At 61.6% G+C, this 51,162-nt stretch carries 50 protein-coding genes and 2 pseudogenes; 23 read left to right on the top strand and 29 right to left on the bottom strand.

The features are described from left to right. Positions 1 to 164 precede the first annotated feature (164 nt). The 5 genes from BX592_RS30985 to BX592_RS31005 form a co-directional block, all read right to left on the bottom strand. Positions 165 to 566 carry a RidA family protein gene (locus tag BX592_RS30985; RefSeq protein WP_134197106.1) on the bottom strand — a complete coding sequence of 134 codons (402 nt, stop codon included), beginning with the start codon at positions 564 to 566 and terminating at the stop codon, positions 165 to 167. After that, positions 556 to 1,698, bottom strand: coding sequence for a DSD1 family PLP-dependent enzyme (locus BX592_RS30990; protein ID WP_134197107.1), 1,143 nt, complete (start codon positions 1,696 to 1,698; stop codon positions 556 to 558). The genes BX592_RS30985 and BX592_RS30990 overlap by 11 nt, the downstream gene beginning before the upstream one ends. 14 nt (positions 1,699 to 1,712) lie before the next feature. Continuing rightward, on the bottom strand, positions 1,713 to 2,384 hold the full coding sequence (locus BX592_RS30995) for an HAD-IA family hydrolase (RefSeq protein WP_134197108.1): 672 nt from the start codon (positions 2,382 to 2,384) through the stop codon (positions 1,713 to 1,715). Between the two features lie 117 nt (positions 2,385 to 2,501). Next, positions 2,502 to 3,407, bottom strand: coding sequence for a LysR family transcriptional regulator (locus tag BX592_RS31000; RefSeq protein WP_134197109.1), 906 nt, complete (start codon positions 3,405 to 3,407; stop codon positions 2,502 to 2,504). Beyond that, entirely contained in the window at positions 3,408 to 4,301 is an 894-nt protein-coding gene (locus tag BX592_RS31005; protein ID WP_134197110.1) for an AraC family transcriptional regulator, read from the bottom strand. Between the two features lie 144 nt (positions 4,302 to 4,445). Between BX592_RS31005 and BX592_RS31010 the strand changes: the two genes are divergently transcribed. Further along, complete coding sequence (locus BX592_RS31010) at positions 4,446 to 5,222, top strand: SDR family NAD(P)-dependent oxidoreductase (RefSeq protein WP_134197111.1); 777 nt, start codon at positions 4,446 to 4,448, stop codon at positions 5,220 to 5,222. Between the two features lie 92 nt (positions 5,223 to 5,314). Then, positions 5,315 to 5,632 carry a hypothetical protein gene (locus BX592_RS31015; protein WP_134197112.1) on the top strand — a complete coding sequence of 106 codons (318 nt, stop codon included), beginning with the start codon at positions 5,315 to 5,317 and terminating at the stop codon, positions 5,630 to 5,632. A gap of 27 nt (positions 5,633 to 5,659) precedes the next feature. Here BX592_RS31015 and BX592_RS31020 read toward each other — a convergent pair whose 3' ends face one another. Then, complete coding sequence (locus tag BX592_RS31020; protein WP_134197113.1) at positions 5,660 to 6,724, bottom strand: alpha/beta fold hydrolase; 1,065 nt, start codon at positions 6,722 to 6,724, stop codon at positions 5,660 to 5,662. A gap of 229 nt (positions 6,725 to 6,953) precedes the next feature. Here BX592_RS31020 and BX592_RS31025 point away from each other — a divergent pair, with 229 nt between their 5' ends. Continuing rightward, on the top strand, positions 6,954 to 8,501 hold the full coding sequence (locus BX592_RS31025) for a methyl-accepting chemotaxis protein (RefSeq protein ID WP_134197114.1): 1,548 nt from the start codon (positions 6,954 to 6,956) through the stop codon (positions 8,499 to 8,501). A gap of 50 nt (positions 8,502 to 8,551) precedes the next feature. Here BX592_RS31025 and BX592_RS31030 read toward each other — a convergent pair whose 3' ends face one another. Then, positions 8,552 to 9,946 carry an MFS transporter gene (locus BX592_RS31030; RefSeq protein WP_134197115.1) on the bottom strand — a complete coding sequence of 465 codons (1,395 nt, stop codon included), beginning with the start codon at positions 9,944 to 9,946 and terminating at the stop codon, positions 8,552 to 8,554. 223 nt (positions 9,947 to 10,169) lie between these two features. On the opposite strand from BX592_RS31030, the pseudogene BX592_RS34970 reads away from it, so the two are divergent. After that, positions 10,170 to 10,544 (top strand): annotated as a pseudogene (locus BX592_RS34970) (alkaline phosphatase family protein); the annotation flags it as partial. Here BX592_RS34970 and BX592_RS31040 read toward each other — a convergent pair. Continuing rightward, positions 10,514 to 11,347 (bottom strand): class I SAM-dependent methyltransferase, encoded by an 834-nt coding sequence (locus BX592_RS31040; protein WP_134197117.1) that lies wholly within the window; start codon positions 11,345 to 11,347, stop codon positions 10,514 to 10,516. The pseudogene BX592_RS34970 and the gene BX592_RS31040 sit on opposite strands and share 31 nt — an antisense overlap. A 306-nt stretch (positions 11,348 to 11,653) precedes the next feature. Here BX592_RS31040 and BX592_RS31045 point away from each other — a divergent pair, with 306 nt between their 5' ends. Further along, a complete protein-coding gene (locus tag BX592_RS31045) occupies positions 11,654 to 12,043 on the top strand; it encodes a hypothetical protein (RefSeq protein WP_341804910.1) in 390 nt (129 codons plus the stop codon). Positions 12,044 to 12,047: 4 nt separating this feature from the next. Here BX592_RS31045 and BX592_RS31050 read toward each other — a convergent pair whose 3' ends face one another. The 6 genes from BX592_RS31050 to BX592_RS31075 form a co-directional block, all read right to left on the bottom strand. Then, positions 12,048 to 12,491 carry a YeeE/YedE family protein gene (locus tag BX592_RS31050; protein ID WP_134197119.1) on the bottom strand — a complete coding sequence of 148 codons (444 nt, stop codon included), beginning with the start codon at positions 12,489 to 12,491 and terminating at the stop codon, positions 12,048 to 12,050. A gap of 1 nt (position 12,492) precedes the next feature. After that, on the bottom strand, positions 12,493 to 12,927 hold the full coding sequence (locus BX592_RS31055; protein ID WP_134197149.1) for a YeeE/YedE family protein: 435 nt from the start codon (positions 12,925 to 12,927) through the stop codon (positions 12,493 to 12,495). A gap of 50 nt (positions 12,928 to 12,977) precedes the next feature. Next, complete coding sequence (locus BX592_RS31060; RefSeq protein WP_134197150.1) at positions 12,978 to 13,685, bottom strand: hypothetical protein; 708 nt, start codon at positions 13,683 to 13,685, stop codon at positions 12,978 to 12,980. A 138-nt stretch (positions 13,686 to 13,823) separates the two neighbouring features. Then, complete coding sequence (locus BX592_RS31065; RefSeq protein ID WP_134197120.1) at positions 13,824 to 14,039, bottom strand: hypothetical protein; 216 nt, start codon at positions 14,037 to 14,039, stop codon at positions 13,824 to 13,826. A 520-nt stretch (positions 14,040 to 14,559) separates the two neighbouring features. Beyond that, complete coding sequence (locus BX592_RS31070; RefSeq protein WP_134197121.1) at positions 14,560 to 15,024, bottom strand: GNAT family N-acetyltransferase; 465 nt, start codon at positions 15,022 to 15,024, stop codon at positions 14,560 to 14,562. A gap of 448 nt (positions 15,025 to 15,472) precedes the next feature. Further along, on the bottom strand, positions 15,473 to 16,363 hold the full coding sequence (locus BX592_RS31075; RefSeq protein ID WP_134197122.1) for a LysR family transcriptional regulator: 891 nt from the start codon (positions 16,361 to 16,363) through the stop codon (positions 15,473 to 15,475). Between the two features lie 101 nt (positions 16,364 to 16,464). On the opposite strand from BX592_RS31075, the gene BX592_RS31080 reads away from it, so the two are divergent. Together BX592_RS31080 and BX592_RS31085 are read left to right on the top strand one after the other, a co-directional pair. Beyond that, on the top strand, positions 16,465 to 17,055 hold the full coding sequence (locus BX592_RS31080) for a LysE family translocator (protein ID WP_134197123.1): 591 nt from the start codon (positions 16,465 to 16,467) through the stop codon (positions 17,053 to 17,055). A gap of 203 nt (positions 17,056 to 17,258) precedes the next feature. Continuing rightward, the gene (locus tag BX592_RS31085) at positions 17,259 to 17,807 is read left to right on the top strand and encodes a carboxymuconolactone decarboxylase family protein (RefSeq protein WP_134197124.1); all 549 of its coding nucleotides are present in this window, start codon (positions 17,259 to 17,261) and stop codon (positions 17,805 to 17,807) included. Positions 17,808 to 18,206: 399 nt separating this feature from the next. On the opposite strand, the gene BX592_RS31090 is transcribed toward BX592_RS31085, so the two are convergent. Both BX592_RS31090 and BX592_RS31095 read right to left on the bottom strand, forming a co-directional pair. After that, the gene (locus BX592_RS31090) at positions 18,207 to 19,373 is read right to left on the bottom strand and encodes a YeeE/YedE family protein (RefSeq protein WP_243849814.1); all 1,167 of its coding nucleotides are present in this window, start codon (positions 19,371 to 19,373) and stop codon (positions 18,207 to 18,209) included. A gap of 661 nt (positions 19,374 to 20,034) precedes the next feature. Further along, positions 20,035 to 21,597, bottom strand: a complete 1,563-nt coding sequence (locus tag BX592_RS31095) for a methyltransferase regulatory domain-containing protein (RefSeq protein ID WP_134197125.1) — start codon at positions 21,595 to 21,597, stop codon at positions 20,035 to 20,037. Positions 21,598 to 21,831: 234 nt separating this feature from the next. On the opposite strand from BX592_RS31095, the gene BX592_RS31100 reads away from it, so the two are divergent. Beyond that, a complete protein-coding gene (locus BX592_RS31100; RefSeq protein WP_134197126.1) occupies positions 21,832 to 22,611 on the top strand; it encodes a YkgJ family cysteine cluster protein in 780 nt (259 codons plus the stop codon). 1 nt (position 22,612) lies between these two features. Here BX592_RS31100 and BX592_RS31105 read toward each other — a convergent pair whose 3' ends face one another. The 3 genes from BX592_RS31105 to BX592_RS31115 form a co-directional block, all read right to left on the bottom strand. Next, positions 22,613 to 23,233: a sigma-70 family RNA polymerase sigma factor gene (locus BX592_RS31105; RefSeq protein WP_134197127.1), complete on the bottom strand. Its 621-nt coding sequence runs from the start codon at positions 23,231 to 23,233 to the stop codon at positions 22,613 to 22,615. Between the two features lie 114 nt (positions 23,234 to 23,347). Beyond that, positions 23,348 to 23,623, bottom strand: coding sequence for a hypothetical protein (locus BX592_RS31110; RefSeq protein WP_134197128.1), 276 nt, complete (start codon positions 23,621 to 23,623; stop codon positions 23,348 to 23,350). A 138-nt stretch (positions 23,624 to 23,761) separates the two neighbouring features. Further along, positions 23,762 to 23,998, bottom strand: a complete 237-nt coding sequence (locus BX592_RS31115) for a hypothetical protein (RefSeq protein ID WP_134197129.1) — start codon at positions 23,996 to 23,998, stop codon at positions 23,762 to 23,764. A gap of 318 nt (positions 23,999 to 24,316) precedes the next feature. Between BX592_RS31115 and BX592_RS31120 the strand changes: the two genes are divergently transcribed. Continuing rightward, on the top strand, positions 24,317 to 24,697 hold the full coding sequence (locus BX592_RS31120; RefSeq protein ID WP_134197130.1) for a hypothetical protein: 381 nt from the start codon (positions 24,317 to 24,319) through the stop codon (positions 24,695 to 24,697). A 113-nt stretch (positions 24,698 to 24,810) separates the two neighbouring features. Here the strand turns inward: BX592_RS31120 and BX592_RS31125 are convergent, their stop codons facing one another. Next, complete coding sequence (locus BX592_RS31125; protein WP_134197131.1) at positions 24,811 to 25,770, bottom strand: LysR family transcriptional regulator; 960 nt, start codon at positions 25,768 to 25,770, stop codon at positions 24,811 to 24,813. Between the two features lie 211 nt (positions 25,771 to 25,981). On the opposite strand from BX592_RS31125, the gene BX592_RS31130 reads away from it, so the two are divergent. Continuing rightward, complete coding sequence (locus BX592_RS31130) at positions 25,982 to 26,809, top strand: aldo/keto reductase (protein WP_208328005.1); 828 nt, start codon at positions 25,982 to 25,984, stop codon at positions 26,807 to 26,809. Between the two features lie 198 nt (positions 26,810 to 27,007). Continuing rightward, a complete protein-coding gene (locus BX592_RS31135; protein ID WP_134197132.1) occupies positions 27,008 to 27,598 on the top strand; it encodes a BPSL1445 family SYLF domain-containing lipoprotein in 591 nt (196 codons plus the stop codon). A gap of 71 nt (positions 27,599 to 27,669) precedes the next feature. On the opposite strand, the gene BX592_RS31140 is transcribed toward BX592_RS31135, so the two are convergent. Further along, positions 27,670 to 28,653 (bottom strand): alpha/beta fold hydrolase, encoded by a 984-nt coding sequence (locus BX592_RS31140; RefSeq protein WP_134197133.1) that lies wholly within the window; start codon positions 28,651 to 28,653, stop codon positions 27,670 to 27,672. 222 nt (positions 28,654 to 28,875) lie between these two features. On the opposite strand from BX592_RS31140, the gene BX592_RS31145 reads away from it, so the two are divergent. Beyond that, positions 28,876 to 30,744 carry a glycoside hydrolase family 35 protein gene (locus BX592_RS31145; RefSeq protein WP_134197134.1) on the top strand — a complete coding sequence of 623 codons (1,869 nt, stop codon included), beginning with the start codon at positions 28,876 to 28,878 and terminating at the stop codon, positions 30,742 to 30,744. Positions 30,745 to 30,763: 19 nt separating this feature from the next. Here BX592_RS31145 and BX592_RS31150 read toward each other — a convergent pair whose 3' ends face one another. Further along, entirely contained in the window at positions 30,764 to 32,740 is a 1,977-nt protein-coding gene (locus BX592_RS31150) for an alpha-galactosidase (protein ID WP_208328006.1), read from the bottom strand. A 329-nt stretch (positions 32,741 to 33,069) separates the two neighbouring features. Between BX592_RS31150 and BX592_RS31155 the strand changes: the two genes are divergently transcribed. Then, positions 33,070 to 33,960, top strand: coding sequence for an AraC family transcriptional regulator (locus tag BX592_RS31155; protein ID WP_134197135.1), 891 nt, complete (start codon positions 33,070 to 33,072; stop codon positions 33,958 to 33,960). 115 nt (positions 33,961 to 34,075) lie between these two features. Next, positions 34,076 to 35,134, top strand: coding sequence for a DMT family transporter (locus BX592_RS31160; protein ID WP_134197136.1), 1,059 nt, complete (start codon positions 34,076 to 34,078; stop codon positions 35,132 to 35,134). 105 nt (positions 35,135 to 35,239) lie between these two features. Here the strand turns inward: BX592_RS31160 and BX592_RS31165 are convergent, their stop codons facing one another. Both BX592_RS31165 and BX592_RS31170 read right to left on the bottom strand, forming a co-directional pair. Continuing rightward, the gene (locus BX592_RS31165) at positions 35,240 to 35,779 is read right to left on the bottom strand and encodes a hypothetical protein (protein ID WP_134197137.1); all 540 of its coding nucleotides are present in this window, start codon (positions 35,777 to 35,779) and stop codon (positions 35,240 to 35,242) included. Positions 35,780 to 35,856: 77 nt separating this feature from the next. Beyond that, entirely contained in the window at positions 35,857 to 36,198 is a 342-nt protein-coding gene (locus BX592_RS31170; RefSeq protein ID WP_134197154.1) for a hypothetical protein, read from the bottom strand. A gap of 289 nt (positions 36,199 to 36,487) precedes the next feature. Here BX592_RS31170 and tkt point away from each other — a divergent pair, with 289 nt between their 5' ends. From tkt to BX592_RS31190, 4 genes are all read left to right on the top strand, one after another. Next, entirely contained in the window at positions 36,488 to 38,569 is a 2,082-nt protein-coding gene (gene tkt / locus BX592_RS31175) for a transketolase (protein WP_134197138.1), read from the top strand. Positions 38,570 to 38,575: 6 nt separating this feature from the next. Continuing rightward, positions 38,576 to 39,556, top strand: a complete 981-nt coding sequence (gene gnd, locus BX592_RS31180; protein ID WP_134197139.1) for a phosphogluconate dehydrogenase (NAD(+)-dependent, decarboxylating) — start codon at positions 38,576 to 38,578, stop codon at positions 39,554 to 39,556. A 258-nt stretch (positions 39,557 to 39,814) separates the two neighbouring features. Beyond that, positions 39,815 to 40,210, top strand: a complete 396-nt coding sequence (locus tag BX592_RS31185; RefSeq protein WP_166676518.1) for a TolB-like translocation protein — start codon at positions 39,815 to 39,817, stop codon at positions 40,208 to 40,210. Positions 40,211 to 40,498: 288 nt separating this feature from the next. Next, positions 40,499 to 40,828 carry an RcnB family protein gene (locus BX592_RS31190; protein ID WP_134197140.1) on the top strand — a complete coding sequence of 110 codons (330 nt, stop codon included), beginning with the start codon at positions 40,499 to 40,501 and terminating at the stop codon, positions 40,826 to 40,828. Between the two features lie 196 nt (positions 40,829 to 41,024). Here BX592_RS31190 and BX592_RS31195 read toward each other — a convergent pair whose 3' ends face one another. The 3 genes from BX592_RS31195 to BX592_RS31205 form a co-directional block, all read right to left on the bottom strand. Then, the gene (locus BX592_RS31195) at positions 41,025 to 41,405 is read right to left on the bottom strand and encodes an SHOCT domain-containing protein (RefSeq protein ID WP_134197141.1); all 381 of its coding nucleotides are present in this window, start codon (positions 41,403 to 41,405) and stop codon (positions 41,025 to 41,027) included. 69 nt (positions 41,406 to 41,474) lie between these two features. Next, positions 41,475 to 41,990 carry a DUF308 domain-containing protein gene (locus BX592_RS31200; RefSeq protein ID WP_134197142.1) on the bottom strand — a complete coding sequence of 172 codons (516 nt, stop codon included), beginning with the start codon at positions 41,988 to 41,990 and terminating at the stop codon, positions 41,475 to 41,477. A 165-nt stretch (positions 41,991 to 42,155) separates the two neighbouring features. Continuing rightward, positions 42,156 to 43,382 (bottom strand): phospholipase A, encoded by a 1,227-nt coding sequence (locus BX592_RS31205; RefSeq protein ID WP_243849816.1) that lies wholly within the window; start codon positions 43,380 to 43,382, stop codon positions 42,156 to 42,158. Between BX592_RS31205 and BX592_RS34705 the strand changes: the two genes are divergently transcribed. Both BX592_RS34705 and BX592_RS31210 read left to right on the top strand, forming a co-directional pair. Continuing rightward, positions 43,375 to 43,578 (top strand): hypothetical protein, encoded by a 204-nt coding sequence (locus BX592_RS34705; protein ID WP_243849817.1) that lies wholly within the window; start codon positions 43,375 to 43,377, stop codon positions 43,576 to 43,578. The genes BX592_RS31205 and BX592_RS34705 overlap by 8 nt on opposite strands. A gap of 628 nt (positions 43,579 to 44,206) precedes the next feature. Beyond that, positions 44,207 to 45,016 carry an acetoacetate decarboxylase gene (locus tag BX592_RS31210; protein WP_134197144.1) on the top strand — a complete coding sequence of 270 codons (810 nt, stop codon included), beginning with the start codon at positions 44,207 to 44,209 and terminating at the stop codon, positions 45,014 to 45,016. A gap of 82 nt (positions 45,017 to 45,098) precedes the next feature. Here the strand turns inward: BX592_RS31210 and BX592_RS34710 are convergent, their stop codons facing one another. Further along, positions 45,099 to 45,389: a hypothetical protein gene (locus BX592_RS34710; RefSeq protein WP_341804911.1), complete on the bottom strand. Its 291-nt coding sequence runs from the start codon at positions 45,387 to 45,389 to the stop codon at positions 45,099 to 45,101. Between the two features lie 31 nt (positions 45,390 to 45,420). After that, positions 45,421 to 45,777, bottom strand: a pseudogene (locus BX592_RS34715) (aldolase/citrate lyase family protein); the annotation flags it as partial. A 395-nt stretch (positions 45,778 to 46,172) separates the two neighbouring features. Between BX592_RS34715 and BX592_RS31220 the strand changes: the two are divergent. The 3 genes from BX592_RS31220 (at position 46,173) to BX592_RS31230 (ending at position 50,933) form a co-directional block, all read left to right on the top strand. Beyond that, positions 46,173 to 47,222, top strand: a complete 1,050-nt coding sequence (locus tag BX592_RS31220; protein ID WP_134197146.1) for a helix-turn-helix domain-containing protein — start codon at positions 46,173 to 46,175, stop codon at positions 47,220 to 47,222. A 419-nt stretch (positions 47,223 to 47,641) separates the two neighbouring features. Beyond that, entirely contained in the window at positions 47,642 to 48,664 is a 1,023-nt protein-coding gene (locus BX592_RS31225) for a winged helix-turn-helix domain-containing protein (protein ID WP_134197147.1), read from the top strand. A gap of 385 nt (positions 48,665 to 49,049) precedes the next feature. After that, on the top strand, positions 49,050 to 50,933 hold the full coding sequence (locus BX592_RS31230; RefSeq protein ID WP_134197148.1) for a hypothetical protein: 1,884 nt from the start codon (positions 49,050 to 49,052) through the stop codon (positions 50,931 to 50,933). Positions 50,934 to 51,162 lie beyond the last annotated feature (229 nt).

Here is a 51,162-nt window from a genome sequence, read left to right on the forward strand (position 1 = left end):
GAATCAGTTTGCTATTCTGTTTGGCGATCGATTCACGCAGGCGCGCGGCTAACGATTCCTTTAACCGCCTCACCCACAAAAATGCGGACAGGTTCCATCGAGGTGGGCCAACTTCAAACCAGGCTTCAGCTGACTCACACCTCAAGCTGTTCGGGTGCGGGGATCTACAGCACCGCCACAACCTCTACCTCGACCTTCAGACCGAAATGCAGCGGCCCCGTAGGAACCACGGCCCTCGAAGGACAAGCACTACCGGCCCAACGTGAATAGAGGCTGTTGAATTCCGGCCAGTTCACGATGTCGTCGACATACACGCGCACCTGCACCAGCCGATCGATCCCGCTGCCTGCGGAAAGCAGCGCATGTTCGACGTTGTCTAGCACCTGCTGAGCCTGCTCGGCAAAGGGACGATCAGTCAGCCTGGTTCCCGCGGCCGTAATGGGCAACTGACCTGAAACAAAAACAAACCCGTTCGCCACCGTCACATGGCTATAGTGGCCGCCTGGCGTCGCCAGACCCGGCGTCGACGGATGATGAGGTTCCAGCGAATGATTTTCACCAGCCATGAAAGCGGCTCCATACGTTAAGTGCCCCAGTCGATTCCAGCGCCTGGTATTCGGGAAACTGCGCGCCTGTCGCGCAAGCGTGATTCGGCAGGATGCGCAGTCGCGTGCCGACAGGAAAGCGCGCTTTGACGTCGTCGTCGCCGGACGCGCGGCCGGCATCGACCGAAGCCAGAATCCCGTGTTCCTGGTTCGCGCCAATCAGCAAATAGCCGTCGAGCGGCGTGCCATCGAGCGAGCACGGCTGTCCATAGCCGAAATCGCGCGACTGTTTCGACGTGCCGCGATCGCGGCTCATCGCCATCCAGCCCGCGTCGACGATAACCCAGCCCTTGTCCTGTTGATGGCCGATAACGGTGGTGAGCACACTAAGCGCGATGTCGTCGATCGTGCATACACCGACGTTGTGCATCACGAGATCGAAAAATGCGTAGACGCCGGCGCGGACCTCGGTCACGCCGTCGAGGCGGCGCGCTGCTAACGCAGTCGGCGTCGAGCCGACGCTGACCACCTCGCACGGGATACCTGCGTCACGCAGACGTTGCGCAGCGCGCACGCAGCCGGCGCGTTCCTGCTCGGCGAGCGCCGCTAACGCTTCCTGCGTATTCAACTCGTAGCTCGAGCCCGCATGCGTGAGCACGCCGCCAACCTTGACGCCACCGTCATGCAGAATGCGCCCGACTTCCAGCAGCGCCGGTTCTTCCGGCGTGATGCCGGAGCGATGCCCATCGGTATCCACTTCGATCCACACTTCAAGTGGTTCATCCGCGGTTCGGCAAAACTCGACGATTCCCGCCGCGGCGCTCGCGTTATCGACGATGATCTTCAGATCGCATCCGTGTTTCCTGAGCGCCATCACTCGGGGAAGTCTGGACGGCACGATGCTGACCGCGTAGAGAATGTCCGTCATGCCCGCGGCGAAGAAGCTTTCCGCTTCCTTCAGCGTTGAAACCGTAATGCCTTGCGCGCCAGCCTCGATCTGCGCCCGCACGACATCGACGCATTTCGAAGTCTTCACATGCGGCCGGAATTTCACGCCGAGCGCGTTCATTCGCTGCTGCATCGATGCAATGTTCTGTTTCATCCGGCCGACATCGATGATGGCCGCAGGGGTATCGATTAGATCGAGCGTCATGATGTTTTCGGGTGTCATGGTTGGGAGGTCGACTCGAAGCGCCTAGCCCACCAGACGAGCGAATCGAGAGTAGGGGATTCGAAGTCCGGTGTCCGTGCACCGGCGACGAGCGGCAAGCCGATCCGGTTGTGCCAATATGTGCGCAATCCGACCGCAGCTGTGCCGAACATGTCGTAGCTGGAGCCGGCGACGAACGCCGCGTCCTGCGGCGAAACGTTTAGCTTATCGAGCGCAAGCTGATAGGGGCGCGGATCGGGTTTATAGGCACCGGCTTCTTCCGCGGTAACGATCGCATCCCACTGAACGGGCAGAATCGATGCGGCTTGTTGACCGAGTCGATTCGAGCAATTGGTGACCACGGCCAGCTTGCAGTGATGCCGCAACTGCTGCAATGCCTGTACGGAACCACTCCACGGAGCTAGCTCAAGCCAGTTGTCCTCGAGCACTTGCGGCGCCGATTCAGGAAGTCCAACCTGTTTCGCGGCCTGTTTGACGAGCGTTTCGTATTCGACGTACTCACCGCAGCCATAGGTGAGCCGCAGATACTCCGCACGCCAGGCTCGCCCCGCCTGTTCAGAACCCGCGGAGCGATTCCACAGTGTCCACGAGTCGAGCAATGCGGTCAGAAGGTCGAACAGCACGGCTTTCGGATAGCGGGCAACGGGCGAAGCGTGTTCGGAGTGCATAGACCTTGGTAATCGGAATCCAGAGATGAATCCGATTATAGGTTTCGATACGCGCTCGTGCGTTAAGGCAAATTAACTCTATCATTCAGATAGATTGAACCTGCTGCCCAACGCACGTCACGTCCGCCACGGCGGCAATGGCCGGAAGCGCGCTTGCAGGTACTGCATGAAATCCCGTGTTCGTCTCGGCAAGCCGGACCGGTTATGCGTCAGTGCAATCACGTTCGCGTCGGGCGCCCTCCATGCGGGCAGCAGTCTCACCAGCGTCCCTTGCCGGATAGCGTCCGCAACGTCCCATTCGGAACGCAGAATGATGCCGCGCCCCTCGCAAGCCCAGCGGTGAATCACATCTCCATCGTTACAGCTGAGTTTCGACGCGACCCTGACGCTGCGACTGGTTTTGCCGCGGCTGAAATGCCACAACGACACGTCTTCGTTGTTTTCGCGCAGAACGATGCACGGCAAACGCGTGAGATCATCAGGCGCCTCCGGTTGACCAAATCGTTTGACGAACGCGGGCGACGCACAGACCCATCTCGCGTTGGGCGCAATCGCATGCCCGACAAGATTCGATGCCCGCAATTCGCCGATATGCACGACCACATCGAAACGGTCGGCGGCTTCCGTGAGCGGCTGGTCCGATAGCGTCAACGCGACATCGACGTCCGGATTCTGTTGCTGAAAATCGGCGATGACCGGCGCGAGATGCCGGCGACCGAAACCCAGCGGTGCGTTCACCTTCAATGTGCCGACCAGTCCTGCGTGGCGAACGCGCAGATCTTCCATCAGCGTATCGAATTGCTCAATCAGTTCCGATCCACGCTGGCACAACAGCGTGCCTTCCTCCGTAAAGATCAGCTTGCGTGCAGTTCTGTCGACCAACCTCGTGCCGAGTTTCTTTTCAAGTTGCTGCAGGCGCTGCGATACCGCGGACGGCGTGAGGCCCAGCTTGCGCGCTGCGGCAATCAGGCTGCCGTTCTGCTGGATCGCAAGGAGAAAACGGATATCGGAAGAATCGGTCATTTACGCCTCGAGCATCGCCTTCATATGTTTCGTATGCCGCTTCGGTGGCGCACCGAACATGCGCGCATATTCACGGCTGAATTGCGATGCGCTTTCATAGCCGACTGCAAATGCGGCCGCTTCGACGCCCATCGACTGCGACAACATCAACCGGCGAGCCTCGAGCAGACGCAATTGCTTCTGATACTGAACCGGTGTCAGCGAAGTCAGTGCCTTGAACTGGCGGTGAAACGCCGAGCGGCTGAGCTGCGCGACCGAAGCGAGCTCGTCGACATGGACCGGCGCGGCATAGCGTTGCCGCAGCGCCTGGATTGCCTGCATCACCCGCTGGGTCGGACCATCCGCAAGCGCGAATCGCGCCATGTCGCCGCCATGTGGCCCAGCGAGAAGCCAGTAGCAGATCTCGCGGATCACCAGCGGCGCGATGGTCGGGATCGCGTCCGGTGTGTCGAGCAAGCGGACGATGCGCAGCGCGCAGTCGGCCAGCGGTCCATCAAAATCGGTGACGAAAACACCGCGACTCTGCTCGACAGCCGCTTTGGGCGGATTGGTCATCTGTTCGACGACGCCACGCATCACGCCCAGATCGAGTTCGACAATCAGTACGAGGCATGGCTTGTCAGGCCGCGCTTCGAACACGCGTCCGAGCGAAGGCGCCGTCACGCCAACCACAAGCGCCTGACCCGCGCTGTATTCGAGTCGACTGCCACCGAACGTCGCCCACTTTGCCCCTTGCGCGACGATGCACAGCGCCGGGCTCGCGAGCCGATAGGACGGCGGCTTCGGATTGTCGGAGCGCAGGATGTAGACGCCGTCGATGGGCGTCGAATACGGGCTCGTGCCCGGCTGACGCAACGTATATCGCAGCATCGCTTTGGCCAATAGATCGGACATGGGGTTGGCAGGCTTTCAGATGAGCTCGGCCGAGCATACTCCGGCGAAGCACAATCAGGCAAAAAACAGGTGGGTTCCGGCATTCAACAGGGCGCCCTCACATTCATACAATCGGTGCACACCTTATGTTGTGAGAGAAAACACATGTCACGAACCACCCGGCACGTTGCCAGCAAGGTAGCGATTATCACGGGCGCAAGCCGCGGTATTGGCCGCGATACCGTACTCCGTCTCGCGGCGCGAGGCGTGCGCACGATCTTCACTTATCGGTCGAATCGTGCAGAAGCGGATGCGGTCGTTGCGCTAACAACCGACGCGGGCGCGCCCGCGATTGCGCTTCAACTCGACACGAGCGTGACCGGTTCGTTTGACAGTTTCGTCGCGCGCGTGCGGGAAGCGCTCGACACGATGGACGCCGATCGTTTCGATTTTCTGGTCAATAACGCGGGCATTTCGTCTGCCGCAAGCTTCATCGAAGGTTCGGAGGACGAACTCGACACTCAGTTCGCCGTGCATTTCAAGGCGGTCTTTCTGCTGTCGCAGAAGCTGCTTCCGCTAATGCGGGATGGCGGACGGATTGTGAACCTGTCGTCCGGGCTTGCGCGATTTGCGTTCCCTAACCGCGCGGTGTATGGCCCGATAAAGGCCGCCGTCGAAGCGCTGACGCGTTATATGGCGCTTGAATTAGGACCGCGGCGCATCGCAGTCAATGTCGTCGCGCCCGGTGCAATTGCGACCGATTTCAGCGGTGGTATGGTCCGCGACAATCCGCAGGTTAACAAAGCGGTCGCCGATCACACCGCGCTAGGCCGCGCCGGCCTTCCTCAAGATGTCGGTCCCGTGATCGCCGCGCTGCTTTCGGACGACTTCGGCTGGGTCAATGCGCAACGTATCGAAGTGGCTGGCGGAATCCACATCTGATGCGTCCGCGGCACGGCGTTTGCTCGACTTCATGACTAAGCAGGCGGCACTCGCTTGCGTCGATATCCCATTTCAACTACGGAGGATGACTCATGAACAAGGCAACCAGCGCATTGATCGCGGCTATCGCACTCGCGGTATCGGGCGGCGCTTTCGCGCAGAACAGCGGCGGCGGAGGCGAGGGGGGCGGTTCGTCGAGCGGTGGCAGTACCGCCAGCCCGGCCAACCAGGTGAATGGCGTAAGAAATAGCTACGGTACGCCGGGTTCGAATGACTCGGACAGCGGCACCGCCCGGAAGCCGAACTCCGGACTGCCTGCCGCGAACAGCGGCGCGGCAAACACTCCCGCGCCGGCGACCAACAACACGTTGGCGACCCCCAGCACGAAGTCACCGGCCGCGCCTCAATAGCGGTAATCTGCCGCGCCGCTAACAGCCTTATTGCGGCGCGGTCTCGCGCATGAAATCACCGAGCCGTTGCACGTAAGTCGTTGCGTCGGCGAGCGTGCCGTGTCCGCGGGTCTCGGCGCTCGCCGGCACCAGCAACAAACTTGCGTGTTGCAGCTGCTTGAGCGACGCCTGCATCGTGCCGGTTTCCGGCGGATTGCGTTCATCGTCCGCGGAGTTGATCGCGAGCAGCGGCGCCTTGATGCGGCTCAATCCGGGCGCCGCGTTGTAGTCGCCCGACGAGGCCCACTGGTAAACAAAGTCGTTGGCGTCGGTCTGCGGCGCCGCGAGCATCGTGTCGACCAGTTTGTCCGCTTGCGCACGCGTCGGCGCCAACGCCTGATACGCGAGCGTGCCGCCGCTCGTCGCAATCGCGAACATCGTGCTGGCCAGACGCAGCGATGGCGGCTGCACCGTGTAGTTGCCGTGATCGTAGGCCGGGTCCTGCTGGATCGATTCGACCAGCATGCGGCGCATCATCCAGTTACGCGCGGACATTTCCGTTGGCTGCGACGCCATCGGCACCAGCGCATCCATCATGTCCGGATACTGTTCGCCCCACAGCCAGGTCTGCATCCCGCCCATCGAATAGCCGAGCACGAGGCGCAGGTGTTTGATGCCAAGTCCTTCGGTGAGCAGCCTGTATTGCGACAGCACGAGATCGTTGTAGTCGTACTGAGGAAACCGCGCGCGTAAGCCGTCCGAAGGCTTCGCTGATTTGCCGATACCGATGCCGTCGGGCAGGACGATAAAGTACTTCGTCGCATCGAGCGGTTGGCCGGGTCCGAACAGCTTGCCGGCGAAGCGCGGCGTCAGCATGCTCGCGCCGGTGGAATTCGTGCCGTGAAGGATCAGTACCGCGGGCTTCGTCGGGTCGCCGATCGTCACATAGTGCAGGCGCAGGTTGTTCAACGTTTCGCCTGTGTGAAACGTGAAGCTCGGCGCCGTCCAGTCGCCTTCGTGAGGAGCGGGGTAGTCCTGTGCGAAACAGAAGGCGGGAAGCAAGGAAAACAGAATGTAAATAGAGGTATTTCGAAATGCCGCGAAAATGTTCATGAAGGAAGGTCGCATTCGAGTGGTACTGCGAAAAGAATGCGCCATTCTAGAGCGAACAAAAGCGCGTTGCATGCCTGGCATTGCATGTGCCGTCGTCAATAGATAAGAGACAAAAAACGCCCTTCAGATTTCCCGCAAGAGGCCGTTTACCCCGCACACACCGTGGCTCCTGAAACGTGTTCGGAAGAACCGAAGAGCCGTGCCGTCTACTCAAATGGGGTTCTGAAGTATGAAGCTGTCCTTTGCTCAAAAGCTTTGGTTGCCACTGATTTTGGGCGTGTTGTGTCTGGCCGGCATATCGGTTTACAACGCTTACGATACGCGTGACATTCGGCTAGCTGAACGAAAGGCCGAGTTGAGGCACGCATCGGAGATCGCGCTGAGTGTCGTCAAGACGTTTGGCGACCAGGCCAACGCCGGCACTCTACCCGCGGCAGAAGCCCAGCGGCATGCGATGGATAGCATCCGCAACATGCGCTACGGCGACGAAGGCTATTTCGTGATCCTCGACTCGAAGCCGACCATCCTGATGCATCCGATCCAGCCCGCGTCGATCGGCAAGTATGTCGGTGACGTCAAGGATCACGACGGTGTGTACTTCTACCGGGATATCGTCTCCGCGATCAAGCGCGACGGAAGTGGATTTGTCGGGTTTGCGTTCCCGAAACCGGGTGCATCCGAGGCGTCGCCAAAGATCATTTATGCGGCGACCTACCAGCCATGGGACTGGATTGTCACCACGGGTCTCTATGTCGACGACATCGATGCAGCGTTCCGTTCATCGCTTTTCCAGAGCCTCGCAATCCTGCTGGTGCTGGCCGGCGCGCTGTCATGCATCGTGGTGCTGCTTAATCGCGGCATCCTGCGCTCGCTCGGCGGCGAGCCCGCGTACGCGGCCGAGATTGCCAACCGGATCGCCGACAACGATCTGAGTGCGGTGGTGCAGACAGCACCCGACGACAAATCGAGCCTGCTGTTTTCAATCAAACGTATGCAAGCGCAACTGACGCAAACGATCGGTACGATCAGGGTATCGGCTCACTCGATCGCTACCGCGACTCAACAGATTGCGGCGGGCAACCAGGACCTGTCGCAGCGTACCGAACAGCAGGCCGCTTCGCTGCAACAAACGGCGGCCAGCATGGAGCAACTGACGTCCACCGTCACGCAGAACGCCGACAACGCGCGCCAGGCAAACCAGCTCGCCGCTCAGGCGGTGGCTGTCGCGGAACAGGGTGGGGAGGCGGTGTCGCGGGTCGTCGAAACCATGAAGGGCATCAATGACAGTTCCGACAAGATTGGAGACATCGTCGGCATCATCGAGGGAATCGCGTTCCAGACCAATATCCTTGCTTTGAACGCGGCCGTTGAAGCCGCGCGGGCCGGCGAACAGGGCCGGGGCTTCGCGGTGGTGGCGTCGGAGGTGCGTTCGCTCGCACAGCGCTCGTCGGCCGCGTCCAAGGAGATCAAGGAACTGATCAACGATTCGGTCGAACGGGTGCAGGCCGGCGCAGGTTACGTGCGCGAGGCCGGCGCGAAGATGGGTGAAATCACGCACGAGATCCGGCGTGTAACCGACATCATGGCGGAGATCACGGCCGCATCGGACGAGCAGACCAAGGGGATCGGCCAGGTGAACCAGGCGGTTTCGCAAATGGACGAAACCACGCAGCAGAATGCCGCGCTGGTCGAACAGGCTGCCGCGGCCGCCAGTTCGCTCGAGTCACAGGCGAGCGATCTGAATCGCGCGGTCTCGATGTTCCGGATGGCCCGTTAGCATTCCGCCGGGCGCGCGCGTCGCGCGCCGTGAACCGGTTGGCGCCGTCTTCAGTGTGCGGTCGATACTTCGACCGGTTCCAGCTCTTTCGGCGCGGCATGCACGCGCCACCATGCGAGCATGAGAGCGATCGCGAGGCACACCACGAAGATTGCGAAGCCAATGCGCAGCGACTGCGCCCAGTCGCCTGTCAGATGCTGGACGATGCCGAGCCCGGCGACACCGGCAAGCGCGCCGATCTGCCGGTTCGCGTTCAGCACCGCCGCGCCGATATTCGCATTGCGCTGACCGGCCTCGTGCATCACAGCGGCTGTCATCGCCGGCACCGCGAAACCGACCCCGACGTTCACCAGTGCGATCGGCACGATCAGCCAGCCAAATGGGAGCCCGGTGCCAAGCACGACGACGGCAAGCGATGCGACGGCAGCGAGTCCGATACCGCCGAGCAGCAGCCTGCGGCCGCCGACACGGGCGGACAGATGCCCGGAACAGAAATTGGCGACGGCAAACACCACCATCACCGGAAGCATCCGGACGCCGGCGCCGAGCGCGGTTGCGCCGTCGACTTTCTGTATGAACAGGCTCAACACAAAGATCTCGCCGAACACCACCACGTTCATGCACGCACCAATTCCGTTGAGCGCCCAGAACGTCGCATTGCGAGCGAGGCCAGCCGGAATGACCGGCGTCGACGTGCGTCGTTCACGGATGATGGCGACGAGCAGCGTCAGCGGCACGAGCACCGCGGCGCCGATGATCGCAGGGCTCGACCAGCCGAAACCAGGCCCTTCGATCAGCACGAAGCTCAGTGCGGCAAGCGCGATCATCACGAGTGCATGGCTAGGGATGTCGAGCGCGTGCGATTTGCGGCGCGACGGGCGCAAGAACGCAAAGGCCAGCGCGATGCCGATCAGTCCGACCGGCAGGTTCAGATAGAAAATGCTGCGCCAGCCGAAGCGGTGCACGAGCACGCCACCGACGAGCGGCCCTGATGCGAACGCGACACTGACAATCGCGCTCCATATGCCGACTATCTTCGCGCGCACGTGGCGGTCCTCGAACGACTCGGTCAGGAGGCTCAGCGAACTGGGCACGAAGAGCGCCGCCGCAAACCCTTGCGCAAGGCGCGCGCCGATCAGCATCGCGACCGATCCGGCCGCGCCGCACAGCGCGGACGCGCAGATAAAAAGCGCGAGGCCGAGCATATAGACGCGTCGCGCGCCGAGCCGGTCGGCCAGGGCGCCGCCGAGCAGCAGCAGCGCGGCGAAGGTCAGCGTATAGCTGTCCACCACCCAGACGAGGGCGGCCAGCTTCACCGAGAAGTCACGTTGAATATCGGAGAGCGCGACGTTGACGACAGTCACGTCAAGCATGGCCATGATGAAACCACACGAGACGGTCAGCAGAATCGACATCTGCCTGGAGCGTGAAGGAAGCGAGGACATGTGAAAGGCAGGTGAATCAGCGGCGCGGCACGCTTGGGGTGCGACGATCGCATGAAGGTGACAGGCGCGGCGCTAATGATAGGGCATGTGCCCAATCCTTGCTGACGTGAGCTTTGCGTCGCACGCGCGCGCTCGGCCCTTGCGAGACCGGCTTGTCCGTTCATACGAATAAGGATCAAAACCGCCTACGCGGCAAGAAGGTCACCTGTCGTCGCAAAGCCAGATCATGCAATGCCACAGCGCCCGCCAGTTGCCGGTGCTGTTCGCGCTCGCGCGCGCGTCTGCGGTCAGCGATGCGTGGTTCGCGTCCGTTCCAGGCCAAACCCGGCCGAATCGGAGCTTTGCGCAAGCGGGCACGTCAAACAAGACGGGTCCCGTCGCCGGCAATGCGCGCCGGTTTGGGCTCGACCGGCATCGGATGCTCGCTCCGATACCCGCGCGCATGCGGTCGAATCCTGAGCCGCAGCGTCGCGCGCCGCATGCAGGCGACCGGGAAATGACCTTGGTAGAACAGCGGCGGCAGTGGATAGGCGATTCATCGTGCAATCACACTGCCTTCCTGAAACGTCACCGGCGTTCGACAACAACTTCCAGATAGTCGCTCGGCAACACCAGTGTTCCATCGTTTGACCGGTTCCGGCTCGTGACCAGCGTCATCAGCTCGGCCACGAACGCGGCCTGCCGTTCACCTTCCAGCGCGGCAAACGCCTTGTTCATCGGCCCGTAGAACGTGCGGAACACGTCGATGAAATGAGCGGGCGAACGATAGCGGAATGTGAAATCGCGGTTGACCGACGTGATTTTCCGCGCACTGTCACCGAACAGTTCTTCGAGGCGCGCCGTCGTGCCCCAGAGTGCGGGCGACCTGACGCCGGCAGGCGGCGGAAGGTACTTGCCGATCGTCTTGAAGACCTGGCCGATGAAACTCTCCGGCGTCCAGCTGGCGAGGCCAATGCGTCCGCCTGACTTGCAGACACGCGCGAGTTCAGCCGCGGCTTTTTCCTGGTCAGGTGTGAACATCACGCCGAAAGTCGACATCACGACATCGAAAGTGGCATTCGCGTAAGGCAGCGCTTCGGCGTCCGCTACTTCGAATTGCACCGTGAGTCCTTCGGCTTGCGCGCGTGCGCGGCCCGCATCGAGCAGTGCCGCGACATAGTCGGTCGACATGACGTCGCAGCAGCGGCGCGCGGCCGCAAGCGTCGCGTTGCCGTTGCCTGCTGCGACATCAAGCACGCGACTGCCGGCGCGCACATCGAGCGCTTCGCAGAGGTTTTCGCCGACGATCTGCAGCGTGGTGCCGATCACCGCATAGTTGCCTGTCGACCAGGCGGCCTGTTGGCGGGCCTTCACCGCGGTCAAGTCTGCAACGGGTACGGTCGTGGAAGCAGCAGTAGACATACACAACTCCTTAAAAGAGCAGCGCTACGCGAATGCGCGGTGACGCCGCGTGTCGGTGGTGCAGACTTGTTTGAGCCGTAGTATCGGCAGGCAAGCTCAATGGAGGAATGATCTGGCGTCCAGATATTTTGCGCGGGACGCCGGAACCGATGAGCGCGTCCACGGGGGCTCCTTCAGGAAGCACCGCGCCTCGCGAACTGAAGCGGTTACATCCTCGAGGCTTACCGGTGGCAATACATTCACTCAGGCGCACGTCATCCGAATTTCGGACAGGTGCCGGGTAGCCTGATTTCCGAAGATCAGCGCATGCGTATCCCGGTCGCGCGACTTGCTGCATGGAGCCTGAAAATCGGCTACGGGGCGCTGTCGGTGAAACGGCGTCCTACAATAAATGAGGTCCGTCCGATGGCAGGGGCTATCGTCAGCAAGGAGGCCGACATGGGTGAACTATGGGTGTCCAATATCCAGAAGGAAGTCTCCGACGACGAAATCAGGAAGTTTTTATGCGGATACGGGTTTCCTTCGTTCGACTGGATCCAGCGGATCGACGGAACCGGCGCGAGCCCTGCGGCGCTGCTGGGGTTCGATACGGTGCACGGGTACGCGCTGCGTAACCTGCAACCGCGTGTGCACAATCTGTTCTGGAAAAACAGAAGGGTCACGGTTCAGGTCTTGCCGGAACGCGACGAGTATTGATGGACTACGCGCGCTGCCGGGATGCCGTTGCCCGTTCGACGACCTCGAAGACACCCATGCCCGCCGCCATCGCAACGACGAAGCCGATGCCCATCGGATAGCCGGCGCCGAGCGCGACCAGTGCTGGACCCGGGCAAAAACCGGCGAGCCCCCAGCCGATTCCGAACACGGCACTACCGAGAATCAGCTTTGGCGTGATGGTTGTACTGGCAGGAAGCTGCATCGGCAAACCGAGGTACGAACGATCGCGGCGTCTGGCGACAAAAAAGGCCAGTGAACCGACCGCAATGGCGCCGACCATCACGAAAGCCAGCGATGGGTCCCACCGGCCGGCGATATCGAGGAAGCCTAGTACCTTTGCCGGATTCGCCATGCCGGACACCATCAGGCCGATGCCGAAAAGCAGACCGGAAAAAAGCGCGGCTAGTGGAGCGATCAACGCCGTCATATCAGCCTCCGAGCAGATGACGTTGCACAAAAACGGTCAGGAACCCCACTGCCATGAATGTAACGGTGGCGGCGACGGATCGGACGGAGCCCCGCGACAGACCACATACACCATGACCGCTGGTGCAGCCGCTGGCGTAGCGTGTGCCGATGCCTACCAGAAAGCCGGCGACCAGCACCTTGGCCCATGCGGACCCGATCTCGATCTGAACGGGTTTGCCGACGAGGCTTGCGATAACGGGCGCGGCCACCAGACCCACCACAAACGCGAGACGCCAGATTATGTCGTGGCGCGGCCAGGTCAGCAGGCCGCCAAAGATTCCGCTGATACCCGCGATGCGTCCATCGAACAGGATCAAAACGGCCGCTGCGAGGCCGATCAGCAATCCGCCCGCTAGCGATAGGCCGGGGGTGAAGTGGGCAAGGTCGATCATCATCATTCGTCTCCTCGTTGGCTGGTCCGGAAACCGGCGCGTGATTCCGACGATTATTCCACGCGGCGCCAAGCGCCGGACTCGGGACACACTACGGCCGGTTCGCCGTTTAGCCGGAGTTGCGGTTCATCCGGTTGCAGTGAAGTCGACGGGGCGACGTCAAAGTCAACTTTCAGGGCGCGCCGCACGTGCTCATTTTCGAGCGGAAGCTCCCAGCTCAGGAATATCTGGATGCAATCCTGGTCCGACGCGAAGTCGGCTGCATTAAAGACGCTGCTGTCGCGCCGGATAACGCCATGCGGTTGGCCGGTATCGAATATCACGGCTGTGCCGCGCTTCAGTGGAATGCGATGCCCCAACGCGGGAAAATGCAGGTCCAGCCCCTTGTCTTCGCTCAGGAACAGATTGCAGAAAGCCGCGTCGCCATATTGCACGGCATCGTGGTGGTATCGCGCGCCACGACATGCCATTAGCGCGATATCGCTTGACGCGAGCACCGCGGGCAGGCCGAGCGCGCAGGTCCAATCGGACGCCGCCTGCACACAACGCCTGTAATCCGGCCAGCGCGCCTGCGCTCGCGCCAAAGGCATCGCTTCGACATCGCCGGGTTCCAGCACCATGCGCGACGACGTCTCCCGTTGCCAATCTGCAACGAGGCGGGCAGAGGGCACAGGCACGTCGACCGTGCCTGACAGTACGACGTCGCTGACACATCGACTGCGGATTGCGTCTTCGTTACTCCAGAACCAGGAGGTCAGCATGGCATCGCAGTTGATGCAGTTGAAGGAGCATTCATCCGCAGCATTGTAGCGATAGCGGCGCGTCACTCGGCACGCATCGCGGCCACCCGCAATCATGCGACGATGGCGACCAGGCCGATGCGTAAGCGACTGCGTCGGCTACGGGCCGCCTTCATCGGCGTACATCTTGCAATCTTCGGCGGGCAAGGTCGCTTGCGGCCAGTCGACGGTGTTATGGATGGAGGTTTGAATCGCGCTGGTCACAAATCCCACACCGCATCCCTTCGTTATGGCCTCGCGTGACTCGACGTTGCCCCTGCACCAGTGATTCTCCCAGTCGGCTGCAATGGCCGCCTGGCGTGCGTTGCTCGCCATCTCGGCGTGTCCCTCGGCGCGCTTACCTCTGCTACGTGTCTAAAATCAATCGCACAAACGACCGATGCCCGTGCGTAACAAAGATTAGGATTAACCCCGCTTGTATCAAGCGGGTTGGAAAGGCGGACGAGCCGCATCCATCCATCAGAAAAGAGTCAGGCCGAAAGGGCGCAAGCGCGGGAACGCCGCGAGTTACAGTCTTATGCCGCCTTGTTCACAGATGCTGCTGGATCAGAACGATGAGTGAATGTCGCGACGCTATATGTCCGGCTTGCGGCGTGGAATTCGCCGAGGACGAGTGGGAAGTTTTGCTGGAAAACGAAGTGCATCAACTAACTTGCGACGCGTGCCGCTCGGTCATTCACACCAGCTGGTTCGAGTGTGAAGCATGCGTGGCCGACAACATGATATCGTCGCTGTTCGCGCGAGACTGCCTTGATCGCACGTGTAGAAAGTGTGGCCATCATCCGGCCGATGGGGATGAAGCGTGTCCATTTTAAAAGCCTGTACCTCGACGACCTCACAGATCGATGCCAAGAAACGCGGTGCCAGGAATCGGATTAAACGTGACAGGCGGCGCCGGCGTAAACCCAAGCGATTCATAGAGTCTGCGCGCAGCGACAAACTCAGGAAGCACATCGAGGCACATACGCGCATAACCGGCAGCCCGCGCCTCGCTCATGACCCGATCGACAAGCTGGCGCCCGATGTTTTGCCCACGCGTGACAGCGCGCACGTAGACGCGTTTCATCTCGCACGTCCGATCATCGACCTGGCGAAAGCCGGCGCAGCCGATCACGTGATCATCGTCCCACGCGAGTAACACGCATCCGCCCGGCGCCGCGTATTTCCCGGGCAGACTCGCGAGCTCGGACTCGTAGTCCTGAAACTCCAGACTAACCGTGGCGCTGCCAATGTATTCGCGGAAGATGGCGACCACTGCATCGCGATCTTCAGGGAAGCGAGCTCGTCTGACTTCGATCATTTTTATGAATGGATGCGTGCGCGACGCCGCAGTGTGTGACATGCAAGGTTCGCATGTCAATCCACGAGTCTGGCGTCACCTGAGCGACTTCGCGCGGCGCTGGATTTTTTTGCCTCGTCTTCGACAGGGCAAATGATCTCGCTGTGGATTGCGTTTCGATGAGTTCACTGGGTACCAGGCAAATTGTTGTCGACAATTTCTGTAACCTCGGCAAGAGCCCTGATACTCACCACTGCAACTATTTCCGCAATGCCAGCGTATTGGAATTCCCAAGCAAGCGGTTGAGATGATCGATGCACCGGCCGGACTCACCGCAGTTAAGCTCGACGACATTCAAGTGACACTCGACCTTGGCATGCTCGTCCAGGTATTTGAGGTTTGACCCGTTCCGCCGGGAAGGCTTGCACCCGCTTGGCTCTCGCGATTGCGGGTCGCATCCGGCAATACGTCACGCAGTTTTCACTACCCGAACGCGTGTCGTACCTGCGGCGTTCGACATCGATTCAACGACGAGGCGTGCGAATTCCCGCGCCGCTGGCTGAACCGTCGCGGGCAATCGCAGGCAGATCGCGAACGAAGGCAGGGCAGGTAAGCCGGTCGCTTCAGGTGCGAGCGATTCAAGATCGGCCGGCACCGTGGAGACGAGCCACGCGGTAATCGCGAGGCCCGCGCGTACCGTTGCAGCGGTCGCCTCGATATTGCTGCTCTCGAACACCGTGCGCCATGCAATGCCTTCGTCCGCGAGTGCGCCGAGCACCACCGGACGGAATGCGCAACGTTCGTCCACCATCGACAGCGGCAACGGCCGCTTCCGCCACGCATCACTGCCGCGCCCCTGGACCCACACCAACGGCTCGATGCGGATCACGTCACCTTCGGCTTCGCTCGCGACGTATTCGATCAGCGACACGTCAACCTGACCGCTATCGACCGCTTTGCCCAGCTCTGGCGATGCCGCGCACACCAACGAAATGTCGACGTGCGGATGGGTTTCGGCGAAGGCCTTCATCGCGGGTGCGAGCGGCGTCACGAGATCGTAAGGCACGCCCACACGCAGCGCGCCGCGTAGCGACTGGCCGGTCATGTCGGCCCATGTCTCGTCGTTCAGCTGCAGCAGCTTGCGCGCATTCACGAGAAACTGCTCGCCCTGGCGCGACAGCTCCAGTCGGCGCGTCTTGCGAACAAATAACGGGCAATCCAGCACCTCTTCGAGGCGCTTCACCTGCTGGCTCACGGCGCCTTGCGTCATGTGCAGCAGATTTGCAGCGACCGTCATGCTGCCGCTATCGGCGACGGCAACGAAGGTGCGGATCAGATCGAGGTCGAAGTTCCGGCTCATCTACGCATTATGAAACGTAATGGATCGCATCAATATTATTACCTTTCGCGATGCATTGGCGCTCCGTACAGTGAAGACCTTACGCACTCCAATGTGAGCCGATGACCTCGATCCTGCCACTTCTGCTATTCGCCGCCGTCGCGACCGTCACGCCCGGAGGCGCGACCACGCTCGCCACAGCCTCCGGCGCGCGCTTCGGCTTCGTACCGTCGATTCCGCTGATGCTCGGAATCGCGATCGGGCTTGCCTCGCTCGCCGCGGTCGCCGCGCTCGGGCTTGGTGGCCTGCTGCTAGCCGTGCCGTCGCTGCAAGCAGCCGTGAAGGTACTCGGTTCCGCGTATCTGCTGTGGCTCGCGTCGCGCATCGCGCGCAGCGGGCCGCCAAACGCGGGAGACGGCCTTGCGCGCCCGGTTACGCTCGTCAACGGTTTCCTGCTGCTCTGGCTCAACCCGAAGGGCTGGGCGATGACGGTCGGGGCCGCGGCGTCGTTCGCGCTGCTCGGTGGCAATCCGAATCATTTCGCGATGTTGCTCGGTGCTGCGTTTGGCGTGGCCGCGTGCGCGTCGCTCGCGCTGTGGTGCGCGCTCGGCGTGCTGCTCGCGCGGCTCCTGAGAACGCCGCGCCACTGGCGCATGCTTAATCTCGCGATGGGCGCGCTGCTTGCCGCATCCGTTATTCCGACCTGGAGATAGCCAGGTCTTTCGATGCAGGACCGGCCATGCGCACATGACAAAGGAACGAGGTGTGACGCTTCGGCGTTCGCGCTAACAGTCGAAGGGTAGGAGACACAGTCGATCGCTTATTACCTGCGATGTAATTGGCGGGAGGCGGGCCGCTGCCTAATCTGTGCATGTCGCCGGACCTCAGCGATACCCTCGACCTTCAAGGAAATACCATGGCTAACTTTACCGCCTATACGCTCGAATCCGCACCCGACCAATCGAAGCCCGCGCTGAACAGCCTCGCCGAAATCTTCGGTATGGTGCCCAATATGCCTGCCCGAATGGCGGGCTCACCGAGGCTGCTCACTGCGCTCGTTAGTGTGTTCAATCAGGCGCACGGCGGCAACTTCAACGAACAGCAGATGCAGGTACTGTTGCTCACCAATGCGGTGACCAATGGCTCTGCCTGGCCGGTCGCATTCCACTCGTTCCTCGGTCTTAAGGAAGGCCTGAGCGAGGCCGACGTGCAGGCGATCCGCGAACGCCGCTTGCCGTGGGACCCCAAGCTTGCGGCGCTGTCGCGCCTCGCACGCACGCTGATCGAAAAGCGCGGCCGCATCGACGAGCACGACATCGCTGCGTTCACCGAGGCGGGCTTCGATCAGGCGCTGGTGCTTGATGTCGTCCTCGTGGTCGCCGCGTCGACGATGACGAACTACACCGCGAGCGTCACCCAGCCGCCGCTTGAAGAACTCTTCGAGCCGCACGAATGGAAGGTTTGATGCTCCACCGGCCGCGGGTTCTGTTGCCATTCACGCCGCCTGAACTTGCGACATGCAGCGCAAACGCCCAGCCTATCTGGAAAGTACGGAACCACGAGAAACGGCTCGCTGCGAGAACGTTCGCCACTTCGTCGACAAGATGGACGCTGATCGATCGAATGGTTCGGCGTGGTGAACCGTCTGTGGACGACGGTCCCCGTGCACATTCCTTTTGGATTGGCCCTCGGGTCCAAAGTTTGATGCCTGGCGGAGAACGCTACCTCGTCCTCCCGTTTCTCCGGTGACTTACGAGCGTCATGGCAAGCAGCAAACCGGTGTTTCTTTATTTCACGGCGGACCTTGTGCGTTGCAAAGCCACCGTGCCGCGCAGAGGGCGATTCATGCTCGATGTGCGCCGCGCTAGCAGTTGGATCCAGGATCGCTGGATTCGTTGGTGAGTTTGAATAGCGGCCGCATATAGATGCCGACGATGCTGCCGATAAACGCCGCAATCAGCCAGATCCAGCCGTGTAAGCTCGACGAGACGATGCCGCTAAAATAGGATCCGACGTTAGAGCCGTAAGCCAGGCGCGCGCCATATCCGATCATTGCGCCGCCTAGCGCGGTAGCGAGCAGCGGCCGCAACGGTGCGCGCCACACCGGCGCGTAGCGGCCTGCGAGCGCGGCGGCCAGCACTGCGCCCAGCATGATGCCGCCGTTCATGACTGACGGCACGTCGCGCGACACCGGTGCGATCAGCGCGGCTGCATTATCGGGCGATGTCCAATACGGCCAGTGGGCAACGTCAACACCCGCGGCGGCCGCAAACTTCGCTCCCCATAGCGCGAAGGCCGACGTCACACGCCATGCATTTCCCGATAACGCCAGCGTGGCGAAGTTGAGCGCGGCGAGCGCGACTGCGGCTGCCATCACCGGCCACGGTCCGCGCCGCAATGAGTAACCGGTAAAGTGGTTCGAATCGCCTAGCGACCGAATCCTGTATCGCCGTTTTTCAAATGTGTACGTCAACGCGACAATGCCGCCGAGTGCGATCCACGTGAATGCGAGTGCCGGCACCACCCCGAACCGTTCGCCCAGCATCAGCGGCCCAAGCGAAGGCTGAGAGTTCCAGTACGGCATATGCGCTGTGCCGAGAACGGACCCGACGACTGACGCAATCAGTGAGGTGATCATGTGAATGCCGCCGCCGCCCGTGCTATACAGCGTTCCGCCCGCACACCGGCTACTGAGCTGCATGCCGATCCCGGAAATGAAGGCGCCAACGAACACGGAAAGACTGGCAGGCGCAACCGATGCATTCAGCTTCGTACCGAAGATCGTGCCCGCAGTAAGTGCGGGCACGAAAAGGCCTGTCCCTACGGCAAGCATTAACGCGTGAACGCGAATAGCTGTACCGCGGCGCTCATCGATGAACAGCCTGTACGCGGACGGGAAACTGAACGCGCTGTGATAGAGAAATATGCCGATCAACGCGCCGACTAAAAAAAGCGCACTTTGACGACCGCTGACGGCCAGTGTCAGGTACAGACCAACGGCAACGATCGCCGATGCGGCGATCTTGATCACCCTCTGATTTCTGCGACGACGTACGCTGAAGTCCGGCGCGCCGAACCGCGATTCCCCCGCGCAGGCCTCTGCCGGCGCACACTCCAGATTGGCGCCCGCCGCGTCCGTACGCTCACTCTTTGCAGGAAGGTTGCGGGAAATCAAAACCGTCTCTTGTCCATTTCGTCATCGTCTGCGCGGAGAACTTTACAAGGCTGCCCGCCGATTCGCCGCCACTGAGCGGTTTCGGAACGATGTTTGATCGCAGGCGTCGCGCATGACGCGGAGGTAAAGCGATGTAGCATCGCCATGCAAAAACGCGACGGGATCGTCTTCGCCGACTTCAAGATCTGACACTCTCAATGACGAGGATGCGTCGTGCCTTCACGTTGTTGAAGCGAGCGCCTCACACCGGCACACCATAACTCACAGCTTGACCAGCCTGCAGCGCAGGCTGCGAAAGCCTTGCCTGGTCTGGAAACCAGTCCTTGACGAATGGATGAAATCCGATCTGGTGGACCTGCACCTGTTTCTTTGCGTGATCGGGGCGGGCGGCATTACAGCCGCTGCGCGCCGATCGTCGCGCCAATAGGGAACGTTGACACTTGAAAGCATGCCGGGCGAGAGGTCGCTGGCACGACCCGGAGACAACAGAGGCACCGCGCGAGGTGACGGTATGGTGTCACCCCGCGTCAATTCCCAGCATTCGCAACACGGGCAAATAGACATCGGCAAAGCGGATCGCCTTATCCACCAGATCCGGATCGGCAAACGCCAACGGAACGTATGCATGCCCGACACGCTCCGACGCACCGGCCCGGCCTGACAACGCCGCGCGCGCAAATTCCGCCCATTGCTGCGGCCGCGACAAGCCCCGTTTCGCGGCCAGCAGAAACAGCTGTGCAACATGGGGAATCGATACGCCTGAGCCGGAAACCGGACTCACCAGAAACTGCAGCGCATTGCTGTCATACGCTCGCTCGCAGATTGCCGTATTGAGCCGCACCGCGGCGGAGTGCGCCTGTTGTGTCTGCTGATCGTCCTGCACATTGAGCACAGGGCCCATGCCGATCAGCAGCGTGACCGCTTCCACCACCTGGTCGAGCGTGATGCCGGCGCTCTTCACGCCACGTTCGATGTCACCTAGCGTGGTCACGCCGTCGCGCGACATCACCCGCAAGATCGGCCGGTACAGTTCTTCGGGCAACGTCACTTCACCCAACGCCGCGCGCACCTTCAACGAAACCGCGTCTTCGGGGATGGCGAGCATCACGCGATGCGCGCGCAGCGCAGCGCGCCGCTCGTGCGCATCGAGCACGACAGGCTGCTTGACCCAGTAATCACGCCGGAATGACCGATTCATACAGAGATCGCGCGCGGCCTCACGCAGCTTCACATCGTCAATCCCTGCCAGCAGCTCGCGCTGCGCCGGATGCAGATTGAACCTGTCGATATGATCGCGGTAGTCGGCCGACCCGAGATACGAAAGCCCGGCCGGCTCAAGCGTCTGCGCGACCTGCAGAAACGACGTCGGATGCCAGTTGTGCGCAAAATATTCGTGCGCGACGTAGCGCGGGTTCTCTTCCGACAGGCGCTTCACGCGCTCGCTCACTGAAGGATTGACCATCGCGTAACCGGGTTGCGCCGCCATGACTTTTTGCGCAAAGCCGATCGCCGCGTGGATCCGTTCGGCCGCTTGCTGCTCGTCCGGCTCGCGTTCGCCATCGTGCCTGGCGCTCGCAATGAAGTGCCCATGCATCAATTCGCGCACCGGCATCATTGCCGCCCACCCGGGCTGCGTGTTGTAGCTCACGTACAGCACGCCGCCGGTCCTCAGTTTTCGCGCGACAAACTCGGTAACCGTCGCGCGGTCGTCGTCGGAAATCCAGCTCCAGACACCGTGCAGTCCGATGAATTCGAAATCGGGCAGATCGTCGCGCCGGCAGAACTCGGAAAAACGCTGTGACGACAGTTGCGGATGGGTTTGCGCGTCATCCGCCAGTTGCCGCGCGAATCCGGTATGCCGCTGGTCGGCATCGACGCCGTACCACTGAACCGGCGAACCCGCCGCGTGGATATTGACGCTGACACCCTGACCAAATCCCAACTCGCACGCGTTGCGGATGACCGGATAGTCGAAACCGGCATTGAGAAGTGCAAGCTTCGCGCGTAGCGGATTCAGTTCGTCGCAGTAGCCGTACGTGTACGCGATCTCGTTGCTGTAGCCGTGGTCCGGTCCGCTCATGGTCCAGCCGTTTCTATTTTTAGGAGCGGCAATCTTAAACCAGGGTTCGCGAAGCGGCCAAGCCGGACGATCGAATATCCGTACGTTTTGTCGATCCGAAAAAAAGATGCAACCCGATTCGTATCCCGATCGAACTAGCCATGGCGCGAGTACATTGCACGCATCGTATCGCTGCATACAAGCGCGCACGCGTCGAACCACGCTGCAGCCCCGAAACAAAACCACGAGTGTCCAATGACGATTCACTTCAGTTGCACCCAATGCGGCAAGTGTTGCCATAACCTGCGTCTTCCGCTGAGCCTCGACGAGGCGGCGGACTGGATCCGGCGCGGCGGCGACATCGAGCTATTCTGCGAAGCGATTCCGTGGCCTGTTGAACCGCCGCAAAGCGATGCGCAGGCCGCGCACAAACGCAGACTTTCGTTTGCCGCGATGTGCGGCGCAGTGCCGATCCGGGTGATCGTCACCGTGGTAGCCGCGTTCGACGGCGCGTGCCCGCACTTGCTGCACGACGGCCGTTGCGGTGCATACGGGCAGCGGCCGCGTGTTTGCCGGATCTATCCCGCCGAGGTCAATCCTTTCATTCATCTGACGCCTGCGTCGAAAGCGTGTCCGCCTGACGCATGGACGACGGACAAACCCGTGTTCTTCGCAAACGGTCAGACGCTCGATAGTGAAACGAGCGAGCTGATCAGCCAGTCAAGAGCGGTTGCCGCGCAGGACGCGCAGCTCAAGGAGCGCCTGTGCGCGTATCTCGATGTGCATCATATGGCGCTCGCCAACGAAGGATTCGCGATCCACAAGCGCGCACCGGACGTGATGCTCGCCGCGCTCGAGCGTCTGAAGCACGACAGGAAGCAGGTTGCGCACGGCGCCGCGGCGACATGGCGCTTCGTTTCCAACCGCCTTTCGACCGTCGACACGCTTGTGTCGATCGGAGCCGATACCGCTGAGGTGTCGTCGCTCCCCAATGCGCTCGTGAGCTACATCGCGTTCTTTCCATCGGATGTCTAGCTCAGCACGCGTCGTCACGCATCGGCAATACGTCAGCGGCGCGCGGTGACGCGCGCGATGCCTGCTTGCGCGAGATCAACCGCTTCATGCCGCGATGCAGACTGGCCTTGATCGAGGCCTCGGACCAGCCCGTCAACTGCGCGGCTTCGATCACCGAAAGGCCACACAACTTGACGCCGATAATCAGCATGCGCTGCTTCTGCGGCAACCGGTTCAACAGCATGTCGACATCGCGCTTCGCATCCGCGCGCTCGGTTCCAGATGCACAAACAAGGTTGTAACCGGTGTCCAGCGTAATTTGCAGCGCGCTCCGGCGGGACCGCGCACGCAGGTAATCGGTCAGCTTGTGGCGGGCGATCGCATAGATCCACGCGGTGAGCGGCTCGTCGTGACGGTAAGCGGTGCGAGCACGGTGTACGGCGAACACGATTTCCTGCACAAGATCGTCGACATCGTCGAGAAGCGGGTAGAGCCGCTTGCGCAGGTAGCCGTGCAAGTGATCCGCAAGCTGGTCGAGAAATGCGCGATACGCGGCGCAATCACCATCCAGTGCGCGCAATAGCAGTGCGCGCAGCGCATGCTCGGCAGGGTTCTGATACGAAGGATCGGCAGGGTTGACCATGGCGTCGCTCTTTGCTCACCCGGGTGGGTGACGTAACGAGCGTTGGTCGGAGCAGAGCGGGGCTTATGACAGAAAACGGGCGCAGGGCTTCAGGAGGGCGCAGCCGCGGCGATCTCAAGACTGCCCCGCGCCGCGCAGCCACTTCAGAAACAGAATCGAGGCGGCGGGCGCATGCACAGCGCCGAAACCGAGGGTGAACGCGGCCCACCGCGCAAACGGCTCGCCGGGCACTGTTGCACACACCGCACCGAAGGCAATGCCGGCTACCGCAAGGACCGCGTGCGCCACTTCGCGCTTGACGGCGCCGCGCGTAAAGCGGGGAATTTCAAAGTGCGCATAGCAGACGATCAAGATCGCCGCCAGCAATCCGAGCACCACCGGCGCAGTCATTTCCAGCCTCAGCGAATCTGATGTGACCTATCGCATGCCGCAAGCTGCATTCCCGACTGACGGACGCCGGTGCAAACGTGCACACCAACGCGAGCGGCGCTGCGTCATGCGCAAGCCGCAAGCCAGCCAACCAACCGGTTAGCCAACCGAACGCGGCGCGCCATTCGCATCGCGCCCCGGCGTGCGCCTGGTCGGCACATCGCGCGCGAAGAACGTCGCGAGCGCGGCGAGCACTGACGTGACGCCAAGCCCGTACAGCCCGCCGGCAGTCGACCCCGACAGCACCGACGCAAACGCGGACCCGGCGAGAAACACGCTTGGCGTGCCGACACCCGTGAATCGCACGCTGCTGACGCTGCTCCAGGCGCTCAGCAATGGCTCTTCGAGAAAGGCGTCGCAAGGCGATCGTAACAGTCGACGCGAGCAGGCTTAAAGGCCACTTTTCCTCAACACATATCGCCGCGGCTGATCGATATTTGTCAGCGGCGACTACGAAGCCATATCCGCTGTTCGCGAACGTCGCTTCGTCTCTTGCGAATCCGTACTGATGCGTTGATTAGCACCGCAGGCCGCTGCGACGCCACGCGGAATATTGCCCACCGCCAAGCGTTAAGCGTGGTGAGGGTGCGCGACACAACGTCGCAAGCGCCGCTCACTGCCTCTACGCACCTTTTCGGTGATCGAGATTTCGCCATGGTTATCGTCGCGTTCACAATGCTCGCCGTGTTGCTCGGGTTCGTCTGCTTCTGGCGTGAGATCTCGCCGGGCCTCGCGTGGCTCGCATTGCAATATCACACGACGCCGGAAATGCTCGCCGCGTTGTACACCGGTGGCGACACACATGTCGACGAAGTGGAGTTGCGAGTGATGGCGCTTGCCGAACAGCGCAAGCAGGCCGCGCATGCGGCGCGCGACGATGAGAATATCCGTGCGATCGCGCAGGACGGTCTGCGAGACCACACGCAGGCGTTGGCAGCGTCGGTCGCGGGCGCATCCATCGAGGCGTCGCACACGCGAGTCTCGCCGGGCATGCATGCGGAATCGAACCGGAAGCAAGAAGCCGCGTCGGTCTGACGAGCTTCGCAATCCGCATCCGCTTCATCATTGACGCGCGAATATTCGCCACCGCTCATCGCGTTTGATCGTCGTTTGCCGGTTACCGTGCGTATTGCCAACCGACGCCACCGTCAGCGCCTGCGGCCTGCCGACCGAGCCGCGCCGCCTTTGCTCCCGCGCCCCACAAGCGCCGGCGCCAGCGTCTCCAGACAGAAATCGATAAAAGCCGTGACTTTCGCCGCCTGATGCCGCCTCGACGGGTAGAGCGCATAGAGCGGAAAGCGCTCGTCCTGCCAGTCGCGCAGTATCTCGGCGAGCGCTCCGGTCGACATCAGATGTTCGACACCCAGGTCCATGATCTGCGCAATGCCCGCGCCGGCGGTGCAACTGCCGAGCATCGTGTCGACATCGGAGACGAGCAGCCGACCGGCTGCCGGTATTTCAACCAGTTGACGGTTACGGTGAAACACCCATTCGAACGGCTTCGCGGTAACCGGGTTGTAGAACAGAATCCGCTCATGCCGCTCGACTTCTTCGGGACGCTGCGGCACACCGTGCTCGGCGAGGTAACGCGGCGCCGCGACGGTAAGCACACGGGTATCGAGCAGTTTGCGCGCGACTAGCGTACCCGCCGGCGGCGGCCCGAAGCGGACCGCCAGATCGAAACCGTCCGCGACCAGATCGCCGACCGCGTCGCGCATGATCAGCTCGAGCGACAACTCCGGATAGCGGCGCAGCAGCTCCGGCAGGCGCGCCGCCAGCACCGTGCGCGAAAAGAACGGATCGATATTGACGCGCAGTTTGCCACGCACCGCGTTGGCCGCGCCCGACGCGGCGATCGCCGCTTCCTCGATACCGATCAGGTGCGGACCGGCCGCTTCGTAAAGCCGGCGGCCCTCATCGGTCAAGGTTTGCGAGCGGGTCGTGCGGTCGAGCACACGCACGCCGATCCGTTTTTCGAGTCTCGCAATCGCGCGGCTCACTCCGGACGGCGATAGCCCGAGCGTGTCGGCCGCACGCACGAAGCTGCCGGTCTCCGCGACCGCGGCCAGCACGGTCACCCCCGACAGCAGCTTTCCATCGAATCCCATAGTCGCTCGCTCTGGTCGTCAGATTCATGATTTTAATCATCGCTCATTTGAGCGGCACGTACTTTATTCATCGGTGTCGACATGCGACAGTGCCAGCAGCTGCGGTCCGGCCCCGAAGTTGTGCTTCGAATTGCGATATGACGGTCGATGTGTCGCATCGAAGTCGCGAGCGAGGCCCGCGCCGCGATTTCAACACCTCGAAGGAGTAGCGATGGAAATCGAAACGATCGACACGCAGGGCATTTGCATTCCCCGTCTGGGCTTCGGCACATTCCGCATGCCGGGCACCGGATGCCAGCCGGTCGTCGAAAGCGCGCTCGCGCTCGGCTACCGCCATATCGATACCGCGACGATGTACGAAAACGAAGATGCGGTAGGGGCCGCGCTCGCCGGCGCGGGCATCGCGCGCGGCGCGCTGCATATCACCACCAAGGCGTGGCACGACAGCCTGCAGCCCGATGCACTGCGCCGCTCGCTCGACGTGAGCCTCAAGCGTCTGCGGCTCGACTACGTCGACCTGTTTATGGTGCACTGGCCGTCGCCCGATATGGACCTGCCAGCGGTGCTCGAAACGATGCAGAAACTGAAAGACGAAGGGCGCACGCGCGCGATCGGCGTCTGCAACTTTACGTTGCCGATGTTGAAGACCGCGCTTGACGAGGTGCGCGCGCCGCTCGCCTGCGTGCAGGTCGAATATCACCCATTCCTGTCGCAAGCGGGTCTGCTCGGTTATCTGCGGCCGAAGCATATTCCGCTCGTCGCCTATGCGCCGCTCGCGCAGGGCCGCGCGGCGAGCGACCCGGTGCTCGCGCGGGTCGGCGAAAAGCACGGCGCAAGCGCGGCGCAGATCGCGCTTGCGTGGCTGCTCGATCAGGACGGCGTGATCGCGATTCCGAAGGCGCAGCATAAGGAGAGTCAGCAGTCGAACCTCGGCGCGTTAAAGGTTCGCCTCGATGACGAAGACCGCCGCGCGATCGCTGGGCTGCCGAAAGATCTGCGCTATGTGTCGCCGCCGTTTGCGCCGAAGTGGGATGCGTGACGATACCGGGTGCGCGTCCGTTTTGGTCGCGTGCGGCGGCATGCTGTCGTGGGTGGATTACAACAGGTTGACGGACGGTAACTCTTGCTTTCAGTGACGCCCTTCAAGTAACGTGCACGGTAATTTGAACCTTGCGGTCCCCGCGAAGGTCTGTAGTCGGGTGATTGACTCGAACCGTCGGATAGGAGGAAAGGGCGCATGCACCGTCGTCAATTTATCGCTGTCACTCCTGTGCTCGCCGCGTCGGGCGCGCTGGCGCTCGCCGCGTGCACGACCACGCCGCCCTCGTCGGACTCATCGCCCGAAGCGAACGCCGGGCGCCGCAGGACCATCGATGCGGATGTCGACGCAACGATGACCCGCATGTACGAGACCGTGCACGGGTCGCGCGAACTGGTTGGCCAGGCGCGCGGGGTGCTGGTGTTCCCGTCGGTGATCTCCGCGGGCTTCTGGTTCGGTGGCCAGTACGGGCAGGGCGCATTGCGCATTGGCTCGCAGACGAACGGCTATTACAGCATCGCCGCCGCATCGTTCGGGCTGCAGATCGGCGCGCAGTCCAAAGCGATCGTGCTGCTCTTCATGACGCAGCCCGCGCTCGACGAATTCGTGCACAGCCAGGGTTGGGCCGCCGGCGTCGACGCGACGGTCGCCGCGTTGAAGATCGGCGCGAACGGCAACATCGATACGTCGACCGCAACGAGTCCGGTCGAGGCGATCGTGATGACCAACGCCGGCCTGATGGCCGGCGTATCGCTGGAAGGCTCGAAAATTTCGCGGCTGATCATCTAGGCGCCGATCGCGTCGCGTAACGTGTACCGCGTACCGGGTATCGCGTACCGATCGCGACGGCGCGGGCGTCGTCAGCCCAGTTCATCGAGAAACTCGATCAACGCGGTATTCACTTCATCCGGCCGCTCCTGTTGGGTCCAGTGGCCGCAGCCCGACAGGATCAGCGAGCGGCGCAACAGTGGCACGCGCTGCGCAAGTGTCGCGAGCACTTCGCTCATGCCGTCGAAATGCAGCACGAGGTCGCGCTCGCCGGCGATGAAGAGCGCCGGCACGGTAATCTGCAGGCCGTCGAACGGCGCAAGCAGTTCCTGATTGCGGTCGATGTTCCTGTACCAGTTCAGGCCGCCGCGAAAGCCGGTGTGAGAGAACTGCTCCGCGTAGTAGTCGATGTCTTCGTCGGTAAGCCACGCGGGCAGCACCGGCGGGTCCGGCAGCACCTCGGCGAGCCCGCCGTTGCGCGGCACCATATCGAAGCGGCGCCGCGTACCGTCGTCGTCCGGCGCGACCCGCAAATCGCCGCTTAACGTGTACAGCACGTTGCGCACGAAGCGGCGCACGTCGCGTTCAAGGTCCGCCTCGGCGACGCCCGGCTGCTGGAAGTACAACTGATAGAACATCGCGTCGTCGGTGCGCGGAAAGCGCGTCGAAGGATGGACTTTCGCGCGCGGCCGGAACGGCACGCTAAGCGCAACCACACCCGAGAAGCGGTCCGGCCGCAGCAGCGCCGCATGCCATGCGACCGGCGCGCCCCAGTCGTGCCCGACGATCACCGCCTTGCCGACTTCGAGCGCATCGAGCACGCCGATCATGTCGCCGACCAGATGCAGCATCGTGTATTGCTCGATCTCATGCGGACGATCGGTGCGTCCATAGCCGCGCATATCGACGGCAATCGCGCGAAAGCCTTCCGCCGCGAGCACGGGCAGCTGATGACGCCACGAATACCAGCTCTCGGGAAAGCCGTGGCAGAGCAGCACGGCCGGGCCATCGCCCTGTTCGACTACGTGGATGTTGATGCCGTTCGCGTTGACTGTGCGATGGATGAGTTCCGACATGGCATGTGCTCCTCCGGGGACTTGAGCGCGTGAGCGCTCGATTGGTACTTGACGTGTTTTCGAAAACACCGGAACGGAACTGCTTATTCCGGCCTTGCGCGAGCGTTCCGGCGGATGCCGATGTCAGGCAAACCGGCGCGCCGCTCAGGCAAAAACCGCCGAATGCGATTCGGCGATGCGCGCCGGCATAATGACGAAACATCGGTAAGACGGGCACCTGCCATGTCGATCTTTTCGTTTGCGGCCGACGGCTCGCAGTTTCTGCTGGACGGTCAGCCATTCCAGATCCGCAGCGCGGAGCTACACCCCGCGCGAATTCCCGTCGACTACTGGACGCATCGCATCCGGATGGCCAAAGCGATGGGCATGAACACGATCGCGCTATACGTGATGTGGAATTATCACGAGCTGCGCGAAGGCGTGTTCGATTTCAGCAGCGACAATCGCGATATCGCGGCGTTTATCCGCGCGTGCGACGCACAGCGCCTGCGCGTGCTGCTGCGACCGGGCCCGTACGTGTGCGCCGAATGGGACCTCGGTGGATTGCCGTCGTGGCTGCTGCGCGACCCGGACATGCGGCTGCGCACCGATGCCGCGAGCGAACCGCGCTATATGGCCGCGGTGGCGCGCTATATCCGCGCGCTCGCCGCGCATGTCGCGCCGCTGATGGCCGCGGCCGGCGGCCCGATCCTGATGATTCAGATCGAAAACGAGTTTGGCTCGTATGCGAGCAATGCGGCCTATCTGGACGAAATCCGCCAGCTATGGGTCGATTGCGGGATCGACGGACCGTTCTTTACCGAAGACGGTCTCGCGCAATTGCAGCAGAACCGCACGACCGTCGCGGGCGGCGCGATTGCGCTCAGCAACGGCAACGCTGCGCAGATCGACGCCGCGCGGCGCGCGTTTCCCGGTGTGCCGGTGATGGCCGGTGAGGTCTATCCGGGCTGGCTCACGCATTGGGGCGACGCGGCGCTGCAAGGAACCGCGGTCGATCTGTCCGGCACGCTGGAGCTGTTCATGCAGCGCAAGATGTCGTTCAACCTGTATGTCGCGCATGGCGGCACGAGCTTCGGCTTTTATGCGGGCGCGAATGTCGACGCGGCAACCGGCGAGTATCAACCGGATATCACCAGTTACGACTACGCGGCGCCGATCAGCGAGCAAGGCGTCGCGACGTCGAAGTTCGTCCGGTATCGGGACATCATCGCGCGCTATTTGCCGACGCCGTTGCCGGATATTCCGCCCGCGCCATCGACCATCGAACGCCGAGGACGCGATGCGTTACAGCCGCGGCTATTCGCATCGATCTGGGACAATCTGCCGGACACGTGGCGTGCATCTCGAACCATCGAACCGCCGACGTTCGAAGAGGCCGGTCAGGCGTCTGGTTTTGCGTTGTATCGGCATACGTTGCGTGACTTCGATCGGCACAGCTCGATCGACCATGCGCTTGAAACCGGATGCATCCGCGACTACGCGACCGTGTTTGTCGATCAACGTTATGCTGGCGCGGTGTCGCGCGCGCGGGTACCCGCACCGCTTGCGCAGCCGCTGAATGTGGTGCACGAGGTGCCGCTTCAGCTCCCGCTAACGAGAGAAGACACGCAGCCCGACGCTGCCGGCGACGCAGTGGTGCTCGACATCCTCGTCGAGGGGATGGGACGCATCAACTATGGCAGCGGCGATGCGATGCTCGACCGCAAGGGCATCGTCGGCGATGTCGTGCTGCGCGATTCAGCCGGCGCACGGCGTACGCTGACCGGCTGGCACACGTTCCTGTTGCCGATGGACGATGCGTTTATCGCGAATCTGCGCGAGGTCTGCTCGAACCCGCGCCAAAGCGGCCTGTTTTTCCGCGCAACGTTTCGTCTCGATACGCACGGCGACACGTATCTCGACATGAGCGGCTGGACCAAAGGCGTGGTGTGGGTGAACGGGCACAATCTCGGCCGCTATTGGCATATCGGCCCGCAAACGCGGCTCTTCTGCCCGGCGCCGTGGCTCACCGACGGTGAGAATGTGGTCACGATCTTCGATCTGCATCAGACCGATGCGCAACCGGTCGAACTCAGACGCACGCTAACCTGAATCGCGCGCTTGGACCATTTCAGCCTGCGGCCGGATCGACCGGCATCAATTCAAGGGTGAGTACCTCGAAAGGCGCAAGCTCGAGCGTCTGCGGTTTGTCCGCATCGATCCGCGCGGTGACCGGCGAGCGGCCGTGCGCGGCCCATCGCGTACTGGCGTTGAAACACGCTGCCGCATCGGCGGGCAACTCGAGTTGCGCGCGCAGATCGAGCACCGTGTTGTGCGCACGGCTGTCCGGATTGCGCAGCGTCACAATGGCTTTCGATGGCGTCCATGCAGCCCAGCCATAGACGGCGAGTTCATCCGGCGCGCCGCCGATCCAATGATTGTCGCGCAGCACACCGGCCTCGCCGCGCGCCCATTTCGCCGCATCGGCAAGCGTATCCCATGCACGTGCGCCAAGCCGCGACGGCGTGAGGTACAACTCCTGCAACTGCGTGCCGCTACCGAAAAACGAGCGTATTTCATGGACGAAGTCTTCACCGTCGCTCGCATTCAGCCGCCGGTTCTGCTGCGCGCAGATAATGCCGTGCAGCATCAGCGAGTTCAGCGGGAACAGTGGGCTCGCGAGCACGACATTGCGATAGACCTGCGTATCGCGATACGTGATCCAGCGTTCGCGGTCGCTGCCCGTGCCGATGAAACCGTCGTCGCTGCCGCCGCGCCAGACCGTATCCGCATGGCGCAGCCAGAACGGCGATGGCAGCGTGCCCGTCGACAGGTTGATGAACACATCGCGCGCTTCGCGGCGAATCTCGGCGATCAGCTCGATCGCGGCCTCCCAGTCGCTGTCGAAGCGGCTGCCGGGAAACACGCTGTCTGCGTTGCCGGTGCCATCGAACTTGAAATGGCGAATGCCTTGCCGCCGCAGCAGATCCATCGTGACCTGATGAAAGCGCCGGTAGTAGTGCGTGCCGGATAGCGCAAATCCGTTGCCGGCGGTTTCGAATCCGGCTGCGGCGCCGCGCGCGATACGTTCATCGCGCGGCGGCCCATATCCGCCCCACGGCGACAGCCAGATGCCCGGCGCCGCGCCGTAGCGTGCGGCCGCCTCGCGCAACGGCTCAAAGCCGTCAGGAAAGGTGTCGCTAAAGCGCCAGCTGCCGCTGTAGTCATCCCAGCCATCATCGAACAGAAAGCCATCGACTTGCACGCCGCGTTCGTCATGCAGCGCGTGCCCGATTGCGGTGATCCGTTCGAGCGCCTGCGCTTGCGTATACCGCGTCAGGTAGCCGATGTCGTACCACGAGTTGTAGTGCAGGTACGCACGTGACGGATGCGCGCGTTCGCGCTCGACATAGGAAGCGAAATCGCGGCGCCGTTGCCCGTCGCGCGCGACACCCGCAACCGTTGAGTATGCAACTGTCTTGCCTGGCTCGACAGGCAACGCACGCTTCACGTGAAAGCGCACGATCGCTTTCTCGCCGCTTACTTCGCTTTGCGACAGCGGATGCTCACAGCCGAGATAGACATTATCCGTGCTCACCGGCAGTCCGTCGGGGAGCGTGCCGGCCACACGCGCATCGGGTGCGCACGTCTCGAGGAGTGTCACGCTCACGATGGGCAGCGCGTCCATCGTTGCCGTGATCGCAACCGCGAGGCGCAAATACGGCGCACCGTCTCGTTGCTCGACACGCCATTCGACGCGCAGACGATCATGCGCGTCGCGTAGCACGGCGCTTATCCGAACCCCAGCGTACGTGTGCGCGACGCACGGCGCGCCGGGGTCGGCGGCAAGCGTCTCGCTGCGCAACGGTGCGGTGAGCGTCAGATCCGCCATCCGCAGCGTGCGGCCATCCGAAAAGGTTAACGCGAACGGCGCGCTTACAGGTAGCGTGCGCCAATGCGCGCGATCCTCCAGCACGAATCCGTGAAGCCGCTGATCGCCAACCTGCCAGTGCAGCGCGATCGCCGCGTTGCCGAACGTGTACCGGGCGCCGTCGATTTGCAGCACGGGGCAACCGGGAGTGGTGAGGGCATCGGAATTCGGCCGCATGGCAATCCTTTCGGTGGTCCAATCATTCCAAATCTGCACGAATGCATCCCATTCTGCCCGCTGTTCACCGCACACGCCGATATTTAACATTGCTTGCGTTCCATCGGCAGCCCAGTGTGTTCTGTCATGTCGATGAGGCTCAATCGTGCGTGAGCTTTGCCATTTTCAACGTAGCGCCCTTGATTCGTCTGTACTACGCAGCAGGGCGAAACGCGGCGGGCGGCCCACCTCGGCGGAAACTGTGAAAAGGAGACTTTGCAGTGGACTTACAGGTTCGGCAACACACATGGTGCGATAAACCTGTCGATCGGGGCGGCTGGATCGACGGAATGTCACAGATTGGTCTGGCATGCCGTTTCAGTTCGTCGTATTCCGGCCAATCGTCGGCCGTGTATCGGCGCGTGGGCGAAGTGCTGATCGGGCGCTTCCAGCTGGCCGGGCAGACGATCTCGCCGATCCTGCATGCGGCTGGCCACTGGGCGAGCCAGGAGATCCGGCTGTTGATCATCCAGTCCGGCAGCATGTCGATCGAACAGAAGGGCGATGCGCTGCACGTGCGCGCGGGTGATGTGATTCTCACCGACCCGTCGTTCCCGTTCATCGAATCGTTCGGCGAGCCGACGCGGGTGTCGCTGATGCGCATGTCGAAGTCGTCGCTGCACGATCGCGGCTTCGGCTATCGCTTTCATCGTGCGTTCGAACCGGTGCCGCTGTGCGCAGACGTCACACTCGTGCGCGAACTGGTGCTGAACCTGACTGAGCACATCGGCAAGGCCAGCGAAGCGCTGCTCGCGCGAATGAGCGGCCAGTGTCTCGATCTGATGAATGTGATTCTCGACAAGCGTGGTGCCGTGGCGTGCCGCCGTTCAAGTTCAACGATCGTGTTACTCGCAAAGCAGGCTATCGAGCGGCGCATCGGCGATGCATCGCTCGATGTGCCCGGCGTAGCGGCTGCGCTCAATGTATCGACGAGCCGCCTTTCCCGCGCGCTAAAAACGGAGGGCCTGTCGGCGATGCGCTACGCGTACGCGCTGCGCGTCGCACACGCGGGCCGGCTGCTGGCGGATACACCCGACATCATGATTCGCGAAGTTGCCGAGCGCTGCGGCTTTCTGAGTGCCGCGCATTTTAGCCGTGTATTCAAGGCTCATCACGGCATGACGCCGCGCGATTTCGCATCACACCGCGCGTCGACGGCTAGCAGCACATCTCATTGCTGAGCAGCGTTGCGCGCATATCGGCATTCCACCATTGCGTAAGGCAGGTTGTTGGGAAACTGTCGGGCACTGGCCGATACACTGTCGCTTTGAACGCAAATTGCGCGACCCCCCTGTGATGAACTCGAGATTCGGCGCGATATTGACCGCGCTTGCCGCGGCCGCCCTGTTTGGCGCGACGACACCGATTGCCAAAGCACTGCTTGGCGCGACGTCGCCCTTCATGGTCGCCGGGCTGTTCTATTTGGGCAGCGGGCTCGGGCTCGGTATCGCGATCGTCGTGCGCCGATCGCGCACACCGGTGGGTGCGCGCAGCCATCAGCGTGTGAATCGTGACGGGTGGCCGTGGCTGATCGGCGCGATCGTCGCCGGCGGCGTCGCGGGCCCCGCGCTGCTAATGCTCGGGCTGTCGAGCACGCCCGCGGCGACCAGCTCGCTGCTGCTCAATCTCGAAGGCGTATTGACAGCAGTAATCGCATGGGTCGTGTTTCGAGAAAACGTCGACGTTCAGGTGTTTCTCGGCATGGTCTCGATTGTCGCGGCCGGCGTCGTGCTTTCGTGGTATCCGGGCGAAGCCGACATGCCGCTCGGCGCGTTGCTGATTATCGGCGCGTGCCTGTGCTGGGCGATCGACAACAACCTGACACGCAAGGTGGCGACCAACGATGCGATGGTCATCGCCTGCATGAAAGGGTTGTTCGCCGGTCCGGTGAACCTTGCAATTGCATTGATGACGGGCACGGCGTTGCCCGCTGCCGGTACGCTCGCCGTCGCGATGCTGACGGGGCTGGCCGGCTATGGAGTGAGTCTCGTGCTGTTTGTCGTCGCACTACGCCATCTAGGCGCTGCACGCACGGGTGCGTATTTCTCGGCTGCGCCGCTGTTCGGCGTCGCACTCGCGTTTGTGCTGTGGCCGGAATGGCCGACTGTGGCGTTTTGGGTCGCCGCGGTGCTGATGGCAATCGGAATCGCGTTGCATATCCGCGAGCGCCATGAGCACGCGCATACGCACCAATGGCTCGAGCATACGCATCGGCATGCGCACGACGAACATCATCAGCACGAGCACGACTTTCCGTATTCCGGCGACAAACCGCACACCCATACGCATGTCCATCCGCCGATCACGCATTCGCATGCGCATTTTCCGGACGCGCATCACCGGCATCGGCATTAGACGTCCAACTGAACAAAACCGCGCGACTTAAGGATGCCTGATTTCCGGCACGTCCCGGTTAGCGCTACGCGCAACACCGGTTACGTGAGTGCGCACAGCGCGATGTCAGAAGAGGCGCTTCGACGCGAGCGCACATCGATAGCTCGGCACCGGCGCTGCATACACCGCGCCTTCGTCATGGAAACGATAGTTGCCGTTCAGCCGGTTGAGCGTGTGGATCTGGCCGGTGAACGCGGCGCCGGTATGATCACGCGACTGCGTCGTCCATTTGATTTCCGTCTCCGACACATCCGCGCGCACGCCATTGACGGTAGCCGCATCGAGATCGACCGTCAGACTTTGCGAAACGGGCTGCCCTTGCACGGTCGTATTGCACAGCAGTGAAAATGGCTGATGTGTGGAGGCTTGTTTCGGCAATGAAGACGTGGATGAGCTTGCGGAAGCAGCGGACGACGAGGGCGCGGGCGTCATGATGCTATCCGGCCGCCTGACTTCGAACCCTGCTGCCTTGACGATTTTGACTGCCTGATCGACATCGACGGGTTGAGTTTTCCCCGCGATACAGTCTTTGATCTCTTCAATGCGGCGCTCGCACCCGCTCAGAAGCACCGATACCGCTACAGCAAGAAGCGCGATCTTGTGCATGGCCTACCCCAAGGCTATTGTCAGCTTCCCGACCGGTTTGAGTCCGGACTTTAATTATGCGACTGCAATTACATGATTCAAAGCGCGTCGTGACACAGCGTCATCATTCTTTGGACCATCGTGCTCGCTTCATTGAGTTCCATTTCGGCGGTGAAGAGCGCGGAAACACTTGAGAGCCGCACCGCGATTCCCGCGCTTTCCAGGTCGTACTGCGCAATTTTCAAAGCAAGCTGCCCCGTGCGGACACGTTCGAGCCAGTGCATTTTCGTTTCATTCTTGACAAGCCATTGACGGCAGCACTGTACAACATGATCGACGCGCCACTCCTGCGTCAGCGCGTACGATGCGGCCGCAATCGCGACAAGAAAACATAAGAGTTCCGCCCGCGCACGAGTGGATTCGGTGAATTCTCGTTCCATTTCCGTTGATGTCCCTATTTTCCCGTCCGGATTCAGGCTTTCAGCCGGCGCCAACGCGGACGTCCATGCGAGATTCAATCGGCTAATGTTAGCAGCAAGTGCGAACGCTACGCGTCAAACCGCGTCGGACATATTCGTGAAACAGACCATGGGAACGGCCGTAGCGCACGAGACCTGCAGTGCCGCCTCGAAGGCACTACACTTGCTCAATCGACCTGGTTGCCCGCCGCGGCATCTGGTGTGCCGCATTGCACTCTGCACTCCACTCTTGAACAAGGAGCCGTCGCTTATGTCCTCAGCATCCGATCTGGACCGCCTCGCGATCAACACCATCCGCACGCTGTCGATGGACGCCGTCCAGAAAGCCAACTCCGGTCACCCGGGCACACCGATGGCGCTTGCCCCGGTCGCCTTCCACCTGTGGCAGAACCATCTGCGGTACGACCCGGACGCGCCCGAGTGGCCGAACCGCGACCGCTTCGTGTTATCGGTCGGGCACGCCTCGATGCTGCTTTATTCGCTGTTGCACCTGTATGGCGTGAAAGAAGTGGATGCGCATGGCAAGCCGACCGGCAAGCCCGCAGTGTCGCTCGACGACATTAAACAGTTTCGTCAGCTCGATAGCAAAACGCCGGGTCACCCGGAATACGGGATGACCACCGGTGTCGAAACGACCACCGGGCCGCTCGGCCAGGGGCTCGGCAACAGCGTCGGCATGGCGATGGCCGCGCGCTGGAAGGAGGCGCACTTCAACCGGCCCGATGCGCAGCTCTTCGACTACCGCGTCTATGCGCTATGTGGCGATGGCGACATGATGGAAGGCGTGTCGCATGAAGCGGCGTCGCTAGCGGGACACCTGAAGCTATCGAACCTGATATGGATCTACGACAGCAACCGCGTGACGATCGAAGGGCACACGGATCTCGCGTATAGCGATGAAGTCGAATCGCGTTTTCGCGGCTACAAGTGGAACACGATGCACGTCGACGACGCGAACGACGGTGCGGCATTCGAAGCGGCGCTCGAACGCGCGAAGGCAACCGCGGACCGTCCGACCCTGATCGTGGTGAAGAGCATTATCGGCTGGGGCGCGCCGCATAAGCAGGACACGTCGGGCGCACACGGCGAGCCGCTGGGCGAAGAAGAAATCAGGCTTGCGAAGCGCGCGTACGGTTGGCCCGAAGATGCGCAGTTCCTCGTGCCCGATGGTGTGATGCAGCACCTCGCGCAAGGCATGGGCGCGCGCGGCAAGACCGCACATAGCGACTGGAAGAAGCGCTTCGACGCGTATGGCGAGAAGCACCCCGAACTCGCGAAAGAATTGTCGCTGATGCTCGCATCGAAGCTGCCCGATAACTGGGATGCGGATATCCCGGTGTTCGAAGCCGACCCGAAGGGGATTGCGACGCGCGAATCGTCGGGCAAAGTGCTGAACGCGATCGCGCAGCGTATTCCATGGATGATTGGCGGCGCAGCCGATCTTTCGCCGTCGACCAAAACGAATCTCAAGTTTGAAGGCGCGGGCAGTTACGAACATGACAGCTACGCGGGTCGCAATCTGCACTTCGGCATACGCGAGCATGGGATGGGCGCGGTCGCAAATGGTCTCGCGCTATCGGGCCTGCGCCCCTACGCGTCGACGTTCCTGATTTTCAGCGACTATATGAAGCCGCCGATTCGCCTGTCGGCGATCATGGAAGTGCCGGTCGTGTACGTGTTCACGCACGATTCGATCGGCGTTGGCGAGGACGGACCGACTCACCAGCCGATCGAGCAACTCGCGTCGCTGCGCGGCGTCCCGGGGCTGACGACACTGCGTCCGGCCGATGCGAACGAAGCGGGCGAAGCCTGGCGAGTAGCACTATCGCGTCCGCACGTGCCGTCATGCATCGTCGTCACGCGCCAGCCGCTGCCGACGCTCGACCGCAAGAAATATGCATCGGCCGAAGGCGTGCGGCGCGGTGCGTACGTGCTGGCCGATGCGGAAGGCGGCAAGAAGCCGCAAGTGCTGCTGCTCGCAACCGGCAGCGAGGTGTCGCTGTGTGTCGAGGTTTACGAGAAACTCAAGGCCGAAGGTATTGCGGCGCGTGTCGTGTCGATGCCGTCATGGGATATCTTCGAAACGCAGGATAAGGCGTACAAGGAGTCCGTACTGCCGCCCGACGTGCATGCACGCGTCGCGGTCGAACAGGCGGCCACGCTCGGGTGGGACCGCTACGTCGGCCGCCTTGGCTCGCAAATCGTGATGCATACGTTCGGCGCGTCCGCGCCATTGAAGGCGCTAAAAACGAAGTTCGGCTTCACGCCAGAACGCGTCTACGACGAGGCGAAGAAACAGATCGAGCGAGTGAAATCCAACGGCAAGGAGTGAACCATCATGCAGATTGGAATCGTAGGGTTGGGACGCATGGGCGGCAATATCGGACGTCGGCTGATGCGTGGAGGACACAAGTGCGTCGTCTATGACCACAATCCTCAGGCTACGGACGCGCTTGCGAACGAAGGCGCGACCGGCGCGAAGGATCTGCAGGACCTGGTCGCGAAGCTCACGGCGCCGCGCGTGGTGTGGCTGATGCTGCCGGCCGGAAAGATTACCGAGGACACGCTGGGCGATTTGCGCAAACTGCTCGGCAAGGACGACATCGTGATCGACGGCGGCAATACGTTCTACAAGGACGATATCCGCCGCGCCGCGCAGTTGCGCGAACAGGGGCTGCACTACGTCGATGTCGGCACGTCGGGCGGCATCTGGGGTCTGGAGCGCGGCTATTGCATGATGATTGGCGGCGAAGACGAGGTCGTGCGACGCATCGATCCGATTCTGTCGGTGCTTGCGCCGGGCCGCGGCGATATTCCGGCGACGCCGAACCGCGACAAGCGCGATGCGCGCGTCGAGCAGGGCTATATGCACGTGGGCCCGGTCGGCTCCGGGCATTTCGTGAAGATGGTGCACAACGGCATCGAGTACGGGCTGATGCAGGCCTATGCGGAAGGCTTTCATATTCTCGAGCACAAGGATATGGACGGGCTGCCCGAAGACCAGCGCTACCGGATCGATCTCGCGGATGTCGCGGAGGTGTGGCGGCGGGGCAGCGTCGTGTCGTCGTGGCTGCTCGATCTGACGGCCGGCGCGCTGGCGCAGGACAGTTCGCTGCAGCATTTCTCGACTGAAGTCGCGGATAGCGGCGAAGGGCGCTGGACGATCGAAGCCGCGATCGAAGAAGCGGTGCCCGCGCAGGTGCTGTCCGCGGCGCTCTATACGCGTTTCCGGTCGCGCGATATCGAGGCGTTTCCTGAACGTATGCTTTCAGCCATGCGATTTGGGTTTGGCGGACACAAGGAATTTCCGGTCAAGTAATTCACGCGGTTTACGTGGCGATCCGGCGTGCGCGTCGGATCGCCACTTATAAAACTCAAGAACGACTAACCAGCACCAGCGCGCAAAGCTATCTGTCACCCTCAAGGCGAACGGCGCCCCGGCCGATATAAGCCGATATCGAATTTTCGGCAATTTGATGCGCCGGCTCTGTCGCCGACCGGCGATACGATAGCCTTCACCAGGCTTACTCGCGGCGTCGACGAAGCGCACGACAGTCCCGCGGTTCGCGATCTGTGGGTGATTCACTTGAAGGATCACAAGGCCGTGCGGCTCGTAACCGGTAAGCCGCAGGGCAATGAAAAACCGGAACGGGTGCTCGCCGATATCGATCAGCCGATCTTTTCGCCGGACGGAGCGACCGTCTATTTCCTGACCGCGGCTAGCGCGTCATCGGCTGCCATCCATGCGGTGCCGGCCGCCGGTGGTCCGCAACGCTATGTGACCGACGGCAATGCGCTTTCCGTGGTGAACAAGGGCAAATATGTCGGTTCGCTACTGGTCGCGCAGCATCGCGTGATGAGCGGGCACGGATCATGGGACCCTCAGGTGCTGATGTCGCCGGCGGGCAAAACGATCAAGGTGGTCGGCGAGGATGCCAACGCGCTTCGAAGCGTAGAGGCCGAGCGGAATTGACATTCGGATGGCTTTTAAAGAAGCGCCATCACGATCGGGCGTTCGACTTGCGCCCGATCGTAAAACACCTTGAAGTCACGATTCTCTCTACTACCATTGATAGACAATTCTCAGAATCTTGACAATTCGCACAATTTGCATAGCTAATTTCCGTGAATTTCGAGCTATTTTCACCATTCTTTAGCGCACGCTCACGCAGTCTGGGTACACAGCTTCCGGGATTCATGGCCGAATAAACCACACGTTATGTGCGACGTTAACTATCTTCCTGCTTCAGGAGATCGGACTATGAAAAGCAAACTCGTTCTTTCTGCCATCGCTGCGCTCGTCGTCGGTGTGAGCTCTACCGTGTTCGCGCAAGACGCCGCCGCTCCTGATCAAAGCCAGGGGACGGGCCGCCAGCAAGTGATGCCGACCATGCCGCATCGCGACTGGCAGGAAGGCCAGCAGGTCCCGTCGAAATATCGACACTACAACTTCGTGATGAAGGACTGGAAGTCACATAACCTCGACGCACCGGCGCGCGGTCAGAAATGGCTTGGGGTCAACGGCGATTATGTGCTGGTCAGCACGAACAACTGGAAGATCGCGAAAATCGTAGCCGGCACACCGCAGTAATCCGCCGCTGTGATCCGCCGCAGGGACCCGCACTGACTGACGCTGTGTGATCTACGATCGGCGCTGGCGTAACGGTGCGCCCGCTCGCCGGTCAGCTTGCATCATCGCATCGATTGGCTCGACGCCGCCCACGCTGATCGGCAGCTTGCCGTGACATTCTGCGGGCGCGGGCGGATGCTATGCACCGGTGTATTCGCTATTGGACGAGTTTAGTGCGAAGCCGCGTGTACTCGTCTTCCGTCAGGGATCCTGTCGATTTCAACTTGTCGAGCTTCTCGAGTTCATCGGCGACGCTAAAGCCCACCACCTGACGCAATTCGTCACGCGCCTTTTGCGCCCGCTCGTGGTTGCGCTCGGCCATCCTTCTGCCTTGCGTCAGGATATAGGCGAATACGCCGATATAGGGCAAGACAATCAGAAAAATCACCCATATGACTTTCATAAATCCGGAAATATCGTGCCGGCTGAACAGGTCTCCCGCTATCGTGATGAACAGCCAGAACCACAATATGAACATGAATATCGAAAAGACATCGATAATGAAGCCGGAAAACGTGAAGCCATTTGTTAAAATCATGGATGCTCTCCATCGGTTGCGTGAGGAAACTTCCTTGACGCTACAAGAGCACGGTCAATCGCGCGCGGTTCAGGCGCGGCTGCGGTTACGTTCACGTGCGGCAGGCAGCGCGACGCCCATCGAGATCAAATCCACGCCGAGAAACAGCGAAAGCAGGCGCAGCGGCACATCAGGAAAGTGTGCCGCCAGATAAACGGCGAGCAGGAACGACAGCCCCGCGCTGACCAGGCCGACGATGTTGATCGTCATCTCACGCTCGATCGATGCAACCACCTTGAAGAAACCGTCGAGCACGAAAAATATCATCAGCATCACGGTGAGACCCTGCGTACGCACGCTGTCGTTCGACAGCATCAGGATGCCGATCAGGATCGGCACGACGACCGGCGGAATCCTCCGAACGAATTGCCAGCCGCTCGTTGAAAAAAGACTCAACGCATGCACGAAGCCGCAAAACAGCAGCATCCTCGCGATAAAAACCGTTCCGAGAAAAGAGCTGGTTGCCAGCGGGACCACAATACAGACAATTCCCGCGAGCACGAGAAGAGAGGAGCTTGCAATGGGAAAAATTGCGCGTGTTTTCATATTCGAACGTAACTGCACATGACTCGTTATATCCAACTTACATGTGTGCCTGTCGAAATATGCGTTCTAGCAAAAACCTGGCGTGCCACTGCCAATCGCGGAAGTATAGTGCGTGCTTCCTCAAATACAAGCGCATACATGGGAAGCTGCGCGCATCCCGCACCGTCAACGCGACACGCTAAAGCCGATGCGCGCAACCCAGCGATGCTGGTTGTAGTCGAGGATATCTTCGCCATAGCCGTTGAAGTACTGCACAAACAGATAGCCCGCCGCTGCGCTGCCGAACAGCTTGGCAAGCGGATAGGTGAATTGCGTATCGATGCTGCCGTACGTCGATTTCGTGCCTTTTCGCATCGTCGCCGCGAGCTGCCAGCCATCCGGACTGCCGTACGTGACCTTCAGGTCCACATAGCCGCGATAGTCGGTGATATTCCCGTTCTCGCCGGCGATATGCTGGTACCAGTAGACTTTCGGTTCGACCTTGAAGTGATTTGCGGTGAGGTCGCCGAACTCGAAGATCGGCTTGACGAACAGGATGTCCACACCGCGCGATTCTTCTCCGTCGCGGCCGTTCGACTCGTGCTCATAGCCGGCCATCATGCCCAGCCTCGTGAACCAGCTGGCCTTCCAGCCGGTGTCGGGCAGGTAGTAGAACAGCGCCGGCATATAGCTGGTATCGCGAAACGGCGCGGAATACTCGCCGAGATCCCATAGCGAACTCTGCGTGTACCCGAAGTAGAGGTTGTCGAAGAAGCTTCGTGAACGCGGATCTTCCGGCAGGATGAAACGAAACATGAAGCTGATCTGAAACTTCGCGAGGTTATGGCCGTGCGAATCCCAGCCATCCGCAAAGAACGTCGGCTCGTACGGGGAGATCCGTCCCGCGAGGAAGCGGCCAAGATCCGGAATCAACGAATTGCTCGGCTGCACGGCGGATGGCGGCATGGCCGCGGCGAGCGCTGCATTGCCCGGCACCGCCTGTCCGGGTGCAGCCGTCGCATTGGGCGCCGACGCGGCGGCAGCGGGGGCGGCGTTCGCCGTCGCCGGTGTCGTCGCACTCTCATTCGTACTCGCCGGTGCTGCGGCAGTGGTGCTCGCTGTGGCCGGCGCGGCATGGTCAGGCTTGCGCGTGAGCAACACCACCGAAGGCGACACATCGACGCCGGGCACATCGATTCTGAGTGCGCCGCGCGCCGAGTCCGGCCACGCCGCGCTATAACTGACCGCCTTCATTTCGCCGGCCGCGAGGCGCAGATGCTCGGGCGCGCCGGGGACGCGGGTCAGCGGCACGATCAGAGGCAGGGCCTCGCCATTGGTCAGCGTAATGTTCAACGTGCGCGGCACATCGAATGACGTGCCGGACGGCGCATCGCCCGAGTACACAATGGTCACGACCAGCGGTTCGTCCGATCTCGCTTCGCGCGGCGGGCGCAAAAAAGATACCGCTGCGGAGCTCGCCGGCACATGGCCCGCGAAGGTCGCCGCGGCAAGCGCCACGCACGCCGCCGCTTTTCTCCACGCCATCCTCGCAGTCGGAACCGCCCGGGAACAGGATTCCTCACGAACTGCCAGCCTGATCGCCACGTGACCTCCTTGTATCGCCACAACGATTCGCAGCGTGAGCGCCGTAGAACAAGCATCAACGGTCGGTCGCGTAAAACCGGGAGCGATCTCATGAAAGCGTCTATTCGCGGTCGCTCGATGGAGACTCGGATTGTGGATCTCAACGACTATTCATTCTGAATTCTTCGATTCCTGAATTCGATACTAACAATAACGGTGCTTCACAAGGTGTGAATTGTCAAATTTTCCTCGGTACAACTGTTGTTCGCGTGAACGATGCACGGTGGATGCATCTCGCGGTCGGCATCGATGACGACGCAGGTCATGCTTGACGGACGCGATCGCTCGAGTTCGCGGACGGTTCCGCTGAACCACGCGCGAATGTGGCGAAAGTTCACAATTGTTGTCAAACCGTATGCGGGGTCGTCCTTATACTCCAGTCCGTTTCTGTTCAATAAACGGTCTTTCACGCCTTTCGAACTAGATGACTTCGGCCCCTGGTTAACATTTAACGATAAAGCATGGTGGGAGACGCGTAGTCGGTCACTCGCAGCGCGAGCCGATTTTTTCGCGCGCACGCAATGACTTTGGAAAGAGGCATGCATTGCGGCGATCGGCCATTTTCCCAAATATTGCAGGTTAAAGGACCCGCCATGAATATCAACGATGTGAAAAACAAAGCGCATTCGATACCGTTGACGAGCCCGGCTTATTCGCGCGGCCCGTATCGTTTTATCGATCGCGAATTTCTGATCGTCACCTATCGCACCGATCCGGAAAAGCTGCGCGAACTGGTTCCGGAGCCGCTGGAAGTGGATATGGACAATCCGCTCGTCAAATACGAATTTATCCGGATGCCCGATTCATCCGGATTCGGCGATTACACAGAATCCGGCCAGGTGATCCCGGTCATGTTCCAGGGACGTCGCGGCGCCTATGTGCACTCGATGTATCTCGACGATCATGCACCGACGGCGGGCGGCCGCGAGATCTGGGGCTTTCCGAAGAAGATGGGGCATCCGTCGCTGACCGTCGACGCCGACACGATCGTCGGCGAACTTCGCTACGGCAAGGTGTTGGTTGCAACCGCAACCATGGGCTACAAGTTCGAAGCGCTGGATAAGTCGGCCGCCAAGGCGACGCTCGAAGCACCTGGCTTTCTGCTAAAGATCGTGCCGCATGTCGATGGCAGTTTGCGTGGTCTGGAACTCGTCGAGTACCGCTGCGAGGATGTTGAGATCAAAGGCGCATGGAGCGGTCCGGTCGGGCTCGAGTTGTTCTCGCATGCACTCGCTCCGGTGAAGGATCTGCCGGTGCTTGAAATCGTGTCGGGTGCGCATATTCTTGCGGACTTGACGCTCGGCCTCGGTCACGTCGCGTATGACTACCTCGCGGATTCGCAGCGGCACTCGGCGCCGCGCAGCGCGCACGAGCGCGCGAGAGAGGTGGCGGTCGCGGCGTAGTAACCGCCCGCACAGTCGGCGACGGTCACGACGATCACGGCAAGGGGAGGGCACGAGGGTGCCCTCCGGTCTCATCTTTGACTCATGTGCGCAACACGAGCGGCGCGAACACGTCGGTGACGCGCTCGTGCCGCTCCAGCTCCCACAACACATGCAGGGCGTCGTCGGCGGACGCAGTGCCGATCATCGGCACCACGTTCTTCCTGAATTTGGCCGCTAAGTCGGCACGCTGCATCGGCCGCGTCGCGAAACCCGGAATGTCGTCGACCCGCTTGCTGAACGTCTGGCCGTCGTCGCGTGTCGCGGTGACGACCGTCGCGTAGTACTTCGGGTAGAGCTTCGACATCCGCGGCCGCGACGACACGTTGCGCATGAGCGATTTCCGCGTCGGTCGAGCGGAATACCGCGTTGGCAAGCGCGATCTGGCTCGGGTGCATGCAACTCTTGCCGATGAAGCCCAGATTGCGCGCGAGTTGCGCTTCGACGCGGAAGCCGGCTTCGTCCTTGATGTCGGTGAATGCGCAGTCGTATGCGAAGACACCGGCTTCGCCCGCGGCGAGCGACAGCATGAACATCGCCCGCTGCACGGCGGCCGATTCGCGGCGCGCGACGCCGAGCGGCTCAAACAGATCGGCAAGCCCAAGTTGCAGCCCGCGCACGCGTTCGTGCGCGCGAACATCGTCGGTGCATCGCGCGGATTCGGCAGATTGATCAACGCCACGTCGGGTTGCGCCACCGCGGCGAGATCGGCGGAGCTGCATTCAGAAGCGCCCACCGCTGCGGGCATGCGGGTCGTAGCGCGTGCCGCTAGTGCAGGGGCTCGTCGCGTGCGCGCGTGAAGTCGTGGAAGGCCGAGCGAAACGGGGGCGGGGCGCCCCTCCGTCCGTTGCAGGCAACCGAGGGCGGGACATGCGCCGCCCGTTCGAATCGTGAAGGGAAGCGATGGTATCGCTCGCAGCGTCGACGTACGTGCCCGTGAGCCGCGCGACGCATGTGCGAGAGGCGCATTTGTGCCGGGCATACTGTCGACAGGTCATGGAATAAAGCAACGCGATTTGTGTTCGCCAAGATGAGTGGGACTCCTTTGAGGTAACCCGCGAACCTCCGGCGAGGCCCGCCATGACCGCGAACCCGACACCTTGCATACTTTCTTCAGTTGCTCAGCGCCGATCATTGTCGGCCGAGGTCCGATCCCGAATTCGCCCCCGAACCTTCGAGCCGTTATGATATGACCATTGAAGTCCGACGCTTTGCATATCGCCGAGAATTCGCTCAACAGACCCAATGGCACGAAACCGCGCGCGAATTCGGCATGTACAGCGACGCAGATCCCGGTTGTTCATTGGGCTCGGAGTTCCGCGCGTGGCAACTTGGGCGCGTTTTTTTTCTGGCGGGAGACGTCCGCGGGCAAACGCTGACGCCGATGTCTGCGGACGCGTCGCAGTGGTCTGCCGACTACGTGTCGATCAAGCTGATCACCGGCGGTGAAATGTGGATCGAGGAGACGAGCGCAACGCACCGGATCGGGTCAGGCGATTTCGTGTTGCTCGATGCGCAGCGACCTTATAAGGCGATCACTCCCGAACGCGCAACCGGATTCGTCATGAGAATGCCGCGTCAGGCATTGATGGAGCGGGGCTTTCGCACAGCACTGGACCATGTCCGGCTTCCCGATCTTTCCTCACCCGATGTTCAGTTGGTTCGCGCGCTGATCGAATGTGTCGGAGGACTGTCTCGAAGGCCGAGTGCCGATGTGATGCAACGCGTTAGCGATCAACTGCTCGACCTGATGGATATTGTCCTCGAACGGCCAACCGCAAGTGGCCGTCGACGCACGGCCGCGGCTATGGTCCGCCAGGCCAAACAGTTCATCGCCCGGCACGCGGGTGACCCGGACCTGACGCCCGCGCTGATTGCGGCCCATGTGTGCATTTCCAGCAAGCACCTGGGGCGCCTGTTCAGCGCTCAAGGTGGTTCGTTGATGCGATATGTGTTGTCCGTCCGCCTTGAACAGGCGGCGCGTCTGCTTAAGGCGACGCCGTGGCATCGCAATCTGGTCCAGCAGATCGCGTATCAGTGCGGATTCTCCAGCGCGTCTCACTTCAGTCACGCGTTCAAGCGGCGGTATGGCGTCGCGCCGGCCGATGTGTTCGGTTCGCCGCATTTTCCAGTTGAACCGCGAGCATCGGTGCCAACCGAAATCTGAGCGGCTTTCGCCGCGTCTGGGCCCTTCCAGCCGCGCACTCTACCGGGCAGCCGACTATCCTCGACGAGCTTGACCTCAGCGGGTACCCCTGCGCGATCCGGGCATCGCTGAAGACGAAGCGTCAGAGGTGTGCGAGTTCCAATGCGCTTCTCGCACATGCATCGCGCGGCTCAGGTGCACGTACGTCGATGCAGTGGCAGATACCATCGCATCCGTTCCCGATTCCGATGACCGGTGCATGCCCCGCCTTCTGTTGCCTCAAACGCTCTGCGCAAACGCAATGAAACTGGCCCTATTCTCGATGCGCGAGTGCCTGGACCAGCCGTATCCGCATAATGCAAAACTGCGCGCCGAGGGTAGTCGGATTCATCGCGGCCCGAATGCGATCGGGCCCGATTCAGGTTTTATCCGCGTAACGCATGGGCGCTGAAGCTAAAGTCCTGATCGTCGAAGCGGATACGTCGGAAGCCGAAATATTGTGGCGCGAACTCCGCCAGGCGGGACATGAACCGCTCGTCGCGTTTTCAGTCGAGCGCGCGACACTGCTGATCGCGCAGGAATGCCCTCGCGTAATACTGATGCGCCCCAAACTGCCGGACGGATCGGGTATGTCGCTAATCAACGGTATACGCGCGCAGGCAGCAACCAGCCGGTTGCCGATCATCGTGCTCGGCGACGAAGCGGCCGGCGAGGACGAGTGCATTCGCGCGCTGGAGAAAGGCGCCGACGCCTATGTGAAAAAACCATATGGTATTCGGGAGTTGCTGGCACGCATTCAGGTCGTGCTGCGCCCTGTCGAATATCGCCAGATGCGCCGCCGGGTGTCGTTCGAAACCCTGTCCATGGACCTGGATGCGCGCCGGGTATGGGGGCGAACCGGACCGGGTTCAGTCGACGAAGTGGAGTTGAAGTTGGTCCCGACCTGCTACAGGCTCCTGCGTTTTTTCGTCGAAAATCCTTACACGGTGCTGTCGCGCAAAGACATTGTCAACAACGTCTGGTTCGGCAAGGCGCTCAGTGGAGGCATTATCGACATCTACATCAATCAGCTCAGGGACGCGCTGAAGCCGCTGCAAGCTAGCATTACGATCCGGACAGTGCGCGGTGTCGGGTTTTGTCTGTCGAAGCCAACCGGCGCCGCCGCGGAAGATGCAGGTGCAGAAATAGCCGACGTGGCGGACGATGCGGTCCGCGGCGCCCGGACCGATCCCGAGCCTCCCGTGCAAACGCTGCACGGCGCGCGAGCGGGCAAGCAACCTGATCCGCCGGTGCTGATCTCCAATCTGGATGCCGCGATAGAGAAGATCCACCAGTTGCAGTCGCTGTTGCGACGAAAATCGAGGGAAAACGAGTTGCTGCGTAATGCGATCGAGGCCGAGCAGTTGGCGTCGCAAGGTTCCGCAACTGTCCGTCCAAAGAACAGGAAGTTGCCAGGCCATTGAACCGAAAGAGCCATATGCATGAGCAAGTGACGCAAACAGCGGGACACAAGCAAGCGACCGAATAGAAAGGGGGTGTCTGCTGTTCTGTACTCGTCGGGCTTGCGCGCCGCCGGATTGACGCGATACCTGTGCGGCCATCCGATGCGGTCAAACATACTTACTTTCGCGGTGATGAAATGCGCAAACGGGCAATTGGAAACGTGCGTCCTACAATAAACTCTCCATGCTGCGCCAGGTTCCTCGATCGCGTCGGACGCCGCATTGAGCGCGATGGAACCCGCTTGACGCTCGGCCCGGCAACAGGCGAGTGACAGAAAGAGGAAAGGGGACATGCCCGTGAGAATTTTTGAATGCAGGCCAGGCGACTTGAAACGAACGTATCGACATGACAAATTTCCCGGAAAGGTCACCTTTCGATTTGCCCTTCATCGACCCGACAGAAAGCGCGCTGCGCGCACTCGACACGCTTAGCTCGTTTGTACGGACGTTACAGCAAACGAAGCCATCCGCGACCGAGCGCCAGATTGCCACCTGCGCAGACCAGATTGCCCGCTTGCTCGCGAGCGGGCGCCTGGACCAGATCTCTGCGGGTGTCGACCCTGACGACCTGCTTGAACGGCTCGCGCACTTCGCTAGCCGACTCAGCAAATGGGCGCTGGTTCAGAGGCGGGGTATCGCTCAATACGACGGAGCACAGCGCGCGCTATCGTGGGCCGCAACCCATGTTGTCCATGTAACGCCGTCCGCCAATGCGAAGCCGCGCGTCATCTCGATGCTGCTCAACAGCTTTAGCAAGCGTCCACAGGACAACGCCTGCGAGGCCGCAGTCAGTTCGTTGGCTCGACATCTGAGCGGCAGCCGGTGGACGAGGGTGGTGCGAAACATGAATGCGCAGGAGCTTGCAAACAGCCTGAACGCGCTGGGCAAGTGGCCTGACGACAACGCATGCAATAAGGCGGCGCTCAAGCTGGCCGAGCGTATCGGCAATGAAGATGACGGGCTACGTGGAGAACTGAATGCGCAGAACGTAGCCAACAGCCTGAACGCACTGAGCAAGTGGCCGAACGAGGCAATCTGTGAACAGGCGGCGGTCAAGCTGGCCGAGCGCATTGCGAACGATGGTGACGGGCTGCGCGGTGAGTTCAATGCACAGAACGTTGCCAACAGCCTGAACGCGCTGAGCAAGTGGCCGGACAATCGCGGCTGCCGTGACGCGGCGGTCGCGCTGGGTAAGCGCATTGGGGACGACAGTGACAGGCTGTGTAGCGAGCTGAACGCGCAACACGTTGCCAACGGCCTGAACGCGTTGAGCAAGTGGCCGGACGATGCGACGTGCGGATACGCGGCGATGAAGCTGGCCGAGCGCATTGCGAGCGACGATGGCAGACTTTGCGGCGAGTTCAATGCGCAGGAGCTTGCAAACAGCCTGAACGCGCTGAGCAAGTGGCCGGATGACGACACGTGCGGCAGGGCGGCGATCAGGCTGGCGGGCCGCATTGCAAACCGTGATGACAGGGTGCGCTTCGATCTGAATGCGCAGAACATGGCCAACAGCCTGAACGCACTCAGCAAATGGCCAGACGATGTAACCTGCAGTCAGGCGACGGCGAGGCTCGCTGAGCGCCTGGCAAGCGACGGTGATGTCTGCCGCGGTCTGAATGCACAAAACGTTGCGAACAGCCTGAATGCACTGAGCAAGTGGCCTGACGATGCGTCATGTAGACAGGCGGCGCTGAAGCTGGCGCAACGTATTGCGAGCGACGACGACAGGCTGCGCGGTAACCTGAATGCGCAAAACGTATCGAACAGTCTGAATGCGTTGAGCAAGTGGCCGGACGACGCAACCTGCGCACTGGCCGCGCAGCAGCTGGGCCAGCGCATTGCGAGCGACGACGATGTGCGCTTCGATATGAATGCTCAGGAGGTTGCCAACAGCCTGAACGCGTTGGGCAAGTGGCCGGACAATGCGGCATGCGGTCATGCGGCGGTGCAGCTGGCCGGGCGCATTGCGGTTGACGATAACGTGCGTCGCGAGCTGAAGGCGCAGGAGCTTGCTAACAGCCTGCACGCGCTCGGCAAGTGGCCGGACAGCGCAACGTGCAAACAGGCCGCGGTAATGTTGGCCGAGCGCATTGCGATCGACGACGAGATGCGTGGCGAGATGAATGCGCAGGAGCTTGCTAACAGTCTGCACGCGCTGAGCAAGTGGCCGGACGATGCAGGCTGCACGCAGGCGGCGGTGCTGCTGGCTGAGCGTGTTGGGAAATGACGCCGACGATGGGCGCGTCGTTGGGGAACGCGTAGGACGGGCGTTGTGCCGGCGGGCGGCTTTGGCGCGGGGTTTTACCTGTTGTGGGACTGGGATATTTTAGTTGACATAATATAAATTATCAATATTCAGACTGTAACGGCCATTTAGTAATGTCTGGTTTGAGCCAGTTAGAAATGTCCGGTTCGGGGCTCCGCGAGGCGCATGCTGTGGCGCGCGCACACGACGG

The organism is Paraburkholderia rhizosphaerae, assembly GCF_004366595.1.
Lineage (GTDB): Bacteria > Pseudomonadota > Gammaproteobacteria > Burkholderiales > Burkholderiaceae > Paraburkholderia > Paraburkholderia rhizosphaerae.

Coding starts and splice junctions, on each gene's coding strand:
- BX592_RS31045 (WP_341804910.1), top strand. CDS start 11,654: ATGCGTATCCCGGTCGCGCGACTTGCTGCATGGAGCCTGAAAATCGGC.
- BX592_RS31040 (WP_134197117.1), bottom strand. CDS start 11,347: ATGTCTACTGCTGCTTCCACGACCGTACCCGTTGCAGACTTGACCGCG.
- BX592_RS31130 (WP_208328005.1), top strand. CDS start 25,982: ATGGAAATCGAAACGATCGACACGCAGGGCATTTGCATTCCCCGTCTG.
- BX592_RS31125 (WP_134197131.1), bottom strand. CDS start 25,770: ATGGGATTCGATGGAAAGCTGCTGTCGGGGGTGACCGTGCTGGCCGCG.
- BX592_RS31085 (WP_134197124.1), top strand. CDS start 17,259: ATGGCTAACTTTACCGCCTATACGCTCGAATCCGCACCCGACCAATCG.
- BX592_RS31050 (WP_134197119.1), bottom strand. CDS start 12,491: ATGACGGCGTTGATCGCTCCACTAGCCGCGCTTTTTTCCGGTCTGCTT.
- BX592_RS31210 (WP_134197144.1), top strand. CDS start 44,207: ATGAATATCAACGATGTGAAAAACAAAGCGCATTCGATACCGTTGACG.
- BX592_RS31100 (WP_134197126.1), top strand. CDS start 21,832: ATGACGATTCACTTCAGTTGCACCCAATGCGGCAAGTGTTGCCATAAC.
- gnd (WP_134197139.1), top strand. CDS start 38,576: ATGCAGATTGGAATCGTAGGGTTGGGACGCATGGGCGGCAATATCGGA.
- BX592_RS31075 (WP_134197122.1), bottom strand. CDS start 16,363: ATGAGCCGGAACTTCGACCTCGATCTGATCCGCACCTTCGTTGCCGTC.
- BX592_RS31060 (WP_134197150.1), bottom strand. CDS start 13,685: ATGCTGACCTCCTGGTTCTGGAGTAACGAAGACGCAATCCGCAGTCGA.
- BX592_RS31080 (WP_134197123.1), top strand. CDS start 16,465: ATGACCTCGATCCTGCCACTTCTGCTATTCGCCGCCGTCGCGACCGTC.
- BX592_RS31095 (WP_134197125.1), bottom strand. CDS start 21,597: ATGAGCGGACCGGACCACGGCTACAGCAACGAGATCGCGTACACGTAC.
- BX592_RS31020 (WP_134197113.1), bottom strand. CDS start 6,724: ATGAACATTTTCGCGGCATTTCGAAATACCTCTATTTACATTCTGTTT.
- BX592_RS31110 (WP_134197128.1), bottom strand. CDS start 23,623: ATGACTGCGCCGGTGGTGCTCGGATTGCTGGCGGCGATCTTGATCGTC.
- BX592_RS31155 (WP_134197135.1), top strand. CDS start 33,070: ATGTCACAGATTGGTCTGGCATGCCGTTTCAGTTCGTCGTATTCCGGC.
- BX592_RS31195 (WP_134197141.1), bottom strand. CDS start 41,405: ATGATTTTAACAAATGGCTTCACGTTTTCCGGCTTCATTATCGATGTC.
- BX592_RS31105 (WP_134197127.1), bottom strand. CDS start 23,233: ATGGTCAACCCTGCCGATCCTTCGTATCAGAACCCTGCCGAGCATGCG.
- BX592_RS31000 (WP_134197109.1), bottom strand. CDS start 3,407: ATGACCGATTCTTCCGATATCCGTTTTCTCCTTGCGATCCAGCAGAAC.
- BX592_RS31120 (WP_134197130.1), top strand. CDS start 24,317: ATGGTTATCGTCGCGTTCACAATGCTCGCCGTGTTGCTCGGGTTCGTC.
- BX592_RS31170 (WP_134197154.1), bottom strand. CDS start 36,198: ATGGAACGAGAATTCACCGAATCCACTCGTGCGCGGGCGGAACTCTTA.
- BX592_RS31005 (WP_134197110.1), bottom strand. CDS start 4,301: ATGTCCGATCTATTGGCCAAAGCGATGCTGCGATATACGTTGCGTCAG.
- BX592_RS31065 (WP_134197120.1), bottom strand. CDS start 14,039: ATGGCGAGCAACGCACGCCAGGCGGCCATTGCAGCCGACTGGGAGAAT.
- BX592_RS31010 (WP_134197111.1), top strand. CDS start 4,446: ATGTCACGAACCACCCGGCACGTTGCCAGCAAGGTAGCGATTATCACG.
- BX592_RS31165 (WP_134197137.1), bottom strand. CDS start 35,779: ATGCACAAGATCGCGCTTCTTGCTGTAGCGGTATCGGTGCTTCTGAGC.
- BX592_RS31225 (WP_134197147.1), top strand. CDS start 47,642: ATGGGCGCTGAAGCTAAAGTCCTGATCGTCGAAGCGGATACGTCGGAA.
- BX592_RS31160 (WP_134197136.1), top strand. CDS start 34,076: ATGAACTCGAGATTCGGCGCGATATTGACCGCGCTTGCCGCGGCCGCC.
- BX592_RS34710 (WP_341804911.1), bottom strand. CDS start 45,389: ATGCGCAACGTGTCGTCGCGGCCGCGGATGTCGAAGCTCTACCCGAAG.
- BX592_RS30985 (WP_134197106.1), bottom strand. CDS start 566: ATGGCTGGTGAAAATCATTCGCTGGAACCTCATCATCCGTCGACGCCG.
- BX592_RS31145 (WP_134197134.1), top strand. CDS start 28,876: ATGTCGATCTTTTCGTTTGCGGCCGACGGCTCGCAGTTTCTGCTGGAC.
- BX592_RS31015 (WP_134197112.1), top strand. CDS start 5,315: ATGAACAAGGCAACCAGCGCATTGATCGCGGCTATCGCACTCGCGGTA.
- BX592_RS30995 (WP_134197108.1), bottom strand. CDS start 2,384: ATGCACTCCGAACACGCTTCGCCCGTTGCCCGCTATCCGAAAGCCGTG.
- BX592_RS31135 (WP_134197132.1), top strand. CDS start 27,008: ATGCACCGTCGTCAATTTATCGCTGTCACTCCTGTGCTCGCCGCGTCG.
- BX592_RS31025 (WP_134197114.1), top strand. CDS start 6,954: ATGAAGCTGTCCTTTGCTCAAAAGCTTTGGTTGCCACTGATTTTGGGC.
- BX592_RS31055 (WP_134197149.1), bottom strand. CDS start 12,927: ATGATGATCGACCTTGCCCACTTCACCCCCGGCCTATCGCTAGCGGGC.
- BX592_RS31140 (WP_134197133.1), bottom strand. CDS start 28,653: ATGTCGGAACTCATCCATCGCACAGTCAACGCGAACGGCATCAACATC.
- BX592_RS30990 (WP_134197107.1), bottom strand. CDS start 1,698: ATGACGCTCGATCTAATCGATACCCCTGCGGCCATCATCGATGTCGGC.
- BX592_RS31030 (WP_134197115.1), bottom strand. CDS start 9,946: ATGTCCTCGCTTCCTTCACGCTCCAGGCAGATGTCGATTCTGCTGACC.
- tkt (WP_134197138.1), top strand. CDS start 36,488: ATGTCCTCAGCATCCGATCTGGACCGCCTCGCGATCAACACCATCCGC.
- BX592_RS31150 (WP_208328006.1), bottom strand. CDS start 32,740: ATGCGGCCGAATTCCGATGCCCTCACCACTCCCGGTTGCCCCGTGCTG.
- BX592_RS31070 (WP_134197121.1), bottom strand. CDS start 15,024: ATGATCGAAGTCAGACGAGCTCGCTTCCCTGAAGATCGCGATGCAGTG.
- BX592_RS31200 (WP_134197142.1), bottom strand. CDS start 41,990: ATGAAAACACGCGCAATTTTTCCCATTGCAAGCTCCTCTCTTCTCGTG.
- BX592_RS31230 (WP_134197148.1), top strand. CDS start 49,050: ATGACAAATTTCCCGGAAAGGTCACCTTTCGATTTGCCCTTCATCGAC.
- BX592_RS34705 (WP_243849817.1), top strand. CDS start 43,375: ATGGTCACGACCAGCGGTTCGTCCGATCTCGCTTCGCGCGGCGGGCGC.
- BX592_RS31190 (WP_134197140.1), top strand. CDS start 40,499: ATGAAAAGCAAACTCGTTCTTTCTGCCATCGCTGCGCTCGTCGTCGGT.